Genomic DNA, 57,671 nt, shown 5'->3' with positions numbered 1-57,671 from the left:
TGTGCCGACGTACCGGGAGCTCGTCGAGGAGACCGACTGGGACAAGTACGGCCGCGGCAAGGACCCGCGCTGCTCCAACTGCATGGCGCACTGCGGCTACGAGCCGACCGCCGTACTCGCCACGATGGGCTCCCTCAAGGAGTCGCTCCGCGCCGCCCGTGAGACGGTGGCCGGAAACCGCGGGAAGTGACGAGCGCGATGTCGGGAATCGAGCCGGTAGCGCTCGGCCTGCCCGCCGTACCGTCCCGCCCGCTCTCGGTGCGCCGCCCCTCGCGGCGCATCGAGGTCGGGTCGGTCCCGGTGGGCGGGGACGCCCCGGTGTCGGTCCAGTCGATGACGACGACGGTGACCGCGGACGTGAACGCGACGCTGCAGCAGATCGCGGAGCTGACGGCCGCCGGCTGCCAGATCGTCCGGGTGGCCTGCCCTTCGCAGGACGACGCGGACGCGCTGGCGGCGATCGCGAGGAAGTCGCAGATCCCGGTGATCGCGGACATTCACTTCCAGCCGAAGTACGTCTTCGCGGCGCTCGACGCCGGCTGTGCGGCGGTGCGGGTGAATCCCGGGAACATCCGGCAGTTCGACGACAAGGTCAAGGAGATCGCGAAGGCGGCGGCTTCGGTCGGCACCCCGATCCGGATCGGTGTCAACGCGGGTTCGCTGGACCGCCGGCTGATGGAGAAGTACGGCAAGGCGACTCCTGAGGCGCTGGTGGAGTCGGCGCTGTGGGAGTGCTCGCTGTTCGAGGAGCACGGTTTCCGTGACATCAAGATCTCGGTGAAGCACAACGACCCGGTCGTGATGGTCAACGCCTACCGGCTGCTCGCCGGCAGGTGCGACTACCCGCTGCACCTGGGTGTGACCGAGGCCGGTCCCGCGTTCCAGGGCACCATCAAGTCCGCCGTCGCGTTCGGCGCGCTGCTGTCCGAGGGCATCGGCGACACCATCCGCGTCTCGCTCTCCGCCCCGCCGGTCGAGGAGGTGAAGGTCGGCATCCAGATCCTGGAGTCGCTGAATCTGCGGCAGCGGCGGCTGGAGATCGTGTCCTGTCCGTCGTGCGGGCGGGCGCAGGTCGACGTCTACACGCTCGCGAACCAGGTCTCGGCCGGTCTGGAGGGGATGGAGGTGCCGTTGCGCGTCGCCGTCATGGGGTGCGTCGTCAACGGTCCGGGGGAGGCCCGGGAAGCGGATCTCGGTGTCGCGTCCGGCAACGGCAAGGGCCAGATCTTCGTCAAGGGCGAGGTCATCAAGACCGTGCCGGAGTCGAAGATCGTGGAGACCCTGATCGAAGAGGCGATGAAGATCGCCGAGCAGATGGAATCCGACGGCGCGTTCTCCGGGGTACCGGAAGTCACTGTCGGCTGACCGCAGCAATCCCGGTAGGGGGGAACGAGGTCCATCGTGTCGATACTGGAGAACATCCGGGGCCCGCGCGACCTGAAGGCACTGCCCGAATCCCGACTCGACGAACTCGCCGCCGATATCCGCCACTTCCTCGTGCAGGCGGTGGCGAGAACCGGCGGCCATCTCGGACCCAACCTGGGCGTGGTCGAGCTGACCATCGCCCTGCACCGGGTCTTCGACTCGCCCGCCGACCGTGTCCTGTGGGACACCGGTCACCAGTCCTACGTCCACAAGCTGCTCACCGGGCGGCAGGACTTCTCGAAGCTGCGCGGCAAGGGCGGCCTGTCCGGCTATCCGTCGCGCGCCGAGTCCGAGCACGACGTCATCGAGAACAGCCATGCCTCGACGGTGCTGGGGTGGGCCGACGGCCTCGCCAAGGCCAACCAGGTGCTCGGCAAACAGGACCACGTGGTCGCGGTCATCGGTGACGGCGCGCTGACCGGCGGTATGGCCTGGGAGGCGCTGAACAACATCGCCGCGGCCAAGGACCGGCCGCTGATCATCGTCGTCAACGACAACGAGCGCTCCTACGGGCCGACGATCGGCGGCCTCGCCAACCACCTGGCGACGCTGCGCACCACCGACGGCTACGAGCGCTTCCTCGCCTGGGGCAAGGACCTCCTGCAGCGGACCCCGGTCGTGGGCCAGCCGCTGTACGAGTCCCTGCACGGCGCGAAGAAGGGCTTCAAGGACGCCTTCGCCCCGCAGGGCATGTTCGAGGACCTGGGGCTGAAGTACGTCGGACCGATCGACGGCCACAACATCGCGGCCGTCGAGTCCGCGCTGCGCCGCGCCGCGCGCTTCCACGGACCGGTGCTCGTGCACTGCCTGACCCAGAAGGGCCGCGGTTACGCGGCGGCGGAGCAGGACGAGGCCGACCGCTTCCACACCGTCGGCGCCATGGACCCGCTCACCTGCGAGCCGCTCGCGCCGTCCAACGGCCCCTCGTGGACGTCGGTCTTCGGCGCCGAGATGCTGCGGATCGGCGCGGAGCGCCCGGACGTCGTCGCCATCACCGCCGCCATGCTGCAACCCGTCGGGCTAGGCGCCTTCGCCGCCGCGTTCCCGGACCGGATCTACGACGTCGGTATCGCCGAGCAGCATGCCGCCGTCTCGGCGGCGGGCCTGGCCACCGGCGGGCTGCACCCGGTGGTCGCGGTGTACGCGACGTTCCTGAACCGCGCGTTCGACCAGGTGCTGATGGATGTGGCGCTGCACAAGTGCGGTGTGACGTTCGTGCTGGACCGGGCGGGCGTCACCGGTGTGGACGGCGCTTCGCACAACGGCATGTGGGACATGTCGATCCTCCAGGTCGTGCCCGGGCTGCGGATCGCCGCCCCGCGCGACGCCGACCAGCTGTGCGCCCAGCTGCGCGAGGCCGTCGAGGTCGACGACGCGCCCACCGTCGTCCGGTTCCCCAAGGAGACGGTCGGTGCGGCGGTGCCGTCCCTGGAGCGGATCGGCGGGCTCGACGTCCTGCGCCGCGACCTTCGCCAGGACGTGCTGCTGGTATCGGTCGGCGCCCTCGCCGGCACCTGCCTGGCGGTCGCGGACCTGCTGGACGAACGCGGCCTCGGCGTCACGGTCGTCGACCCCCGCTGGGTCAAACCGGTCGACGCCGCGCTGCCACCGCTCGCCGCCGGGTTCCGCATGGTGGCGGTCGTCGAGGACAACAGCCGTACCGGCGGCGTCGGTTCGGCCGTCGCGCAGGCACTGCGGGACGCGGACGTCGACGTACCGCTGCGCGACTTCGGCATCCCGCAGGACTTCCTGGCCCATGCCAAACGCGGCGAAGTGCTCGCCGACATCGGACTCACCCCGGCCGAGATCGCCGGCCGGATCAGTGCCACACTCGCCCGCCGCAACGGGGCCGGCGACGTGGGCGACGCAATCAAGGAGCTGGCACCCGATGACACCGTCTGAGTCGCAGCCCGTCGGACCACCATCCGTGGCCAAGGGCTTCGACCTCGCGACCCTCCTCGCCGAACGCGGCGGCGAGCGCTACGACCTGCACACCCGGCACCTCAACCACCAACTGCCGCGCATGCTGCACACCATCGGCTTCGACAAGGTCTACGAGCGGGCCGAGGGCGCGCACTTCTGGGACGCCGAGGGCCAGGACTATCTCGACATGCTCGCCGGCTTCGGGGTGATGGGCCTGGGCCGGCACCACCCCGTCGTCCGCAAGGCGCTGCACGACGTCCTGGACGCGGGTCTCGCCGACCTGACCCGCTTCGACTGCCAGCCGCTGCCCGGACTGCTCGCCGAGAAGCTGCTCACCTACAGCCCGCACCTGGACCGGGTGTTCTTCGGCAACAGCGGCACCGAGGCCGTCGAGACCGCGCTGAAGTTCGCCCGCTACGCCACCGGCAGGCCGCGGATCCTGTACTGCTCGCACGCCTTCCACGGGCTGACGACGGGGTCGCTGTCCGTCAACGGCGAGGACGGCTTCCGCGACGGCTTCGCCCCGCTGCTGCCCGACACCGCGATCCCGCTCGGCGATCTGGAGGCGCTGGAACGGGAGTTGAAGCGCGGTGACGTGGCCGCACTGATCGTGGAGCCCATCCAGGGCAAGGGCGTCCATGAGACCCCGCCCGGCTACCTCCGCGCCGCGCAGGAACTGCTGCACAAGCACAAGGCGCTGCTGATCGCCGACGAGGTGCAGACCGGCCTCGGACGGACCGGCGACTTCTACGCCTACCAGCACGAGGCCGGGGTCGAGCCCGATCTGTTGTGCGTCTCCAAGGCGCTGTCGGGCGGCTATGTGCCGGTCAGCGCCACGCTCGGCAAGGACTGGATCTTCAAGAAGGTCTACTCCTCGATGGACCGGGTCCTGGTGCACTCCGCCAGCTTCGGTTCCAACGCCCAGGCGATGGCGGCGGGGTTGGCCACCCTGTCCGTCATGGACGACGAGGGCGTCGTCGCCAACGCCCGGCACACCGGCGACCTGTTGCGCACCCGGCTGGCCGCCCTCGTCGACCGCTACGAGCTGCTGCGCGAGGTGCGCGGGCGCGGGCTGATGATCGGTATCGAGTTCGGCAAGCCGACCTCCCTGGGCCTGCGCAGCCGCTGGGCGATGCTCCAGGCCGCCCGCAAGGGCCTGTTCGCGCAGATGGTGGTGGTGCCGCTGCTGCAGCGGCACCGGATCCTCACTCAGGTCTCGGGCGATCACCTCGAAGTCATTAAGCTGATCCCTCCGCTGATCATCGACGAGTCGGACGTGGACCGCTTCGTCGAGGCGTTCACCGCCGTGATGGACGACGCGCACGGTGGCGGCGGGCTGATGTGGGACTTCGGGCGGACGCTGGTCAAGCAGGCGGTCGCCAATCGGTGAGAACGGGGTGGCGAGTGATGGACACGGCGACGGTGCGGGCGGTCAACGCGTTGACGGCGCGGTGGGCGGGGGTGGCGGTCACGCCGGGAAAGGGCACCGCGTTCAGCGCGGTCGGCGTCTGGCCGTTGCTGGCCTTCCTCGGCGGTGCGGCGGACGGCCCGGCCCGCGCTGAGCTCGAGCAGGCGCTCGGTGTGCCCGCGCACCGCGCCATCGAGCACGGCCGCGCGCTGCTGGAGGCGCTGGGCGCGGCCGACGGCATCGACACGGCACTGGGCGTCTGGACGAAGCGGGAGGTGCCGCTGCGCGAGGACTGGGTGGAGCGCCTTCCGCCCACCGTCGCCGGCCGGCTGACCGGCGACGCGGCCATGGACCGCAAGGAACTCGACGCCTGGGCCGCACGCAACACCGGCGGTCTGATCGAAGAGATGCCCGTCGAACTGGAAGCCTCCACGCTGATGGTGCTCGCGAGCGCGCTGTGCGTGCAGACCAGGTGGCAGCAGCCGTTCACGCCGACCACTCTGCAGCCAAAGCGCGGCCCCTGGGCGGAGCGCAAGGTCGCGGGGCTGTCCAGGTCCTGCTCCGACCTGGCTTTGCTGGGCCTCGCGGCGACCCCGGCCGGAGCGCTCACCGTCCTGGACGTCCAGGGTGCGAACGGCATCGACGTCCGGCTGCTGCTCGGCGAGGAGACTGCCGGGGCCGGTGACGTGCTCCGGGCGGGTACCGAGGTGCTGGCCGGGGCGCACGAGGTGGTACCCGGCGGGCGGCTGGCCGAGGGCATCCCGGGTCCCGGGATCGCGATCCAGAAGATCACCAGCTTCAGCTCCGACCCGCAGCTGTACACGACGACCGCGGCCTTCACCGTCAGCGACGACCACGACCTGCTGCAGCGAGCGGAGTTGTTCGGCCTCGACGCGGCCCGCGACACGAGCCGCGGTCACTTCCCGGGGGTCAGCGAGGTGCCGCTGGCGGTGGCCGGCGCCCGGCAGTCGATCACGGCCTCGTTCAGCGCGGAGGGATTCCAGGCCGCGGCCGTGACCGCCTTCGCCATGACCGCGGGCGCGGCACCGCAGAAGAAGGCGAAGTTCGTGGCCGTGACCTTCGACCGCCCCTTCGGCTTCCTCGCCGTGCACCGCGCCACCGGGCTGGTGCTGGCCGCGGGCTGGGTCACCGACCCGCACGACGCGGTCGTCGACGAGCGGTGGAGCTGGTGACCCGGCGGGCGTGTCTCAGGCGTCCGTGAGGAGCAGCTCGCGCAGTCGCGCGCGCCGCTCCTCCGTACAGCCCAGGCCCTCGGAGAGATAGCGGTCGACGGAGCCCCAGTGCTCGTCGATGGTGTCGAAGGCGGCGGTCAGGTATTCCAGCCGGGCCTCGAAGAGCGGGCTGAGGAGCTTCATGATCTCCGGGTCGATGGCGGAGCCGGTGGCGCCGTCACCGCGCTGGACCTTGTAGCGGCGGTGGGCCGCGTTGCTCTCCAGGTAGTCGGCCTCGATCTCGGCGCGGTCCACGCCGAGGGCGAGCAGGATGATCGCCATCGACGTACCGGCCCGGTCCTTGCCCGCGGCGCAGTGCAGCAGGGCCGGGACGGCGGGCTCCTCGGCGAGCAGTTCCAGCATGCGGCTGTGCTGGGCGGTGCGGTCCAGGATGAGCTGCCGGTAGGCGGTGGTCATCCGCTCGGCGCCCTTGCCGTCGCCGAGGGCGTCGCGCAGCGCGTCCAGGTCGCCGTCGCGCACGGTGTGCCAGAAGTCGGCTCCGTGAGCTGGGTCGCTGAGCGGCATGTTGCTGTTCTGGACGCCTGGCAGATCGACGTCGGGGCCTTCCATCCTGATGTCGTCGGCGTTGCGGAAGTCGAAGATCGTGTGCAGACCGAGGGTGGCCAGGAAGGCCGCGTCCTCGTCGGTGGTGTGCGCGAGGTGACCGCTGCGGAACAGCTTCCCCGGCCGGACCCGGCGACCGTCGGCGGCGCGGAGACCGCCCACGTCACGGAAGTTTCGGACACCGGTCAGTACCGGCTCGGCACAGGTCGCGGTGCCGGTCCCTGCTTCGGTGTCGGTGGCGGGGGTCTGCGGCAGCTGCTGGGTCACCGGCGCTCCTTCGGGTCACGGCTCAGAGCTCGGGGCTGAACCTCAGCCGACGATACGACACCGGCTCCACCGACGTACCGGCCGGTATGTGTCCGCCGCGCCATTGCCTTCGGGTTCCGCCCGCGTAACGATGTTCGGACATGATCGGAAAAGGGGAGTTCTGATGATCGAGACGGGCGGAACCGGGCGGCTGTGGCTGCTCTCGGGTCCCGGCAGCAGCTACGCCGTGCATCTGACCGAGCGCGACGAGCTGCTTCATCTGCACTGGGGCGCCCGCATCCAGCTCGCCGACGCCGAGGCGCTGGCCGCGGAACCGCTCCCTGACGGGAGCTCCTTCGAGTCGGCGCTCGACGGCCACGAGGAGTACCCCGTCGAAGGCGGCCCGCGCTTCGTCCGGCCCGCGCTATCGGTCCGTGACGCCACGGCGCGCGGTACCGAATGGTGCTTCGAGGAGGCCGAGACCGAGGACGACGAGCTGCGGCTGCACTTCCACGACTCCGTCCACCATCTCGACCTGACGCTGCACTACCGGGTCCGCGCGGGATCCGACGTCGTCGAGCGCTGGACCACCGCCACCCATGTGGCCAACGGACACACCGGCGCCGTCGAGCTGCTGCGCGCCGATTCCGCCGCCTGGACCCTGCCGGAACGCGACGGCTGGCGGCTGTCGCACCTGCACGGCCGCTGGGCGGCCGAGACCCGGCTGGCGAGGACCGCACTCACCGCCGGTGAGAAGGTGATCGGCAGCCGGCGCGGCCACACCGGCCACCACCACCTGCCGTGGATCGGCCTCGACGCGGGCGACGCGGGCGAAGAGCAGGGCGAGGTGTGGACCGCCGCGCTGGCCTGGTCCGGCTCCTGGCGCATCGCCGTGCAGCAGCTGCCCGACGGCCGGGTGCAGGCCACCGGCGGCGCCGGGCACGACGACGCGGGACTGGTGCTGCTCGAGCCGGGGGAGTCCTTCACCACCCCGGTCTTCGCCGGGCTCCACACGGACGGCGGCTTCGGCGCCGCGAGCCGCGCCTGGCACGCCTACCAGCTGGCCCATGTGATCCCGGACGCCGGGCAGCCGCGGCCGGTGCTCTACAACTCGTGGGAGGCGACCCGCTTCGACGTCGGCGAGGAGCAGCAGCGCGAACTCGCCCGCCGGGCCGCGGCGATGGGCGTCGAGCTCTTCGTCGTCGACGACGGCTGGTTCGGTGCCAGGACCAGCGACCGCGCCGGACTGGGCGACTGGACCGCCAACCCCGACCGGTTCCCGAACGGGCTCAAGCCGCTCGCCGACGATGTGCACGCCCTCGGCATGCGGTTCGGCATCTGGGTGGAACCGGAGATGGTCAACCCCGACAGCGACCTGTACCGAGCGCATCCGGACTGGGTGCAGCACCACACCGGACGACGGCGCACCGAGTTCCGCAACCAGCTGATCCTCAACCTCGCCCGCGAGGACGTGCGCGAGTACCTGTGGGAGCAGTTGGACGCGCTGCTGCACAGCGCCCCCGTCGACTACGTGAAGTGGGACTTCAACCGGTGCTTCACCGACGCCGGCTGGCCCGGTGAGCCGTACCCGCAGCGGCTGTGGGTCGACCATGTGCAGGGGCTGTACGGGCTGCTCGACCGGCTGCGGGCCGCACACCCCGGCGTCGCCTTCGAATCCTGCTCGGGCGGCGGCGGCCGGGTGGACCTCGGGATCCTGTCCCGTACCGACCAGGTGTGGACCTCGGACAACACCGACCCGCTGGACCGGCTGCCGATCCAGCACGGATTCAGTCAGCTGCACCCCGCCCGGGTGATGGCCGCCTGGGTCACCGACAGCCCCAACAGCATGCTCAACCACCGTGCCAGCAGCCTGCGCTTCCGCTTCGTGAGCGCCATGGCCGGGGTGCTCGGCGTCGGCGGCGACCTGACGGCGTGGAGCGAGGAGGAACTGGCCGAGGCCAAGGACTGGGTCGAGCTCTACAAGGCGATCCGGCCCGTCGTGCAGTACGGCGACCTGTACCGGCTGCGCGCGCCCGGAGACGGCGGGCTCAGCGCCGTGCAGTACGTGCGCGGCGACGAGATCGTCGTCCTCGCCTGGCTGCACTCCCAGTCCTTCGGCGAACCCCAGCCGCCGCTGCGGCTGCGCGGCCTCGACCCGGCGTCCGCCTACCGGGATCCCGCCACCGGAACCGTGCACCGCGGCGCCGTGCTGGCCACCCGCGGACTGCGGACGGGGCTGGTCGGCGACCTGGACGCGGCCGTATTCCGGCTGCGCGGAATATGACCTCGTGTTCTAAATCACGCCACGTCAACCCCCGGTTACGATGGCGTAGGTCACTTCCGGAAGGGGAGTATGGGCTGCCGTGGCTGACGATTCGAAAACAAACAACAGTGGCGCGATCGGGTCGTACACCGCGGTGGGGGACAGCTTCACCGAGGGCGTCGGCGACCCGGGTCCTGACGGCGCTTTCGTCGGCTGGGCCGACCGCCTGGCCGTTCAACTCGCCGATCGGCGCCCCGAACACGACTTCCGCTATGCCAACCTCGCCGTGCGCGGCCGGCTGCTCGACCAGATCGTGGCCGAGCAGGTACCGCGCGCCAGGGAGCTCGCACCGGACCTGGTGACGTTCTGCGCGGGCGGCAACGACATCCTCCGGCCGGGCAGCGACCCGGACGACGTGGCCGAGCGGCTGGAGGCGGCGGTCGCCGACCTCACCTCCTCGGTCGGCACGGTGCTGATCTGCACCGGCTTCGACACCCGTGACGTCCCGGTGCTGCGCCATCTCCGCGGCAAGATCGCGACGTACACGGCGCACGTCCGGTCGATCGCGGACCGCCAGGACTGCCCGGTGCTCGACCTGTGGTCGCTGCGCTCGGTGCAGGACCGGCGGGCGTGGAGCGGCGACCGGCTGCATCTGTCCCCGGAAGGCCACACCCTGGTCGCGCTGCGCGCGGCGCAGGTGCTCGGCCTTCCCGTGTGCGCCGACCCCGAGCAGGCCTGGGAGCCGGAGCCGGTACGGGCTCCGGGCGAGGTACGGCGCGACAACATCCACTGGGCCCGTGAGCACCTGGTGCCGTGGATCGGCCGCCGGTTGCGCGGCGAATCCTCCGGCGACCACGTCGAGCCCAAGCGGCCCGACCTGCTGCCGCTGTAGGCAGCGGGCGGGAGTTGCGGGCCCTCGGCCTCGGCCTGCGGGCCGTCGTCCGTAGGCCGGCCGGCGGCGGCGGTGCGGGGACGGTCAGGGGTGGCGGAGGGCGGGCAAGCAGGGCAGCTCGGCCCAGACCACGCGCCCCTCGCCGTCCTCGGCCGGGCCCACTCCCCAGGACTGCGCCAGGACGCTGACGAGCAGCAGTCCGCGACCGCACTCCTCGTCGACATCGGCGGTGCGGGTGCGCGGCTCGGTCCGCCCGTGCCCCTGGTCGGTGACCTCGACGCGTAGCACCCGGCCCAGCGCCAGCAGTGAACAGGTGATCTTCTCGCTGTCCGTGTGGCGGACGGCGTTGGTGAACAGCTCCGTCACCACCAGTCCCGCGTCGTCGGTGACTTCGAGATCCACACCCCAGTCCCGCAGACGCGCGCGGACGCGGCCGCGCGCATCCGCCACGGAGGCGTTCTGCGCGGGAAGCCGGAAGACGTCATAGCGGCCGGGATGGGTCGGGCCGTCATGACGCGCTACCCGGAGAGCGTCTTGGGAAGCAGCCACTCCGCAACTATGAGGGTCGCGCCGAACACATGGCAAGGTCCGATCTGTAAATTACACAATCGTCTGTACGGTCTGTTCGGTCCACTGACGGCATGGCACACTGCCTACCACCGAGGGAAGTTGGAGGAGGAGGCTCGTGGCGGAAGCACGGCCGGGAGGCGCCCCGACCGTACTGCGGGTGGTGCTCGGCAAACGACTCCAGGACCTGCGGGAGAAGGCGGGCCTCTCCTACGAGCAGGCCGGCCTGGCTCTCGATGTCACTCATGCCACGATCCGCAGGATGGAGAAGGCCGAGGTCGGCCTCAAACTGCCCTACGTCGAGAAGCTGCTGCAGACCTACGGAGTCACGTCTCCCACCGAGGTCAGCGGCTTTCTCGCGCTCACCCGCGAGGCGAACCGGCCCGGCTGGTGGCACCGCTTCCGTGACGTCCTGCCGGAGTGGTTCAGCGCCTTCGTCAGCCTGGAGGGCGAGGCCAGCATCATCCGCGCCTACGAGCCGCACTACGTGCCCGGGCTGCTGCAGACCGAGGAGTACACGCGTGCGGTGCTGTGGGCCGGCCTGCCGCACGCCTCCGTCGACGAGATCGACCGCCTGGTGGCACTGCGCCTGGAGCGCCAGGCGCTGCTCACGCGGGAGAAGGCACCCCTGCTGTGGGTCGTGATGGACGAGACGGTGCTGCGCCGTCCCATCGGCGGCGTGGACGTCATGCGCGCCCAGATCGCGCACCTGGCCGACCTCACCGAGCTCCCCAACGTCCGGCTGCAGGTCATGCCGTTCACGGCCGGCCCGCACTCCGCGATGTACGGGCCCTTCCACATCTTCCGGTTCGAGATCCAGGAACTCCCGGACATCGCCTACACCGAGAGCCTGATCGGCGGCGCGTACTTCGACGAACGCGACGACGTGTCGGCCTTCCTGGAGGCGCTGGACCGGATGTGCGCGCAGGCCGCGCCGGCACAGAGCACCAAGGCCATCCTCGGTGGCATTCGCAAGGAGATCTGACCCATGGGTCGCATATACAACGGCATGCCCGCGAAGGACCTCGGTCACGAGGGCTGGCGGAAGCCGTGGAGCGGCGGCAACGGCGGCAGCTGCGTCGAGGCCAAGAAACTGAACGACGGCCGGGTGGCGCTGCGCCAGTCCACCGACCCCGACGGCCCGGCGCTGATCTACACCGATCTTGAGATCTCCACATTCATCCGGGGCGCGAAGGCCGGCGAAGCGGACTTCCTGCTGTGACTGCCCCGACCGTGCCGAGTAACGCCGCCGTTGTCGCGGCCGAGCGAACAGAACCGAACCGGAGGACGGCGTGACCGATCAGGGATTCCCCGCCGAGAAGATAGACACGGGCCGGCCCCACCCCGCCCGCATGTACGACTTCTACCTCGGGGGCTGGGACAACTACGAGGTCGACCGGGAGGCCGCGCAGCGCGTCATCGACGCCGTCCCCGACATCATCCCCAGCGCCCGCGCGAACCGGGACTTCCTCCGGCGGGCCGTCGGCTTCCTGGTGGACAACGGCATCCGCCAGATCATCGACATCGGCACCGGCATCCCCACCTCGCCGAACACCCATGAGGTCGCGCAGGGTCTCTCCTCCGACGTGCGGGTCGCCTACGTCGACAACGACCCCATCGTCGCGACCCACGCCGGAGCCCGGCTGACCGGTTCGGGGAACACCGGCTTCTTCCTGGGCGACGTGCGCCGGCCGCGCGGCATCCTGGACCACCCGACCATCAGTGAGCTGATCGACTTCGACCAGCCGGTCGCCGTGCTCCTCGTCGCCGTACTGCACTTCATCACCGACGCGGAGGACCCGGCCGCCATCGTCGCCACCCTGCGCGACGCGCTGCCGGACGGCAGCTACCTGGTGCTGTCGCACGCCACGGCCGACTTCCACGGCGGCAGCTTCCCCGAGGTCAGCAAGATCTACAACAAGGCCACCGCGACCATGAACGTGCGGCCGCACAAGGAGATCGAGCCGTTCTTCGACGGCTTCACGCTCCTGGAACCGGGCCTGGTGCAGGTGCCCTTGTGGCGCCCGGACACCCCGCTCCCGGAACCGGCGGAGCTGAGCCGGATCGGCTTCTACGGCGGGGTCGGCCGCAAGGGCTGAGCAGGTACGAGGGTCAGGGCGGGCCGGACACGTGGGGCCGGGTCGGCCGGGATCCGCTCCAGAACGCCGCCCGCGAACGTGTCGTACAGCGGCAGCGACTCCAGATGGACGTAGCCGATGTGGCACTCGCAGACGGCGAGCGGGCACGCCCGCGGCCGCAGCGCCCTGCGGTACGAGCCGTCGTAGAGACTGCCGAGCTCGGCGGGGACGAAGTGACAGCGGCGGACGGTGCCTTCGCCGTCCACCGAGATCACCGACTCGCCGGTGCGGCAGGGCAGCCCCGCGCTGCGGTGCGGATGGCGGCTGTAGGGGAAGAGCGGGTCGATGGCCGTCCACTCGTCCGCCTCGGCGTCGGTGTACGTGTGACCCTCGGCCGCGTTGATCCACAGGTAGACATGCGCGGGGAGATCGGCGCGCAGCCGCCGGGCCTCGACGAGGTGCTCGGGGAGGCCGACGACGCCCACGCTGTGCCGGACCGAGCGGTCCGCCAGATCCCGGCACTTGGCGAGGAACCGGTCGTACGGCGTCTGGCCGGGGTGGTACGTGCACCACAGGGCGAGGGTGCCGGGGTCGGCGTCCTCCAGCCAGTCGGTGCGGCAGCTGAGGTTGGTCTGGATCGCCACCCGCCGGATGTGCGGCAGGTGGCTCAGCTCCGCGAGGGTGCGCCGGTACCAGGAGCGCACCAGGCCCTCGCCCCAGGGCGTGAAGAGCAGCGACAGCCGGTCACCCGTCTGTGCCGTGGCCCAGCCGGCGAAGCGCTCCAGGGCGGCGCGGTCGGCGCGCAACTGCTCGCGGCTGTCGCGGCGCTTGGCGAACGGGCAGTAGGGGCAGTCGTAGTCGCAGCTCGCGAGCGGGCCGCGGTAGAGGATCGACAGATCCATCGGGGTCTGCGAGACATCTGGGTTGTCCGGTTGGGGCTTCATTTCGCGTCGTACTCGGCCATGAGGGCGCGGACGGGGTCCGAGAACAGCGCGGGGCCGACCGCGTCGGAGTGCGCCAGCCCTTCCGCGGACAGCCGCAGCCGCTCGGGGGCGGCCGCACCGTCGAGCCAGCCCGCGGCGGCGAACCGGCCGAGTTCGACGGGGAAGTCCTGCTCGGGGCCGGTGCCGAAACGTGCCCGGTAGTCGTCCACCGGCATGCCTTCGGCCTGGAGCAGCGACTGCAGCAGATGGCGGCGGCGGGGCTCGTCCCCGTTCATCCGCCGGCCGAACTCGGCGACGGCGAACTGCTGGGCGGAACGGGTGGTGTAGTCGTCGATGATCGACCGGATCTCACTCATGCCGACCGCGTAGTCGAACGAGTAGTGCAGTGCGGAGGTGTACGAGCGGGCGCCGCAGCCGAGGCCGATCATGCCGTCGGTCTGGCACGCGTAGTCCTCTCCGCCGGTGGCGGGCGCGCCCCGGCGGCGGAACATCCGCATCGACACCTGCTCGTAGCCCCGGTCGAGGAGGTGGTCACGGCCGAACCGGTACAGGCGCAGCCGCTGCTCGTCCCAGGCCGTCTCCGCGTCGGCCGTTCCCGCGCCGGTGCCGGTGTCCGTGCTGCCGCCGAGGCGGCCGAGGCCGGTCAGCGGGCGTACGTAGAGCGGATAGAGGTACAGCTCCTCGGGCTGCCAGGCGAGCGCGGCGTCCAGGGACCGTTGCCAACTGCGCTCGGTCTGACCGTCGATGCCGTAGATCAGGTCGATGTTGAGGACGGGGATGCGGGCGTCGCGGATCCGGGACAGCGCCGCCTCGACGTCGGCGCGCCGCTGCGGGCGGACCGCCGCGCGCGCCTCGGTGTCATCGAAGCTCTGCACTCCGAGGCTCAGGCGGGTCGTGCCGCGGTCGGCGAGGACCGCCAGCCGGTCGGCGGTCGCCGTGGCCGGCGACGCCTCGACCGACAACGGGATCGCCCGCAGGTCGGCGCCCATGCGCAGTTCGGCGATGTCGCAGAGCCGCTGCAGCTCGCCGGCGTCCAGGAACGTCGGTGTCCCGCCGCCGAAGGCCGCCGCCGCGAAGCGCGGTTCGCCGCCGGCCGCGTCGAGCGCCTCACGGACCGCGCCCGCCTGGCGCTCCAGGGCGTCGAGATAGCGGGTGGTCAACCCCTCGGGGGCGCCGATCCGGGTGAAGAGGTTGCAGAAACCGCACCGCACCTCGCAGAACGGTATGTGGGCGTACAGGGAGAGCGTGCCCACCGGTTCGCCCGCCCACAGGTCACGCAGTGGTGGGCGGTCCTCCAGCTTCCGGTACGCGGTCTTGTGCGGGTAGGCATAGACGTAGCTCTCGTACGGCCGGGTGCCTGTGCCTGTGCCTGTGTCGATGGAGGTCGCGGGGTCGATCGTCGTGGTGCTCATCGCTGTGCCTCGGCCTCAAGGAAGAAGTGGGCGTAGGGGACGGTCCAGACGGCCTCATGGCCGAGCCGGTGGCCGGTGAAGCCGTCGTCGCCGTACGTGGTGCCATGGTCGGAGCAGACGATCGCGAAGCAGCGGCGGCGGCTGCTCGCCGCCGTGAACAGCCGGCCGATGTGCCGGTCCACGTACTCCAGCGCGGCGGCGTGCGTCGCGCGGGAGTCGCCCGCCTCGCGGGTGGCGCCGGGCAGATGGAACCAGTTGGGCTGGTGCAGTGCCGAGACGTTCACGAAGAGGAAGAGCCGCTGCTCGTCGGGCAGCCCGGCGACGACCTCCTCGGCGCGGGCGATCTGCGCCTCGAAGGAGGTGGGGGAGGGCACGCCGAACTCCGGCTCCCAGTGGCTCTCCTGGAACATCCCGGGCAGCACGGAACCCAGTGGCGCCTGTTTGTTGAAGAAGCCGACGCCGCCGATGCACACCGTCCGGTACCCGGCCGCCGCCAGACCCGACACCAGGTCCGGTGTGTCGAACACATAGGTGCCGTCCGCTGTCGTCTCACTGCCGGCGAAGCGGGCCGCGAAGAGCCGCGGATGCGGTCCCGGGGTGGCCGGAGTCGGCAGGAAACCGGCGAAGATGGCCTGGTGGGAGGCGTAGGTGAAGCTACCCGGCGCATGCCGCCGCTCCCAGCCGCCGGTGGGCAGATGGGCGGCGAGATGCGGGATCCGGCCCGCGGCCGCCAGCTCCTGGGCCACGTCGTAGCGCAGCGTGTCCAGGGTGACGAGCAGCAGGTCGTGACTGCCCACGATCTCGTTCATCTCAAGCGGCGGCTGTGGCACGGTGGCGCTCCCTGCGTAGAACGGCGGCCACCTGGGCGGCGTAGGTGTCCTGCTCCTCGGCACCGCTGCCGGGCAGGCCCGTCAGACGCGGCAGCAGGTCGCCGAAGGCGTTGACCTCGCCGACGGCGAAGCGCCGCCAGCCGGTGCCGGGCAGTACGTCGACCCCGACGCAGAGTGTCCCGGGGAAGCAGGCCGCGGCCTGTTCGGCGATGCCCGTCACCGTTTCCCAGCCGAGTCCGGCCGCTTCGGTGGCGGCGCGCGCCGCCGCGAGGTCCCCGCGGGCGCCGCCGAGATGGAGATTGGTCATCGGGGAGCGGCTGGTGCGCACCACCGCGTGGGTCGCCCTGCCGTCCACCACGACGACCCGCAGATCGGCGGCCCTGCCGTGCTGCGCGGCCTTGGGCAGCCAGCGCTCCACCTGCAGACCGTCCCCGGCCAGCGTGTCCACCATGGGGGCGACCTCGCGCTCGTCCTCGTAGCGACGTACGCGCAGCGAGTTGAAGAGCCGTCCGTCGGTGGTCCGCTCCACCGACGTCGTCGCCCTGAGCCGGCCGGGCCCGCCGAACTCGAGGGCGATCACGCCCGACGCGGACGAGCCGTGCGCGGGCTTGACGAAGGCGCGCGGCATGCGCGCCGCGCGCAACTGCTCCCTGAGGTCGTCCCAGCCGTGCACGGGCGCGGTGAGCGCCGGCGGTACCGGAACGCAGGCCGCCAGCAGCCGGGCGTGGCAGCGCCGCTTGTCGAACAGCACGGCGACGTCCTGCGGATCGTCGAGCAGGGTGGCGCCCGCCTCCACCGCGGCCCGCGCCACCTCCCGTACCGCGTCGGTGAACCGCCGGTACCAGACGGCACTGCCCTCGACTCGGGTCGGATCGCCGCCGCCGCGCAGTGCTCGGTCGACCTCGGGGTCCTCGCCGGGGGAGTCCACCCGCACGACCTCGCCCGGCGTGAACCCGTACGCCCCGCGCAGCACATCGCGCCAGGCCACGATCCGGGGCGCGGGGAGCCCAGCGGCCCGCACGGCGTCGGCGAACATCGTCACCCGGCGGTTGCCGGGATTCCCGACGACGGCGAAACGGACTTCGGAGCGGACAGCGGAGCTACTCGGAGACGGCGACATAGCGCCACTCCTCGTCATCGCCCTCATCCTCCGGGCTCTCCTGCTCGGAGAGGTCCACCGTCACCCCGGCGGCGCCCAGTTCACTGCTGACGCGCTCCATGACCGCGTCGCTCAGGTAGTGGTGACTCAGGTCGAGACGGGTCAGATGGGTGAGCGGCTGACCGCCGAGCAGGGCGGCAGCACCTTCGTCGCTGAGCACACCCATCGAGAGATCGAGCGAGGTGAGCTGGGCGACGACCGGGGCGGCGGCCACGGCCGCGGCGATCTCGTCCTGCAGTTCGCTGTTCTGCAGCCCGAGATGGCGCAGGGCCGGGAAGCGGCCGCCGGCCAGCAACGGGGCGAGGTCCGCGACCGTGGAGTCCCCGCCGTACTCCTCGACGCCCAGCCACAACTCCAGGTGTTCCAGGGCGGGGAGCTCGCTCGCGGCCACCGCGCGCACGACGTTTCCCGGCAGCCCGCCGGACTCGAACCGCAGCACGCGCAGCGCGGTGTGCCGCACGGGGGCCAGGACCAGGGCGTCGTCCCCGGTGTTGCCGCCGCGCACGCCCAGCTCCTCCAGGAGCGGGAAGGCCTCCAGCACGGGCGTGATGTCGGCCATCAGAAGCCAGGAGATCTCGCAGGACTCGCCCTCCACATCGGCGAGGAACAGCGCGCGCAGACCGGGCAGCCGGGCCGCGTCGGCGACGATCAGCTCCACCACCGGGCCCAGACTCGTGTAGTCGCCGTCCCACCATGATCCGATCACCAGGGCGGTGACCCGCTCGGTGTCCACCGTGTCCAGGAAGCCGCGCCACAGTTCGGGGAACGCCGCGTCGGCGCCGTAGCCGCATTCCAGCCCCCAGGCGACGCTGTCCGCGGCCGGGAGGCCGGATGCGGCGCCGACCGGATGCGTCAGCGTGTGAACCGGCAGGCCGGCGAAGGTGTCCCTCATTCCGCCACCGCCGTGAAGCGGTGCACGACACCGTCGTTGTTCCAGCTGCGGCCCGGTTCCGACAGGTCGACCTCGACGCCGGCGGGCACCAGCGTGTCGCGCAGGCGTGCGGCGATCGGGTCGCTGAGGAAGTGGTGGTGCAGGTCGAGCCACTGCAGATGGGTGAGCGGCTGGCCTTCCAGCAGCGCGGTCGCACCCTCGTCGGTGAGAACGCCCAGGGACAGGTCGAGGGAGCTGAGCCGGGCCACCACCGGAGCGGCGGCGACCGCGGCGGCGATCTCGTCCTGGATCTCGCTGTTGCGCAGGCCCAGATGGTGCAGCGCGGGGAAGCCGCCGCCGGCCAGGATCGGGGCGAGATCGGCGAGGGTGGCGGTGCCGCTGTACTCCTCGACGCCGAGCCACAGTTCCAGATATTCCAGCGCGGGCAGCTCGCTCGCCGCGATGCCTCGGACGACCTCGGCGGGCAGACCGCCGGCCTCGAACGTCAGGGTGCGCAGGTGCTCGTGCCGCACCGCCGGGAACAGCAGGCCGGTGCCGCCACGGGCGCCGAACTCCCGCAGCTCCGGATAGGCCGCCAGGACGGGAGTGACGTCGGACTGCTCGATCCAGGAGATCTCGGCCTGCTCCTGCTCCAGGTCGCCGATGAACACGGCCTCCAGTGCGGTCAGCTGGTCCTTGGCGTCGACGAGGTCCTCGACGATCCCGGTGGAGTCGTCCTCGTAGGCCTCGCCCCACTGGCCGATGATGATCGCCCGCACCCGGGAAGGATCCACCGTGTCCAGGAACCGGTCCCAGACATCCCCGAACTCCTCGTCGGAGTCGTCGTCGTAGGGATCCGCGGCGAGCCGCCAGGCGACGGTCTCCGGCGCGGGCAGTTCGTCCTTGCTGTCGGGCCCGGGGAAGTCGAAGGCAGGAAGGCCGTGCAACTCCTGCAGATGCTCTACGGCTGACATGACGCTGGTCTCCTGACACGGGCGGGACTGGCCTGACGACTGATCTGGGCAAAGTTCTACCAAGCCGCACTGACAACGCGGACGGCGGGCGTTGTCAGACCGGCCACGTAGCTTCTGGACATCGGCGGCCGCAGGGTGCGGACGGCGGAGGGGAGCGTGCTGTGTACCGGCAGGGGGACGTGTTGATCATGCCGTTGGAGGCGGGGGAACCGCCGCGCGGAGTCGAGGCGTTGGCGCGCCAGCCACGGGACGGACGGGGACGGCTGGTGCTCGCGCTGGGCGAGGTGACCGGTCACGCGCACGCGGTCGTCGGGCCCGGCACCCTGGTCCGCGAGCCCGGTCCGTTCGGTGACGCGTTCCTCCATCTCCCGGACGGCGGGCGGGTGGTGCACGAGGAGCACGCGGCCATACCGCTGCCCAAGGGCTGGTTCCGGGTGGTGCGGCAGCGCGAGTACGCGCCCGGCGCCGTGCGCGTCGTGGCGGACTGAGGTGCGCGGCGGTGCCGCGCGACCGGCGGGGGGAGTTCAAGTGACCGAGGACGAGGGGCGGGGACGGACGGAATGACGACGGCACTGGAGACGGCGGCGCGGTGGCGGGCGATCGCGGCGGAGACCGGGGCGGCGGACCGCGCCGCGGCGGAGGCGGGGATACAGCTCGCGTACTGGCAGGCCGGACTCCCGGCACCGGAGCGCGTGGTGTGGACCGGCTCGCCGCTGGAGGCCGCCGCGACCGCGATGCGGCTGGTGGCTGAGGACGGAACGGGGCGCTGCGTGCGGGACGCGGTGCGCACCCGCCCATGGGCGGCGGAGCGGCAGCGCCGGCATGCGGCGCTCGGACCCGCGGGCTGGGCCGAGCGGTGGGCACTGACGGGCGGCCAGCTGTGGGACTCGACGGCTTCGCTCGCCGACCGGATCCGCGTGGGTGTGGTGGAGGCGCTCAGCGAGGAGCCCGCGGACGCGGCCGCCGTCCGCCTGGTGCTGCTGGACGCGGTGCTCGGCCAGCAGGACGCGGCGTGGCTGGCCGCCTTCGACGAGGAGGCCGGGACGCTCGAAGGCGTCTCGGCGGTGGCCCGCGCCGCCGGCTGGTGGTGGCCGTACGAGCGGGTCGTGGTGATAGCGGAGCGGCCGGTGGAACTGCACCGGGACGAGGCGGGCCGGCTGGACCGGGGCGACGGGCCCGCGCTCGCCTTCCCCGACGGCTTCGCCCTGCACGCCTGGCGCGGTATGCCGGTGCCTGCCGCGTTCCTCGCCGGCCTCGCGGACCTCACCCCGGCCCGGATACGGACCGAGGAGAACGCGGAGCTGCGCCGCGTGATGCTGGAGTACTACGGCTACGACCGCTACCTCGCGGAGTCAGGTGCCAAGCCGGTGGCCCGGGACGAGACCGGGATCCTGTGGCGCATCGAGCTGGACGACGACGAGGCGGTGGTGATGGTCGAGGTGGTCAATTCCACCCCGGAGCCGGACGGCACCCACCGGACGTACTGGCTGCGCGTCCCGCCGCGGACCAGGACCGCCCGGGAGGGCGTCGCCTGGACCTTCGGGCTGGACGCGGACAGCTATCTGCCCGAGCGGCAGACCTGAGCGGGTGAGGAGAGGCCGGGTGATTTGCCTCTCAGACAAAACATTTGCCCGAGAGGCAAGGGATGCTGTTCCATCAAGGGCATGGACACCGATATCGCGTCCGCGGAGACGCTGGTCCTCGCCCCCCGGCTGAAGGAACAGCGCCGCCGTACCGGCCTCACCCTGGAGGCCGCCGCCCGGCGGCTCGAACTCTCCGCCGCGCATCTGTCGCGGATGGAATCCGGGCTCCGGCAGCCGTCGCTTCCCGTACTGCTCGGGCTGGCCCGGCTGTACGGCACGACCGTCTCGGACCTGCTGGGGGAGACGACCGCCGAACCGTTCCCCATCGTACGCGGCGACAGCATGGCACCGGTGCCCGCCGGAGGCTGGACGTACTGGCGGGCCGGCGGCACCGGCCGGGCCATGCAGGCGCTGCGGGTCCATGTACCGCCCGAGGCGCAGGACCGGCTGGTCCGCGTGCACCCCGGTGAGGAGTGGCTCTACGTCACCGGCGGCCGGCTGCGGCTCACCCTCGGGGAGAACACCCATCTGCTGGACACCGGCGACGCGGCGCACTTCGACTCGCTGGTGCCGCACCGCCTCGCCGCCGCCTCCCCCGAAGGGGTCGACCTGCTCTTCCTGCACACCCTCATGCAGAGCGAGGCGGCCGGCCTGTGCGTCACCCCGCAGGACACGCAGGACCCGAAGAGAGCGGATACCCCGAAATGAACGACACCGCCCCCACCGAAGCCACCCCCAGCGGCACTGACGGCACCGGCACCACCCCGGTCCGTGCCGCCGTCACCAACACCGCCACCGGCCGCCCGCGCCACGAACCGCTCGCCCCGGAGCTGCGTACCAGCGAGGGCAGCGAGCGGCGCAAGGAACGGGCCGTGGTCCTGCGCGTTCTGGTCTACGTCGTCGTCGCCCACCTGCTGGCCGGATTCGTCTGGCTGCTGTTCGTACTCGGCGCGCACGGCAACTGAGCCGCACCGTCACCAGCCGCGCTTGGCTCCCGACTCCGTGAGCGTGACGCCGCTGAACTCGGTGATGAAACCGGCGCCGAGGGCCCGGGACGGCGTCTGCGACCCGTGCGGCAGACCGGCGAGCCGGGGCATGATCCGCAGCACCGACTCGACGGTCAGCTCGTAGCTGTTCGGCATCGTCACCGTCGCCTGCGCGCTGCGCCCCTCCGGGTCGCTCGCCCGCGCCCACGCCTCGGAACGCGTTCCGGCCAGCGCTTTCGCGCTGGGTCCGCGCACCAGCGCGCCGACGGCGGCGTGGGCCAGGATCCGCGCCGGTCGCAGCCGCATCACCTTGCTGAAGGCCGCGGCACCGGGCGGCAGCGGCATGTAGGTGGTGATGTTGGGGATGGCCGTCGAGTGGAAGGCGGTACTGACGTCACCCCAGGGGATGGAGGTGACCATCCGCGGTCCCGAGGGGAACGCCGCCCTGGTCCGGCGCCAGCCCATCGGCACCGCGCTGATCGTGCCGTCGATACGGGCCCGCCCACCGTCGGGCAGCCCCTCGATCGCGGTCCTGGCGGTGCCCGGGCTGGCGGTCCCGCCGACCAGGATCGCCAGGTCGAGACGGTTCGCGGCGGGCAGGGCCGCGGCGACGGTGGCGGCCAGGCAGTCGGTCGGCACGACGTCGAAGCCGGCGCCCGGCAGCAGGACGACCTGGGCGGCGCGGGCCTGCCCGTCAAGGGCGTGCAGCTGCTCGAAGACATCGATCTCGCCGGTGATGTCCAGATAGTGCGTGCCGGTCTCGATGCAGGCGAGCGCCATCGGCAGCGCCGTCGCCGAGAACGGCCCCGCGCAGTGGGCGACCGACTCGACGCCCTCCAGCGCCCGCCGCAGCGCGACCGGATCGGAAAGGCCGAAAATGCGGTGCTCGAGACCGAGTTCCGCCGCCAGCGGCGCTACCTTGGCGATGCTGCGGCCGGCCAGTACCACCCGTTCACCACGGGCCGCGGCCCGCCGGGCGATCAGGCGTCCGGTATATCCGGTGGCGCCGTACAGCATCCAGGTCATGGAACACGTCCTTCCTGAGAGCGGTCCGGCGTCCCGCCGCCGGTATTGCAGTGTGTCGTACGTGGCCGGGCATGCGAGGCTTGGCCCGTAACCGAACGAAACCAGGAGGCCCCCATGACTGCCGAGGCATCAGACCAAGAGGCGACCGAGGCGACCGAGGTGCCCGGCGCTGCGGACGCGTCCGCCGCGGCCGAGCCGGCCGAGGACGAGGTCAAGCGCAAGTTCCGTGAAGCCCTGGAGCGGAAGCGCGGAGGCAACCAGAGCGCCGCTGCCGCCGGCGGCGGACCGGACAGCTCGAAGATCCACGGTGCCCACGGGCGAGCCGGCGGACAGCGCGAGTTCCGCCGCAAGAGCGGTGGCTGATCCGTACGACCCGTACCCCTCCTTGCCCACGGCCGCAGGGCGGGCTCGGCTTCCCGAGCCTGCCCCGCGGCCGTCGGGGATGTGCCTGACAGGGATGTCCGGACGATCCCCCTCGTCCTCCGGGGGAAGCAGGCGGGCGGCGTAGGGTCGGGCGGGTGACGACGAATCCATTCTTCAGCCCGAGCCCGCTTCCGTACGAGCTGCCGCCGTTCGCCGAGATCCGCGACGAGCACTATCTCCCGGCGTTCGAGCGAGGTCTCGCGGAGCAGCTGGAAGAGGTCGCGGCGGTGGCGGGCAGCCAGGAGCCGCCCACCTTCGAGAACACCATCGTGGCGCTGGAGCGATCCGGGGCCCTGCTGCGGCGCGTCAGAAACGTGTTCTTCAACCAGTCCTCGGCCGACACCAACCCGGCCGTGCAGGAACTGGAAGCGCAGCTCAACCCGCGGCTCGCCGCGCACAGCGATGCGATCCACCTGGACGCCGGACTGTTCGCCCGCGTCGCGTCGCTCCACGACGACCGCGCCGAACTCGGTCTGGACGCGGAGTCGTTGCGGCTGCTGGAGCGGTATCACACCACCTTCCTGCGGGCCGGCGCCCAGCTCTCCCCCGAGGACCAGCAGCGGCTGCGTGAGCTGAACGCCGAACTCGCCACCGCCGCCACCTCCTTCCAGCAGAACGTCTTCGACGACACCCGCGACGCGGCCCTGGTGCTGGACGGCCCGGAGGAGCTCGCCGGGCTGTCGGAGGACGCCATCTCGACCGCCGCCGAGAACGGCCGGGCCCGCGGGCACGACGGCAAGTACGTCATCAGCCTGAAGAACTTCTCCAACCAGACGGAGCTCGCCTCCCTCGACAACCGCGAGGTCCGCGAGCGGCTCCTGGAGCGCTCGCTGGGCCGCGGCGCCAAGGGCAACGGCAAGCTCGCCGTCCGCATGGCGACGCTCCGCGCCGAACGGGCCGCGCTGCTCGGGTACGACAGCCACGCCGCGTACGTCGTCGCCGACCAGACGGCGCTGACCACCGACGCCGTCACCGGCATGTTGCACCGGCTCGTCCCGCCGGCCGTCGCCATGGCCGAGCGGGAGGCCGCCGCACTGGCCGCGGTGAGCGACACCGGCCCCATCCAGGCCTGGGACTGGGCTTACCGCTCACAGCAGGTGCGCAAGGAGCGGTACGCCTTCGACGCCGCCGTCATGCGCCCCTACTTCGAGGCCGACCGGGTCCTGCACGACGGGGTGTTCTTCGCCGCCTCGCAGGTCTACGGGCTGCGATTCACCGAGCGCACCGACCTCGTCGGCTACCACCCCGACGTCCGGGTCTTCGAGGTGTCCGAGGAGGACGGGACGCCGCTGGGCCTCTACCTCGCCGACCTCTTCGCGCGCGGTTCCAAGCGCGGCGGGGCCTGGATGAACGCGCTGGTCGGCCAGTCGGGACTGTTCGGCACCCGCCCGGTCGTGGTGAACAACCTCAACATCGCCAAGCCCGCCCCCGGTGAGCCGGCGCTCCTGACCTTCGCCGAGGTCAACACGCTCTTCCACGAGTTCGGGCACGCGCTGCACGGGCTGTTCTCCGACGTCCAGTACCCGTTCTTCGCCGGGACCGCGGTCCCCAGGGACTTCGTCGAGTACCCGTCCCAGGTCAACGAGATGTGGGCGCTGCGGCCCGAGGTGCTCGCCAACTACGCCAAGCACCACGAGACCGGCGAGCCGCTGCCGGCCGAGCTCATCGAGCGGATGGCGGAGGCCGACGCGTTCGGCCAGGGCTTCAGGACCGTCGAGTACTTGGGCGCCGCGCTGCTCGACTGGGCCTGGCACACGATCGCGGCCGGCAGCGACCCGGGCGACGCCCAGGCGTTCGAGGCCGAGGCGCTCAAGGCGGCCGGGATCGCCGTCCCCGCGATCCCGCCGCGCTACCGGTCGACGTACTTCTCCCACGTCTTCTCGAACGGCTACAGCGCGGGCTACTACTCCTACATCTGGAGCGAGGTCCTGGACGCGGACACCGTCGACTGGTTCGAGGAGAACGGCGGCATGCGCCGGGCGAACGGTGACGCCTTCCGGCGGGAACTGCTCTCCAAGGGCGGCAGCGTGGACTCCCTCACCACCTACCGCAACTTCCGCGGCCGCGACCCGAAGATCGAGCCGCTGCTGGTGCGCCGGGGGCTGCTGCCCGCCTAGGGCCCGCGGTCGCCGTCAGACGGCCGCTCCCGTCGCCCGCCGGGCGTAGGCGCGTACGTCGGCGTCGGTGTCGTCCGCGGCGGCGGCCAGGGCCGCAAGGACAGGTCCCGGGCCGCCGCCGTGCGGGAGCAGCGCCAGGACGACGGCCTTGCGGACGTCGGCGTGCGGGTCGCGGACGGCGGCCAGCAGGGCGGGCAGCGCGAGCGCGGGATCCGCGGCGCCCAGCGCGGCGGCGGCGCCCCGGCGGACCTGCCAGGCCGGGTCATCGAGGGCGGCCGCCGCCGCCGAGTCCAGCGGCGGCGGGCAGCACGCCCCCGCCAGCGCCTCCAGGGCGGCGGCCCGTACCAGCGGATCCCCGTCCTGGATCAGCCCCTTCAGCGTGGGCAGCGGCCCGTCGGCCGTCCCCGGGCCCTTGGCCACCGCGACCCGCACCTCGCGGGAGGGATCGGCGGCGGCGCGCGCCAGGACGTCGACGGCGTCGACCGACAGCAGGGCGCGGACGGTCTCGATCCGCACCTCGATGTCCGGGTCGTCCAGCGTGCCGCCGAACAGCGCAACGTTGGTCCGCCCGTAGCCGGCGGCGGCGCGCGGCGGCCACCGGTGCGGTGTGCTCACGGGTGCGCTCGGCGGGCATCGGGCTCTCCGGTCTGAGGTTTGCGGGCTGGTCCGGTTTGCGGTCTGGGGTCTGCGGTTCGGTGGCCGTGGCGTCGGTGCGCCGCGTTCCCAGGGACCATACCGAGGGTCGGGTCGAAGTGGTGCTGCCGTTGTGTTGCGCCACCAATCGGCCGGTGTGAACGCCCTTGACCTGCACGTTTGATAGTCGTGGCGGAAGATCTGCCACCGCGCGGCGCAATGAAAACGGGGTGCGGGGGAGGTGGCACGCGGGGCAGGATGCGGCATGAGCTGGCACACGACACACGATCTCGACGCGTTCCTGACGGCCGCGAGCGGCTTCCTGCGGGCACGCGCGGTCGAGAACACCGTACTGATCACCGTCGCCGAAGGGCTGCGGCACCGCGGCCTCGACGCGTACGGGGAGACCCCGCCGCTGTTCGGCTGGTGGCAGGACGCCGGCGGGACCGTCGCCGCCGCCTTCCTGCAGACCTCGCCGATGCCGCCGCTCCTGACCGAGGCGCCGCCGCAGGCCCTCGCGGAACTGGCGGGCGTGTGGGACGGGATGGGGCGCGCGCTGACCGGCATCCGGGGGGAACGGGACACGGCCGTGGCCTTCGCCGATGCCTGGCGGTCCCGTACCGGAGCGGCGGCCGAACTCGACAAGAACCTGCGGCTGTTCCGGCTCGGAGAGCTGGCACCGCCGGAACCCGCCCCGGCCGGCCGCGCCAGAACCGCGGGTACGGGCGACCGGGAGCTGTTGGCGGAGTGGTACGAGGCCTTCGCCGCCGAGATCGAGGAGCAGGGCCTGAACGCCGACACGTTCGTCGACGACCGCCTCAGCCATGGCGGCGTCACGGTGTGGGAGGTCGACGGCGCTCCCGTGGCGATGGCCGGAATCACCCGTCCGCTCGCGGGGATGGTCCGCGTCGTCGCCGTCTACACCCCGCCGGGGCACCGGGGCCGCGGCTACGCGGCCGGGGTGACCGCCGCGGTCAGCGGGGCAGCTCGCGACGCGGGAGTGGACGAGGTGCTGCTCTTCACCGACCTCGCCAACCCCACCAGCAACGCGCTCTACCGGCGGCTCGGCTACCTGCCGGTGCAGGACCATGTCGCGCTGACCTACGGTCCGGTGGTGGAATGACACCTCCGAGCCGAGGCGGCACGCTGTGAACCGGACCGACCGGCTGTACGCCCTGGTCGAGGAGTTGCGCGCGGTCGCACCCCGCCCGCGCAGCGCCCGGTGGCTCGCGGAGCGCTTCGAGGTGAGCAGCCGCACCATCGAACGCGACCTGAGCGCGCTGCAGCAGTCCGGCGTGCCGATCTACGCGGAACCGGGCCGCACCGGCGGATACGTCCTGGACAAGGAGCAGACGCTCCCGCCGCTGACCATCACCCCGGCGGAGGCGACCGCCCTCGCGGTGGGTCTGCACGCGCTGGACGGCACGCCCTTCGCCGGAGCCGCGCGCAGCGCGCTGCAGAAGGTGCTGGCCGTCATGCCCGCCCGGGAGCGCGCCGCGACCGGCGAGTTCGCCGACCGCGTGCACGTACTGGCCCGGGACGAACGGCGCGCCACCGTTCCGCGCGTCCTGCAGGACGCGCTCGCCAGCCGCCGCGTGCTGCGGCTCGCGTACGAGGACCGGGAGGGCGTGGCCAGCGAGCGGCTGGTGGAGCCGCTCGGGTTCCTCGGCGGCGAGCAGTGGTACCTCATCGCCTGGTGCCGGCTGCGTGAGGCGGTGCGCGGGTTCCGGATGGACCGGATCCAGGCGGTGCGGGCGCTGGACGAGACGGCGCCGCCGCGCCGGATCGACCGCACCGAGCTGGATGCGCTGGGCTGGGAGCTGATCGGTCTCGAGGGCTTCGCGGACCTGGTCGACGCTCTTCCCGGCAAGTCCAGTCCGGCGGCACTTCGTCAGCGCAACCTCGTCAACGCACGTCGTAGACGCACGTCGTAAACACCGACAGGACGGTGTCGCCGGCCCCTTCGAAGATGGTGATCACACCGAGAAGGAAGGCACGGACATGACCGTCGACCTGCACACCAGCACCACTGAGACCGCCGGCACCAATGGAACCATCGACACCACCGGCACCGATTTCCGTCAGCTCGGCACCGGACTCTTCGAGGACTGGACGGACGTGTGGAACGGCGACCTCGCCATCGCCGACCGCATCCTCACCCCCGGTTTCCGTATCCACTTCGGCAACGCCATTCCGCAGGCGGACACCGACGCCCTGCGCGGCCCCGGAGGACTCGTCCCGTTCGTCGTCGCCCACCGCGAGGCCAAGCCAGGCTTGGTCTACCGCATGCACGGCGTTCCGCTCGTGGACCTCACCGCCACGGCCGGCGGCGGTCCGGCGGGCCAGGTCTGCTGCCGCTGGAGCGCCACCCGTCCCGATCCGGACGGCGCGGGTGAGATCACGGTGAGCGGCATCGACACTCTGGCCGTTTCCGACGGCCTGATCACCGATGTGTGGTCGGTGAGCGGGAGCCGCCGCTTCGGGACGGACGCCTGACAAGGCAGAATTGGCAGGGTGACATCGACTGACCGCCCACCTGCTGGAGGTGCCGTGACCGGTTCCCGCCTCACCGCACTGCGACCTGCTGCTTTCGGCGCCGATCCGGTCGGCGCGCGACTGGAGCGGATCCTCGCGTCACCCAACTACGCCGACGGCGTCTTCCAGAACCCGGTGGGTGCCCGCTCCACGCCCAGCGGGGGTCTGCTCAAGGCGCTGCCCGGCAACATGCGCAAGGAGGCGCGGGCGCTGCGCAGGCCCGCCGCCCCCGTGCCGGTCCATCCGACGACGCTCGCCGACCTTGCGGCGCCGCCGGCGTCGGGGCTGCGGCTGACCTGGATGGGCCACTCGACGGTGCTGGCGGAGATCGACGGCCGCCGTGTGCTCTTCGACCCGGTGTGGGGTGACCGCTGCTCGCCGTTCGCCTTCGCCGGGCCCAAGCGGGTGCACCCGGTGCCGGTCCCGTTGAAGTCGCTCGGCACGGTGGACGTGGTGGTCATCTCGCACGACCACTACGACCACCTCGACATGCCCACCATCCAGGCGCTGGTCGGCACGGACACCGTCTTCGCCGTTCCGCTCGGCGTCGGCGCCCACCTGGAGCACTGGGGCATCGACCCCAAGCGGCTGCACGAACTGGACTGGAACGAGTCGACCGAGGTGGACGGTCTGACCCTGACCGCGACCCCGGCCCGGCACTTCTGCGGCCGCGGCCTGCGCGGCCGCCAGCAGACCCTGTGGGCGTCCTGGGTGGTGGCGAGCGGTGACCACCGGATCTATCACAGCGGCGACACGGGGTACTTCCCCGGCTTCGCCGAGATCGGCGCGCAGCACGGCCCGTTCGACGCGACGATGATCCAGATCGGCGCCTACAGCGAGTTCTGGCCCGACATCCACATGACGCCCGCGGAAGGCATGCAGGCGCACGTGGACCTGTCCGGCGGCACGCCCCACGGAGCGATGCTGCCCATCCACTGGGGCACGTTCAACCTCGCCCCGCACCCGTGGGCCGACCCCGCCGAGGGCACGCTCGCGGCGGCCAGGGAGCTGGGTGCGAAGATCGCCACCCCGCGTCCCGGCGCGCCGTTCGAGCCCTCGGCCGACCTCCCGGACGACTGGTGGTGGCGCTCGGTCGCCGTACCGCCGGCGGGCGGCTGGCCGCAGTACGCGACTCCGGCCGCCGACGCGGCACCGGACGCCTCGGATGCCGTATCCGAGGCCTCGGACACCGCGACCAATGGTGCTGACGACACGGGCGGTGCCGACGGTGCCGAGGACTACGAGGTGGCGCGTCCCAGGTAGGTGAGCGGCCCCGGGTCCGGTACCGCGATCTCATGGAAGCCCATGCGGTCGTAGAAGTACCGGGCCCGGACGTTCGCCGTGGCCATCCCCAGATGGACCGACCCGACGCCCGCCGCGGCCAGCGCTCCGAGGAACGTCTCCATCAGCGCCCGCCCGTGGCCCGCCCCCTGGTGGCCGGGGAGCAGATCGATGTGCAGATGTGCCGGATACGGCGCCAGCTCCGGCACGAGCATCCGCTCCGGCCGGTGCAGCAGGTCGACCATCGTTCCGTGCGGGGTGGCCGGCACCGGACCGGTGAGCTCCGGGTAGCGGTCCGCCACCTCCGGCAGCCATTCGCTGCGGAACCGTTTCACGAAGGCGGCGGTGTCGGCCGTCCCCAGGATGTAGCCGACCGCGCTGCCCTGCCCGTCGTCGACCACGAAGGTCAGCTCCGGCTCCAGCCGCGCGTACGGGGCCGCGAAGATCGTCCCCAGCAGATCGTGGTCGGGATAGTACGGCCGGGCGTCCTCGCCCTCCTGGCCGGTGCGTACGCAGATGTCGTAGAGCGCGGGCAGGTCCGTGGGGCGGTAGGGCCGGATCATGTGGTCTCCAGGGCGCCGAACGTGAAGGAGAAGGTCACCGGGGCAGCGGTGAGCCAGTACTGCGGCAGGGCCCCGGGCCCGCAGGACCCGCTGCCGATGCCTTGCTGCCCATGGTCCAGATTGAGCCAGATCGTCTCGGACGGCGTGAGGTCGTAGGTGTGCTCGGCCGTGTCGAGCTGCTCCCCGGTCCAGCGCCGCGCGGTGAACCAGAAGTCCGGGTCGCCGGTGATCAGCAGCCCCTGCCCGTCCTCGCGGCGCAGCCGCGCCCAGCGGACATCGGCCCGCGCGCCGTTCTCCTGCGGCCTGACGTAGGGCGTCTGCAGCGCGTCGACGGTGCTCGTGTACCGCCCGATCCGGGACGCGGCCCGGGTGTCGGGATACGCCTCGCCGGGACCGCCGCCGAACCATTCGACGCCGTTGAGGCTGCCGCAGACGCCCAGGCGCAGCCCGATCCGCGGCAGCGGGACGGTCCACTCGCCCTCCGGGGTGACGTCCACGGTGAGCCGCAGCCGATCGTCTGTCGCGGTCCAGGTGAAGACGGTGCGCAGGCCCAGGTCCCCGGCCGCCGGTGCGACCCGGGTGGTGACGGTCAGTGCGTCGGCGCCGATGGTGACCCCGTCGAGCCGGTGTCGCATCCGGTGCAGGCCCGCCTCCCGCCACCGCCGGTCCAGCTGGATGTCGGGGTGCCGGCCGGAACCCGCGTCGTTGTCGGTCGGTGCACGCCACACGTCCAGCCGCGGCGCTCCGGCGATCTGGAAGTGCTCCAGGTACTTGAGCGCGCCGGTGACGGCGTCGAACGTGCCGGGCCCGAGCAGCACGACGCCGCCCTCGGCACGGCGCGGCGCCTTGATGCGTGCGGCTTCTCTATGGGCGGCTTCGGCCGGGGCCGCTGAGGTCGGGGCCTCGGTGGTCGGGACCTCGGTGGTCGGGGTTGTGGGGGCCGCGGGTGCCGCTGCGGCGAACTGGCCCCAGGCCACCTCGTGCCCGGCCGGTGCCCAGCCGGTGTCGTCGGCCAGCGCCGCCCGCACCGTCCACCAGGCTTCACCTTCACCTGCCGGTGAGCCGGACCCGCCGCCGGGTGCCCGGGGCAGCTTCAGCTCCGCAGTCGCGCCGGGTGCGAGCACCGGGACCTCCAGATCACCGGAGTCGACTGCCTCGCCCTCCACCTCGTACGTCCACCGGAAGGACAGCGACGACAGATCGGCGAAGTCGTACCCGTTGGTGATCCGGACGATGCCGGCCGCGCCGTCCCCGTCGATCCTGACCGGCTCGATGACCTTCTTGTACTCGATCAGACCGGGAGAGGGAGTGCGGTCGGGGAACACCAGCCCGTCGCAGACGAAGTTGCCGTCGTGCAGTTCCTCGCCGAAGTCGCCGCCGTAGGCGAAGAACTCCACACCGGAGCGGGTGCGCTGCCGCAGCCCGTGGTCGATCCACTCCCAGACGAATCCGCCCTGGCAGCGCTCGTGCGCCTCGAAGAGCCGCTGGTACTCGCTCAGCCCGCCGGGACCGTTGCCCATGGCGTGCGCGTACTCGCACAGAAGGAACGGCAGGGCGCGGCGCTTCGCATCCAACTGGGCATCAGGAAGGGGGAGTTCGGTGCGGCGCCCGATGAGTTCGACTTCGGCGTGGTCGGCGTACATCCGTGAGTACACATCGGTGTCCGCGCAGGACGGATCGCCCTCGTAGTGGATCGGACGGTCCGGATCGCGGTCGCGGATCCACGACGCCATCGCCGACAGACCGCGACCGGTCCCGCACTCGTTGCCCAGCGACCACATCACGACGGACGGATGGTTCTTGTCGCGCTCGACCATGCGCGCGGCCCGGTCCAGCAGCGCGGGCGTCCAGCGCTCGTCGTCGACCGGATTGCCGCGCCAGCCGATCACTTCGAAGCCGTGGGTCTCCAGATCGCACTCGTCGACGATCCACATCCCCAACTCGTCGCAGAGGTCCAGAAAAGCCGGATGCGGCGGGTAGTGGCTGGTGCGGACGGCGTTGATGTTGTGCCGCTTCATCAGCACCAGGTCCTGCCGCATCGTCTCCAGATCCAGCACCCGGCCGTGGTCGGGGTGGAACTCGTGCCGGTTGACGCCCCGCAGGAGGATCCGGCGGCCGTTGACCTTGAACACCCCGTCCTCGACGGCCACCGTCCGGAAGCCGATCCTGAGCGGGATCCGCTCGCCCTCCGTGGCCAGTTCGGCGTCGTACAGGCGCGGTATCTCGGCGGACCACGGCTCGACGGGCACGGTCGCGTTCTCCCCGGTCGCCAGATCCAGGCCGAGCTCCGGGACGCTGACGCTGCCGCCGGGCTCGCAGTCGACGCGCAGCGTTCCGGTGCCGGTGGTGTGGTCGTAGTCGGCATGCACGAAGAAGTCCGCGACCGATCCCTCCGGCCGCTCGATCAGCGTCACCTCCCGGAAGATCCCCGGGAGCCACCACATGTCCTGGTCCTCCAGATAACTGCCGGACGACCACTGGTGGACGCGCACCGCCAGTACGTTCCCGCGCGGTCGCAGCAGCTCCCCGACCTCGAACTCCACCGGCAGCCGGCTGCCCTTGAACGTGCCCAGCTCCGCACCGTTGAGCCACACCCGCGCGCACGACTCCACACCGTCGAAGCGCAGCAGCGCCGCCCCGCCCGGCCAGTCGTCCGGCAGATCGAAGGAGCGTCGGTGGTCGCCCGTCGGGTTCTCGGTCGGAACCCGCGGCGGATCGACGGGGAACGGGTACACCACGTTCGTGTACGCGGGCGAACCCTGTCCCTGCAGCGGCCAGTGCGCGGGCACCGGCAGCAGATCCCAGCGGGTGGCGTCGAACTCCGGCCGGGCGAAGTCGTCACCGTGCGCGTCGGCGGTCCCCGACAGCCGGAACCGCCACGCCCCGTTCAGACTCACGTACCGCGCGTCCGACGTACTCCACCAGGCCCGCGGCGGCAACGCGCCGCTGCCGGGGGAGGGGTCCTCGTAGTAGGGGACAGCCGCGGGACGCAGCGCCTCGTGCATGGGAGTTGCTCCTCACCTGGACGACACCGGACTTCGACATTATCGACATCAATGACAACGGACATGCACGACCCGGGGCATGGACCCCCGCGCCGACCGGCATGGCCCCCGCCGACCGCCGACCGCCGACCGCCGACCGCCGACCGCCGACCGCCGAACCGAGGGCACAGGGCCAGCCTGCCCCCTCGGTCGGCGGCAGCGGAACCCGATGGTGAAATCGGCGGGCCGGGCGGCCGAGCCGGACGGGGTGGGATGGACGGGGTGGGGTGGATGGCGGGTCAGACCGTGAGCGCCGTTCCGTCGGGGAACGAGACACGTACGCCGTCGCCGCCGTCACCCTCGAGGACGGTCACGGCGACCGCTTCGCGCAGCGCCCGCGGATGGACCGTGTCGCCCGACAGCGCGACGAGGGTGACGTGGACGCTGCTCCCGCCGGGGTGCGGTCGGGAGCTCAGGCACGGGGCGGCCGAGTGCGGGCCGAACGCGTTCGCCTCCACCTCACGGTGCACCGCGGCGGACCCGTCGCCGTCCTCGTCCCAGCCGTACAGACCGACCAGCGCGCTGGAGAGGCCGTCCGCGGTACGGGCACACGCCCACCCCCGGCCGCTCTCGCCCCGTGGCGGCTCGGTCCCCGCGACCGCGTAACCGCCCTCCCGGACCGTCACCCCGGCCGGGGCTTCGACGCGGTGCACGCGCACTTCCCACGGCCCGTGCAGAACGCTCGTCGTCTCGATCCGGTACTCCGCGGTACCCGGGTCCGTTCCGGGATCGTGGGCGGCAGAACCGGTTCCGGACCCGGTTCCGGACCCGCCGTCGGCCGGGGCGCCGTCGCCCGCCGGGAAAGTGACGGTGTGCCAGGAGGACGCGGTCCGGCCCGCCGCCGTCAGCGGGTGGATCCGTCCCCGGTGGGAGGGCGTGCCGTCGGGGGAGACCAGCGCGAGGTGGCTGTCGACACGGTGCCGCCAGGCGTGCGGGGCGGCGTTCGGCGCGGTGTGCGTGGTGTAGCCGAGCTGGGCGTAGTGCGGGTCGTCCGCGCCGCCGGACGGTTCGAAGCCGTAGTGGTCGCTGCCGTGGTTGACCAGCCGGACGATCCCGTCGTGCTTCGTGCCGTGCAGCAGCCAGCCGGGTGCGGGCAGCGCCGTGTACTGGTCGGCCTCCTCGACCGGGAGCGCGAGCTCCCGCTCGGTCCACACGGGGTGGTCGGCGGGCAGCAGCAGTCCTAGGAAGCCCTTGCTCGCCCAGTACGGGGACCCGGGGCCCGAGTACCCCTGCGTGCTGGGAAGGAACGGCTCGTGCCAGCCGAGCGACAGCAGCCCGCGCTCGTCGGGCACCCCGCGCTCCACGAAGTGCCGCAGCACCCCGGAGGCGAGCCGCCGCGTCACCCCCGGCTCCAGCGGGGTCGCGTCGGTGAGCGCCCCCATCCACACCGGGGCGACGGAGGCGAATCGGTACGTCAGCGAACGTCCCTGGTGGACCGGGGCGCCGTCGCCGCTGAAGAAGTGCGGGTAGGTCGCCAGGAACTGGGACAGCCGTTCCTTGTAGACCTTGGCGCGCCCGCCGTCCGGTTCACCCGCGATCCGCGCCCACAGCAGTGGGTACAGATGCATCGCCCAGCCGATGTAGTAGTCGAAGTTGCGGCCGTCCCCGTCGCTGTACCAGCCGTCGCCGACGTACCAGTCCTCGATACGGTCCAGCCCGCCGTCGATGTCGGACTGGCTGAACGGCGCGCCGACGGAAGCCAGGAACTGCTCGGACACCACCTGGAAGAGCCGCCAGTTGTTGTCGTGGGTGCGGCGCCCGACGAAACCGGAGAACCAGTCGACGACCCGCGCCTGGACCCGTTCGTCGAGCCGGTCCCATATCCACGGCCGCGTCTCGTGCAGCGCGATCGCCACCGACGCCGCCTCGACCATCTGCTGCGAGCAGTCGGTCAGCGCGGGCCAGGTCTCACCGCTGTCCGGATCGGTACCGGCCGTGAGCCCGGCGGCGTACCGCTCGATGAGCCGCGTATCCACCTCCCCGCCGGCCCCCGCGATCCGGAACGCGGCCAGCAGGAAGGAGCGCGCATAGCCCTCCAGCCCGTCGGACACCACCCCCGACCAGCTGTTGCGGCCGGGCAGCCGGTACTGCGCGAAGCCGGGGGAGGCGTACGGCACCAGCCCGTCGAGCATCCGGTCCGCCACCGCCTCCCAGTGCGCGCGGGTCCAGCCGGTGCGAGGTGAACGCACGCGGTCGGTGGGGGGCAGCGTGAGGAACGGGGGCAAGGTCACATCAGCTCCGAGGTGAGGTGTTGACCGAGATAGTAAGCGGTTACTAGGTTGAGGCCAACCCTATTCACCGACTGCGGATCGCGGTCGGAAAGTGGGTCTGTCCTTCGTCTGTCCTTCCGTTCTCGCTCCTCCCGTCGCTCCCGTTCCTGCCCGGCTCGCGCGGGGCGCCTTCCGAAGGGACCGCCCATGACCAGTTCCCAGCCGCCGGGCGGTCCGGCCTGCGGCGCGCATCCCGCGAACGCCCCGGCTCCCGCCATGCATCCTGCAAGCGCCCCGGGCGCCGGCGCCCCGCATCCCGCAAACGCTCCTACGCTGCCCCAGCGGCCGGACGACGACCTCCGCATCGGCGTCATCGGACTGGGCCTGCGCGGCAGCCTCGCCGAAACCGCGCACCGGCCCGGGGCGGGAGCGCGCGTCATCGCCGTCGCCGACCTCGACCCCGCCGTCCGCGCCGAGGCGGCAACCCGCTTCCCGGGCGCGGCCGTGACCGACGACTACCGTGCGATCCTCGGCTCCGCCGACATCGACGCGGTCCTCGTCCTCACGCCCGACCACACCCACGCCGACCTCGCCTGCGAGGCGCTGCGCGCCGGCAAGCCCGTCCTCGTCGAGAAGCCGCTGGACATCACCGTCGAGCGCTGCGACGCGATCCTGCGCACGGCGTACGAGACCGGCACCCGTCTCTATGTCGGCCACAACATGCGGCACATGCCCGTCGTCCGGCTCATGCGCGACCTCATCACCCGCGGGGACATCGGCGAGGTCAAGACCGTCTGGGTACGGCACTTCGTCGGTCACGGCGGCGACTTCTACTTCAAGGACTGGCACGCCGAGCGCCGGTACACCACCGGTCTGCTGCTGCAGAAGGCCGCGCACGACCTCGACGTCCTGCACTGGCTCGCCGGCGGGTACACCCGCCAGGTCCAGGCGCTCGGCGACCTCATGGTCTACGGCGCGCCGGACGCCGACCGCCGCGCCCCTGGCGAGCCCAAGGCCGCCGGCTGGCTCGACGACGACAACTGGCCGCCGCGCTCCCAGCGGGATCTCAACCCCGTGATCGACGTCGAGGACGTCTCGCTCGTCAATCTGCGCCTCGACAACGGCGTCCTCGCCGCCTACCAGCAGTGCCACTTCACCCCCGACTACTGGCGCAACTACACCGTCATCGGCGATGCCGGCCGTCTGGAGAACTTCGGCGACGGGCCCGGAGCGGTGGTCAAGGTCTGGAACGCGCGCCGCTCCGGGCACCGCCCGGAGGCCGACGCCGTCCACCCCGTCCCGGATCTCCAGGACGACGCCTTCCACGGCGGCGCCGACCCGCTCCTCATCGACGAATTCCTGCGCTTCGCGCGCGACGGCGGACCCACCGACACCTCACCCGTCGCGGCCCGTATGGCGGTCGCCGCCGGAGCCCAGGCCACCGCCTCGCTCCGCGACGGCGGCACCCCGCGCACCGTCCCGCCGCTCGACGCCGCCCTGGCCGCGTACTTCGCCGCGCACCAGTCCCGTCCATACCGGCCCGGTCCAGGCCAGCCCCCGAGCACCAACTCCCATGCGGTGCTTGACGATTGATGTCGGCCGCTGGGATCATCCCCCACCGGGAACCAGGGGTACTGGATCGGTCACGGTGGGTATAGGGGCAACGGGTATGCGGATGAACGGACTTACGGGCGTGGGATTTGTTGCCGCCGAACCGATTCCGGGCCTCAAGGGGCCATGGGCCTTCGTTCTCATCGCGGTGGTCGTCATCATCATCGCCGTGATCGCGGTGCTGCCCCTGATCATCGACGTCCGCCGGGCCACCGCGTGGCGCCAGCAGCTCACCGACGAGCTGATTGGCCAGGCGGCCACGAGCAGCGACGTCCGTGAACTGCTGCGCGACCTGCGCGAACCGCGCGGGGTGCGCGGTCTGACCCGCAGCATCATCGCCGTACTGATCCTCGCCCTCGTCAGCTTCGCCCTGGCGGTCGCGATGCTCTCCTCGGGCGGCGACTCCGGCGACCTGCGCAAGACCATCGTCACGTCGCTGATGACGGTGCTCGCCACCGTCGCAGGCTTCTACTTCGGCTCGCTCGGCGCCCAGAACAGCGCCGACGACGCCGTCCGCCGCGCGAACCGCACGCGAGCCCGGCCCGCGGACCCGGCCGGCCCGCAGACCGGCGACGACGTCCGCCCGCCCGCCCCGGAGCCGCCGGTCGCGCCCGCTCCGCCTGGCGCACCCGATCCGAAGGTGCTGACGGAGCCGGGAGGTACGCCGGTCCCGGCCCCACGGGAAACACCCTGAGCAGGTGTCTCCGCCACCGTCATCGTCACCGCCGCCGCCCCCGCATCCACGGTGGGAGGGCCGGGCAGGTGTTGGTGCAGGTGATGGTGCCGGGCATCAGTAGTCCGCCGTCGTCCTCGTCATTGCTGCCACCGGCGAAGTCCAGCTCACCCGACCCACGGCCAGTGCGCGTCTCGTCGGGAACGCCTCGGGTGTTGCAGCCGTCCCGGCAGCGGCCGCATGGCCCGGAACATACCGACGCAAACAGAAAGTCTCCGCCCTATACGGTCTGATTACGGCGCGTCGGTGCCCGCCTGGTTCGCCTTCACCCAATCGGCGTGGTCCTGCCAGGCATACAGATCGGTGCCCTTGAGCACCACGTTGTAGGCCCCGCACGCCGCGGTCCCCTCCTTGTCCGTGCCCTTCGGGAACCAGTCGGCCCTGAGGTGCGCCCGCCCGCTGCCCGCGCCTTGCTTGCAGCCCGCCGGCAGCTTCCCGTCGGCGAGCGTCGCCTTCAGCAGCCGGTCGCCGCCCGTGGTCGACATCCGGTACTTCACGGCCGTCGCCTCGTCCGGCAGCCAGCGCGGAACCGAGTCCCGGGACTTCTTGGCCTCGCTGCCCGAGGAGTACTCGGCCTCCGCCAGGTGGCGCCCCTGGTACCAGTCCACAACCTGCGGCATGGTGAGCGCCGCCGCCACGAGGAGGCCGAGGCCGCCGACGGCGAGTCCGAGGACGACGGGCTTCTTGGTGGCCATGCGGCGGGGTCCTTCCCTGGGTGACGCCCTGGGTATCGGGCTCTTCCTGCCCATCCTGGCGGCCGCGAACCGCCAACGGATCGCCCGCGAGAAGGGTTGGAACCCCCCTCTTGAGACTGACGGTCGTCAGCCACGAGAGGTACACCTTGGTCAGGCGGCGAACGCAGAAGCGACCCGGTGCGGAAGCCCGCACCGGGTCGCAGCCAGGGGCCGAATACAGATCACAGCAGTTCAGAGACCTGCGAAGGCCGATCGGAGATCGGCCGGACGCCTGTCCGATATCTCTAGGACATTCGTCAGAGCTTGCGCCACCGCGCCATGGCGAACGAGAACGCGCCGAAGAGGGCGAGCCCCACCGCGATGGCCACCAGGAGCCAGGGCCCGGCCGGCGTCTCCCGGAAGGACCGCAGCGTGTCGTCGAGCCCCTTGGCCTGGTCCGGGTCGTACTTCACGGCCGCCGCCACGGCGAACCCGCCGGCCGTCGCGAAGACGACGCCCCGGCAGACCCCGCCGGCGACCCCCAGGAACTCGACCACCTGACGCGTCCGCCGGGACATCTCGCCGACCTTCAGATGCTTACGGAACTTCCGCTGCCAGGCCCGGACCACGATCCACAGACCGGCCGCGGCGAGCGCCACCCCGGCGATGCCCACCAGCCACTGGCCCAGGGGCAGGTCCAGCACCTTCGCCGTCCAGTCCTTCGACTGCCGGTCGCTCGATCCGCCCTGGCTTGCGCCCTCGGAGGCGGTCCTCGCCAGCGCGAAAGCGATCACCGAATACGCGGCCAGCCCGTAGAACACGAAGCGCCCGCCCGAGGCGAGCCGCTTCGACGTCTTGTGCCCGTCGGGCCCGGCGGCCCCGAAGAGCGCCTCGGACAGCCGCCACAGCGCCATGCCCACCAGCCCGAGCCCGACCACCCACACCATGACCTTGCCGAACGGCTGCCCGGCGATCTGCTCGACGGCGCCGCCGCGGTCGGCCTGCTTCCCGTTCCCACCCAAGGCGACCTGGATCGCCAGCGCGCCGATCAGTACGTAGATCACGCCGCGCGTGGCGATCCCCCACCGTGCCGCCCACTCGACCGCACTACCGCCTGCCGCGGCCCGGCCCGCAGTCCTGGCCCGCCGTATCGAAGCATCCACGCCCGACCTCCCTCGTCGGACGGGCGTCTGCCCCGGCCCCCACCCCGGAAACGCCCGCCCGCCCGCGGCGGCCCGGCCTCAGACACCGTCCACCCGGAACGGATCATGCTCCGCGAGCAGCTTGTCCAGCCGCGCCTGATCCACCCGGCTGACCACCTGCCCCACCTCCTGCCGGTCCCGCACACACTTGGCCAGCGTGAACGCCGAGGTCACCAAATACATCAGCCCCACCCCCAGAAACGCCCGCACCCAAGCCCCGACCGGCAGGTACGCCACCCCCAGCCCCATGCTCCCCAGCGCGATCCCGAACGAAATGGCCGCCTGCGCGAAGTACGCCGCCGTCGTCTGCTGCTGAATCGGATTCGTCATGCCCCCAGCCTGAACAACTGTGGCCCACGCCACATGAGTACACCTACTCAAACTTCCCCCCACCCCCCTCCCCACCAAGATCGCCCCACCGACCCAAAGGCGTGAGCAGACACCGCCCCAAGTGCGGTATTGTTCTCATGCGCGGTCAGCCCGGGGAAACAACCCCAGAACGACCGAGCACCGGGACGTGGCGCAGCTTGGTAGCGCACTTGACTGGGGGTCAAGGGGTCGCAGGTTCAAATCCTGTCGTCCCGACCAGCGTTTTCGCAGGTCGGAGGCCGTTTTCGCAGAAATGCGGAGGCGGCCTTTTCCGCGTTTCGGGGTCCGGTGGTCGCATGGTGGTCGCAGTGCGGCGTGCCCCTTCGACCGGCCCGCAGCCCGTGAGTTCAATCGGTCCTGGGCAGTGCGGTCTTCACGATGCTCATCCGGTTGTGGGCCCGGGGGCTGTGGTCGGTTTGTGGTCGCGGCCGGGGGGCACGGCGGTTCCGGTTGGTGGTGCGGTCGCTTTCGGTGAGGGTGTGGTCGATGCTGTCGACGGCGTCGTGAGCGGCCTGTGCGGTGAGATGGCTGTAGATGTTCGCCGTGGTGGAGAGCGTGGAGTGGCGCAGGGTTTTGGACACGACGGCGAGCGGGACGCCGGCGGTGATGGAGATCGTTGCGGCGAGGTGGCGTAGGTCGTGGAGGGTGGTGCGGGGGACATGGGCTTGGCGGCTGAGGTCGTGGAAGTGGTTGAGGACGTACTCGGGGTGCAGGGGCCGGCCGTCTGGTTGGCGGAAGACCAGGCCGCCACGGAACTCGTTCCCCGTTGATGGTGCTTTGTCCTGGGCGCGGCGTTGGAGAGCGCCGGCGACCCGTGGGGAGATGGCGACCCAGGTGTTGCTGGTGCGGGTCTTGGGTGTGGTGAGGACGAGTTGGTTGTTGTCGATGGCGGAGAGCGTGTAGCGGATGTAGAGGACGTCTTGGGACGGGTGTACGTCGTCCCAGTGCAGCCCCAGGGCTTCGCCTTTGCGGATGCCGGTGCCGATGAGGACTTCGACGAGGTCGGCCATGAGTGGGTCGGCGTGGCGGCAGAAGTCCAGGAAGCGGATGGCCTGGGGGACGGTCCAGATGGTGCGTTCCGCGGCGGGCGGGCGGGGGATGAGCGTGGGCCGGGCCGGGTTGTGGGTGAGGCGCTGCTGGCGGACGGCTTCGCCCAGAGCGCTGGAGAGGGTCGCGAGGCACCGATGGATGGTGACCTTGCCGCGGCCGGACGCGAGTTGGGTGTGGACGAAGGCGGCGATGTGCTGGTAACCGAGGTCGTCGAGGCGGACGTCGCCGAATGCCGGGATGAGGTCGTGCCGGGTGTAGTCGCGGTAGCGGGCGTAGGTGGTGGGCTTGAGGGTGAGTTCCTTGTCCTTGAGCCAGACGGTGAGATAGACCGCGAGAGTCTGGTTGGGGTCGGCGTCGAAGCCGCCCTGCGCGCCGTCAAGAATCCGATGCAGGGCGGCGCTTGCGGTGTCCTGGGTGGGGAAGCCGCCGCGGCGCACGGTGTCCCGATGTCGGGTGGGGCTCGTGTGGTCGCCGGGCTGGCTGGCTTCGGTGGGGGAGGGAAGGTCGACGGCGAAGGTCCAGGAGCCGTGATCGGGGTCGGTGGTGAGCTGGGGGCAGTGGACCCCGAGTTGCCTGCGGTTCTGATCGCGGCAGCCGCACCGCCGGTAGACGCGGCCTTGGTGGACGGTGGAGCGCATGACGATCGCTTCCAACGATTGAGTCGAACAGAGTTCCCTTCGATGATCGGTCTTCGCGCGGTCGCAAGAAATAGCCTGCGACCACCAGGCGACCACCAGGTCCCCTGCTGGCCTCCTGACCTGCGGAGATCCCTTGGCAAGGCGTCAAGGGGTGCAGGACAATTCTGTCGTCCTGGCGAAGCCAGTATTCTGCGGCGCACCGACGAAAAATCGGGCCGGACCCACCCCTGACGGCGGACCCGACCCGATCAGCAACGCCGGGTCAGGCTTTCGCCACCCGCAATCCGAGCGTGCCGTACACCAGGCCGGTCGGCACGATCAGCACCGTGTAGGACCCCGTGGGCAACGCCGGCATCGTGTACAGCGATCCGCTGCTTCCGCAGCTGAGGCTTCCGCTCTTGAGTTGGGTACCTGTGTGGTCGTAGAGGTAGAAGTACACGGACGTGTAGCCGCAGGTGCCGCCGGTGATCGTCGAGGAGCCCGTCAGCGCCACGTTCTGCGCGGTGGAGTTCGTGAAGCCGATCGACACGGCCTGCGCGGCGATGGTCGTCTTCGCGGTCGTCTGCGCACCGTTCATCGTGGCTGTGGCGGAAGACGTACCCGCCGCGAAGACCTGAGCGCTGTACTTCCCGGTCACCGGGCCGGGCGGGACGATCAGCACCGTATAGGACCCTGCAGGGAGGGTCGCGGTGAAGAGCGAGCCCGCGCTGCCGCAGTTGAGGCTGATGTTCTTCAGCTGCTCACCGGAGTGGTTGTACAGGTAGTAGTGCACGGACGTATACCCGCAGTCGCCACCGGTGATCGCCGACGAGCCGGTGATTGTGACGGCTTCACTGGCCGGGACCGTGAAGGCGATCGCCACGGATCGCGAGGCGGTCGTGGTGGTGGAGGATGCGGGCGTGCCATTCAGGGCCGCCGTCGCATTCGCGGCGCCGACGCCGAAGACCTGGACGCCGAAGGTACCGGTCTGCGCGCTCGGCGGCACAATCACCATGGTGTACGCGCCGGCGGCGAGCGTCGGAGAGTACAGAACGCCCGCGCTCCCGCAGCTGAGGCTCCCGTTGTTCAGCTGGGTGCCCGTGTTGTCGTAGAGGTAGTACCTGACCGATGAGTAGGCGCAGTCGCCTGTGGCTATCGTGGAGAAGCCCGTGATCGTCACGGCCTGGCTTGCCGGAACGGTGAACCCGATCCCCACCGACCTCGAGGCTGTGGTGGTGGTCACGGCCTTCGGTGTGCCGTCCAATGCGGCTGTCACCGGTGCCGTCGCCCCGAAAACCTGGACTGCGTAGGTGCCCGTCACCGGACCCGGAGGAACCGCGAGGACCGTGTAGGACCCCGCCGCCAGCGTCGCACCGAACAAAACGTTTGTTGTGCTGCAGCTGACGCTCTGGTTCTTCACCTGGGTACCGGAACTGTCGTAGAGGTAGAACTTCACCGACGAGTAGGCGCAGTCGCCGGTGATCACGGACGAGCCGGTGATCGTCACCGCCTGGCTGCTCGGGACGGTGAACCGGACCGCAGCCGACTGCGAGGCATGTGTGGTGGTCGCTGCCTTCGGGGTGCCGTCCAACGTGGCTACGGCCGGGATGTTCGCGCCGAAGACCTGGACGCCGTAGGTGCCGGTCACCGGACCCGGAGGAATCGCGAGCACCATGTAGGACCCGGCTTCCAGGGCTCTGCCGAACAGCGCCCCGGAGGTGCCGCAGCTGAGGCTTGCGTTGTTCAGCTCTGCGCCGGAGTGGTCGTAGAGGTAGAACTTCACCGACGAGTAGTGGCAGTCGCCGGTGATCACGGACGAACCGGTGATCGTCACCGCTTGGTCCGCCGGAACGGTGAACCCGAACGCGACCGACTGCGCGGCGGCGGTCGTCGTCACCGACGCGGGAGTGCCGTCCAGGTCGGGGGTCGCCATCGACGCGCCGGCGCCGAAGAACTGGACGCCGTAGGTGCCCGTCACGGGCCCCGGCGGGGCGATCAGCATCGTGTAGGACCCCGCTGCCAGCGTCGGCGAGTACAGCACGCCGGACGTGTCGCAGCTCAGGCTCCCGCTCTTCACCTGGGTACCCGAGTGGTCGTACAGGTAGAACTTCACCGAGTTGTAGTTGCAGTCACCCGTGGCGATCGCCGAGGAGCCGGTGATCGTCACCGCCCGGCTGGTCGGATTGTTGATGCTGACCATCACCGACTGGGAGGCGGCAGTGGTCGTCACGGACGCGGGCTTGCCGTCCAGCGTCGCTGTCACCGCCGACGTGGACGCTCCGAAGATCTGCACGCCCAGCTTCCCCGTCACCGGCGCGGGCGGGACGATGAGCACCGTGTATGACCCGGCGGGCAGAGCCGGCGAGTAGAGCATCCCCGCGCTGCCGCACTGGAGGCCGCCGTGTGTCACCTCCGCGCCGGTGTGGTCGTACAGATAGTAGGTCAGCGAGGAGTAGTTGCAGTCGCCGGAGGTGAGCGTGGAGGAACCGGTCACCGCCACGGTCTGGCTCGTCGGGTTCACGAACCCGATGGCCACCGACTGGGCCGCGACGGTCGTGGTCACCACGTCCGGTGTGCCGTCCAGGGTCGCCGCCGGCGTCCCCCCGCCTCCGGCTGTGGCGAACAGGCTGTAGGTCCCAGCGAGGCCGCCCGAGTCGACGGCCAGCCGGTAGTTGCCGGCCGATAGGACGCCGAGGCTTGAGGCGCCGCACCGCCCGTGGGTTATCGCGGCTCCGGAGCTGTCGAGGAGCCGCCAGGTCAGCGAGGTGCTGTAGCTCACGGTGGGGCACGAGGCGATATTCAGCAGCACCGGCGAGCCGTCGGACGGCGCGGTGAGTGTGTAGACGTCCTGCGACGCCATCGTCTCGAACCGGCCCGCGCCTGGTGCCGCCGCGCCGCCCAGCCAGTCCGGTGACACGGCCAGCGGGAAGGCCGCCGCGAACGACTGCGGCGCCTCAAGGTTCAGCGCGTACCCGCCGGCCACACCGCCGGCGCTGACCACCAGTTGGTATCCGCCAACCGCCAGCGGGCCCAGGTTCACGTACGAGCAGCCGCCGTTGGCCAGTACTGTGCCGGTTGCCGTGCTGAGCAGTTTCCAGTGCAGCGGCGTCGAGTAGTTCGCCGTCGGGCACGCCGAGACATCGAGGTTCAGCGGCTGGCCGTCAACCGGCACCGTGAACGTGTAGACGTCCTGGGAGGCGCCGGTCTCGAACGTGCTTGCGCCAGGTACGGAGACCCCGTTCATCGTGTTCGCGCTCGTCGACAGCGGGAGGGTCGCCGCGAACGACTGCGGTGACAGGAGGTCGAGCGTGTACGGACCGGGCGCGCCATTGGCCACGACGCTCAGTTGGTAGGAGCCGGCCGGAAGGGTGCCGAAGTCCGCGTACGAGCAACCGCCATAGCCGGAACGGACCACGGACTGCGTCGCGGCGTCGCGCAGGGTCCAGGCGCTCGGGGAGTAGTTGTCCGATACCGGGCACGACCTCATGCTGAGCGCGAGCGGCAGGCCACCTGCCGGGACGGAGAACGCGTAGACGTCCTGTGAAGCACCGTCCTCGAACATGCCGGCTCCGGTGGTGGCGGTTCCGTTCAAGGTGTTGGCCGTCACCGACAGCGGCACCGTCGCCGCGAACGACTGCGGGGCCTCCAGGTTGAGCGAATAGGACCCCACGACGCCCGGACCGCGGACGGTCAGCGTGTACTGCCCCGCCGCCAGGAGGCCGAGTCCGGCCGCATCGCAATATCCTGACGCGGCGGTGCGGCCCGCAGACGTCTGAAGGGTCCAGCGGACGCCGGCCGACTGGCCTGCGGCCGGGCACGAGCCCAGGTTGAGGTTCAGGCGCTCGCCACCGGTCGGGACGGTGAACGAGTACACATCCGCGGATCCGGTGTTCTCCAGCGTTCCGGCCCCCGCCACGGCGGTGCCGTTGACGGTCCCGGAGGAGACCGACAGCGGTAGCGCGGCGGAGAACGTCTGAGCCGGCACGAGGCTGACACCCACCGAGATGCTGTCGACGGCGAGGCTGGTGCCGATGATGCCTCGGAAGCCCGAGAGTGTCAGTTGCACTCGCAGCTGGTCGCTGTACTGCGGAGTCGGCATGGTGATCCGATACCGCTGGTAGGCCGTTCCCTGGGCGGTCTGTCCCTGGCCCAGCGCGCTGATCGTCGCAGGCCCCGACGACACACTCGCCGTCGTCGGTGTGAACGCGACTACCGATGAGGTCGCGGGGTCGCCGACCTTCACCGTCAGCGTCTGGTTCTGGGCATTGGTGCTGGTGATTCCGACCGCGTAGACGTCGAACGCGACCGTGGCGCCGGAGTGGTTCGGCAGCGACGGGACGGTGAAGCTGTACCCGCTGCCGTCGAACACGGGTCCGGCCGCCTTGGTGCCGCCGATAGACTCGATACTGTCGGGACGGAAGTTGGGGCCGACCGCGGCTTCGAAGTTCTCTGTCACGGTGCCGCCGGCGTCGACCGTGTGCGCGGCCGAGTCCTGGAGCACGTCGGTGACCGACGCGGCAGCCTTGGCGTAGTTCGCGTCGCCGGTCTGGGCGACATCGAGCATGCAGGCGTCGAACTGCGGACCCGCGGGCACCGCCTGGGCGTTGCACGCCTGGCGGGCGAGGTCCTGGTCGGACTGCGCGAAGTCGCCGAGGGTCACTACGTTCGACGGGAACGTCAGATCTGTGTAGGACGCTGTGGTCTTGCCATCGGCGTAGGTGAAGTCGGACTGGTTGTCCGTCAGCCGCCAGGAGTTCGCGTAGGGACCGTCCAGCACGGAAGCGGCGGGTGAGGAGACCGGGGTGCCATCGGACAACACCAGGTCGTTGCCCGGAATGCCGTCGTTGTTGCCAAGCAGGCCGGTCATCGGCACACCGGGGGCGATGTCGAAACCGAGGCTGCTGTCACTGAACGCCAGCCGGGCCTTGGCCGCGCCGAAGGTCGCCACGAACCTGTTGCCGCTGCGGACCAGCGCCGCGCCCTGGCCGAAGTCCGTCAGCTTCTGCGAGGCCGGGATCTGCACGCCGTTCACGAAGGCATCACCGCTCTGGTGCAGCTCGACGAACGATCCGTTGATCGAGAATGCCACCGAGTCCACGACGGTGAACGTCCTGGATCCGCCCAGGGGCAGGAACCTGGCCTGGACATCCAGATCCAGACTGGGAACGTGGACCACCTCGAACTCTCCGGCGTCCTGCAGATCGTAGGCCAGCCCGTCGAGGGTCGTCATGTGCGGGTCACCGAACAGGTGCCAGTGCATCACCGCCCAGATCGCGACGAGCACCGCCGCCGCGATGACCGGGACCAGGAACGCGGCGCTCAGGGTGATGAATCCGGCGTCGAGCGCCGCTTCCGCCAGTGCCAGCTCCGCGGCGTCCAACCCCAGGGCTGCCGCATCACCGGCCAGGATGTCGGCCGAGGCTTCGGCCACCACCTCGGGCATGCTGTCCACGAGTGCTGCCCATTCCGCGTCGATGGCGTCCGTGGCGGCGTCCTCCGCGGCCTCCTCGATCGCCATGATGGCGTCCCGGTTCAGCGACACGAGGACCGGCTTGGGCAGCGCGTGGAACGCGGGAACGCACACGGGTCCGGTCAGGAACCATAGCTCCGGGTGCTTCCGGATGTAGTCCCAGAAGTCATCGACGCCGTTGTGGTCGGCGTCGGCGCCGATGGTCCCCTGATAGGTCTGCTTCTTCTCGTCCTCGTCGCTTTGCTTCTGGCGCTCGGGGCACTCCCGGAACGTCCTGGAGATGCGGATGACGCCGTCGTTGGCCGGGTCACTGTAGGTGTGGAAGAGCCAGGCGGAGTGCTGTGCCGGATCCCACTTGCACGCCGGATCCAACTGGACCTCGAAGTTGTCACTGATGGGCTTCGTGAAGTGGTAGGGGACGACGGTGTGGCCGGCGCGCGGCCAGTCTCTGACGTAGTCAGCAACTTCGGTCACCGGGTTCTGGCTGCTCCAGTTACCCTTCATCTCCACCAGCCCGACGACACCCGTCGTGCTGGTGTGGTCGTACAGGACAAGGTCCGGCCGCCCACCGCTGGTGGGAATCACCGTCTCCCACTGAATGTTGGGTGTGATGCCCGTCGTCGACCTGTCGCCGTAGACTCCGGCCGCGTTCAGCTGGGCGATGACGCGCGTCTGCGCGATGTTCTCGCCCTGCAAACGCAACGGCTTGCAGTCCGGCTTCTTGTAGACGGCGTTCGGGACCAGTGCGCGCGGGTCGCGGACGCAGGGTACTGATGTGTAGCTCTTGGTGGCCGGACTCCATGCGTAGCCTAGTTTCCCCCGGGTGGACATCAGGGTCCCGGCCACGCACCGACTGCCGCCCGGATCCGGGACCGAGGCATCATCGCTGTTCGGCGGGCAAGGCGGATCGGCGTTGGGCTGGACATGGGGCGACGGGGAGCCGGTGACGACGTGCGGCGAGGACGTCGTCGCGGTGGGGCTCGCGTAGGTCACCGACGGGAGTTGAAGCGAGGCTGCCGAAGGCTTCGTGGTCGCCGGATGCGTCGTCGCCGCCCGTGCCGGTAGGGTCGTCGGCAACGCTGTTGGAGGTTGCGCTGCGAAGGGTGTCGGCGAGGCCGCCCCGGGTGTTGAGGGCTTCGGCGTCGAGGTGGCGGGGGCAGAAGTCGACGCCCGCGTTGCGGTGGGCGTCGGTGGCGAATCCGCGTACGCCACCGTTCCCGTGGGACCCGAAGTGGCTAAGAGTGCTCCCGCCACCGTGGTCGCGAGCAGGCTCACTAAACGACGAACGGGCGCCACAAGTCCCCCCAGGAACTACGCACACAATTGTTCGAGACTCGAAAGTCTGTCAGCGTGCCGAGGAGACGGTCAACCAGCGGAAGTCATGGTTCGGTACGGAGACCAACGGTTATCGGACATCGTCGGCGGGCACCAGAGCCCGGCCGAAGTCGGCACGTGCCTGGTCAACGATCGAGGGCGAGGGTCCGCCGGGGCGGAGCCACTCGGCCAGATCCGGTGCTTCGACGAGTGTGCGTCCGGCAGTGACGTGCGTCACCGTCCACCGGGAGAGATCCGAGACCTGGGCCAGGTGTTCGTCGGTGAGCAATTGCATGCAGTGGGCGTCGGGGACGAACCGGTTCCACAGGTCCGCATGCATGCGCAGTGCGTAGGCCGGGATCTCTTCCCTCAGCGGCGGCAGGGCCCGGCCGCGTGCATCCCAGAGGTATGCCTGGCGCGGCGTCGGCGCCACGAAGGCGTAGTGCGCGTACTCCGCTTCGGCGAGGATCGCCGCGCGGGCCCGGTCTGCCTGAGCCGCCAGGGGCGCGGACGCGTCATGGGTCTGGTACATCGCCTGGCCGTCCGAGCCGATCTCAGCCATTGCCGCCCGCGATGCGAGCGCGTCCGTGTACAGCACCGCACCGGAGGAAGCCACGTGCAGCATGGACGCCAGGTGCACCGCTACCTCGCTGGTGGCGTCGAGCTGACTCATCCCGCAACTGCCGACGTAGGCGTCCCCTCCGGCCTCGGCCGCCCAGCGCACCGCCCGCTCGGCCCAGCCCGACATACCGGCACGGTCCAGCGCGGACAATGCACCCAGCGCGATGTATGCCGTCATCATCGGATCAGGCGAATCCCAGGCCGGCAGACGGACGGTCTTCGTGGCCCGCAGCTCACCCGACAGCCCGCCCGCCCGCACCCGGCCGCGGAAGGCCGCCAGCCAGGCATCCAGCGCCTCCTCACTCTCCATCGACCCCAGCCTCACAGAGAAACCCGCGAGGCTTGCTGTCAGCAAGGACCCCCAGATGGAGTCCGGCGCCACCTGATTGGCTACATCATTGGCCGTGCCTACCGCCTGACGCACCACATCGACAACCGCCGCCGCACCGCCACCGTCATCCGGAGCGAACTCCACCCGAACCTCATCGAAGCCATTGGCCTCCAGTTCATGGAAAATGCTGTCGAGGTCGATACGGACGCCGTCACGGTTCGCCATGCCGCCAGAGTATGGCGAACGCCCGCCGTCTGAGCCGAGGTTCGGCGCAAGGGCGGTATCCGCGTGTAGACGGCAGCTTGCCCGGGGCGGGCGTCGGACGGCTGCTCGAAACGCTCGTGGCTTGGTGACCTGGTGGTTTCGCACCGCGGCAGCGGCGGGAGTAGCTCCGTGGCTGGTGTTGAGCGCGGGATGGAATACCCGTCGGGTCCGCGGACCAACTGGGGACCACCTCGTCAAGCGGGCCGGTCGGACCTACCGGGGCTGGGCGCGACCTTGAACGTGGTGGAGTCCCCACAATTGTTCGGGGCTGTCATGCGAAGGCGGCAGGACCCGCAACGCACAGGGCTCCCGCGCCGTTGAGGGGGGTGTTCGAGGTCTCAACCCACGTGCACAGGAGCCTCGTTGGTCCTCCATTCGTCGGCTGGGGGTCCCCAACATTGCGAGCTTTCATCGGTGGGCCGGCCTGGTTCGACTGTTCCGCGCCAACGCCTCGCGCGTCTCGGCGGGGACGAGGCTGGCGGTTGATCAGCCTGGGTCCCACAGCAGATGCGATATCGAACAAATGATCTGCTTTGCGAGATTTGAGACGTCCTGGACTGGTGCTGCGTGATACTGCAGGAGAGAAGCCCGGGTCCCCTGGCGCGCGCGGTGTCCTAGCAGAGGGCCGGACGATGGTGGGTTCAAGAGCGTTCCCCGCGAGGTCCTCGGGCCCCTAGTCCGTGGACTAGGGGCCCGAGGACCTCGCGGCGACGACCTGCAGCGCGGATAACGAGCCGGCCGCCACGCGAACGTGAGCCGTCGTCGCCCTGCTGTCCCATCACCAGACCACGGACTTCCCCCTCGACCCAACAGGCAGGACGTCCACCCACCGAGGTCCTCGACACCCCACCGCCAACTATGCGCGAGCTCGTTAGAACTCATCAACGTACTCCACCCGGCCCCCGCTGGTTCCTGATTGCCTGGTATGCGCTGGGTTCTTCTGCAGCGTCGCCCCGCGGCTCTGCGGGCTGCAGTAGTCGAGTTGGCACCTCTTGCCGACTGCGTCGGTCCTGGGCCGGGCGAACCGATGTGCACATTTCCGCCTCAGAACGTTCCCTCTTCTGGTCGCCTCGCGTCGTGCCGGGCCCGTGTAGATCCGTCAAGGAGATGCCCATTAGCAGCAGGCGCTGACAGTCGGCACGGGCAGCCACGAGGTTTCCGCCACTTCGACGGACCACGTTGAGGTGAGCTTGGCCTTCCCACCTGGACAGCGAGGCTTGGAAGCAGATAACGGTGCGGGCTGCATCGCCTCGTTCGGGCACTCGGAGACTGGCTTGATCACGATGGTTGGTGATCGTGGGTGCCTCGGCACCCGCGAAGCTTGCGGTCCGTAACACAGCACCGAAGGGGAGAGATACCAGCGTGGACAGTGAAGAGCTCACGTCGGCGGTACGGAGGCTGCTGGAGAATCCGCATGCAGACCCGGAGTTGGAGGTCTCAGGAGTTGAGCAGGCCGCCGACGCAGTGCGTCTCCTCGACCAAGGACTGCGCGGAGGGTTGGGCGTCTTTCGCAGCATGGCGGCGGGCGCGCAGCAGGGTGCCGAATCGCTATCCTCCGACTCCCTGCAGGTGCTCTCCGAGTTCGTACAGAACGCCAACGACGCAGGTGCCGGGCGACTGCGCTTCTGGTGGAGCCCCGAGGCCCTGCTGGTCGCCCACGATGGTGTCCCTGTCCGCCTCCGCGACATTCTGCTGCTGGGAATGCCCTGGCTCACCGGCAAGACTACTGACGCCCAGAGCACCGGTCGCTTCGGCATCGGTCTTTCGACGCTCAGGGCTCTGGCCCCGGCCTGGGAGGTCCACTGCCACCCCTTCCACCTGCGGTACGCCGGTCTCACTCTGGAACCCGTTGCTCGGCCCGAGTTGCCGGAGGAGATCGCCGGGCCAGGGTGGACGGTCTTCCGGATCCCCCTGGAACCTGGACAGTTGCCTGCGGAACAGCTCTTCGCCTGGTTCGAGAGCTGGAGCGACGCTTCCCTGCTCTTCCTGCGCCATCTCGAACACATCGAGGTGACAGGCGGTGAACACAGCACCGTACTGCGGCTGTCCTGGGAGGAAGCCGCACACACGAGGGTGGAGGTCGGCGGCACGGACACCAGTGTGGTCGTGCGGCACGCCACGACGAGCGAGGGAACAGTCTGGCGCGTGTACGAAGCACAGGTCACGCCGCACCCTGAATGGAGACGTCACCACAAGGCCCTCGGGGACGAGGTTCCCGTGGCAGTGGCGCTCCCGCTGCGAGTCGATGGCGACGGTAGCGTCCACGCCGGCCTGCCTGTCGCACCGCTCCACATGGCCGCCCGCGTCCACACTCAGTTCGACCCCGTGGCCAGCCGAGAGGGCTTCGCGAGCAGCCGCCTGAACCAGCAGCTCGTGCCGCTGGTCGCCGACCTGTGGGAGGCTGCCGTCCGTGACGTACTCGGACACGTGGATCCGGCCGCCTGGCACCTCGTCCCCCTCCCGCCGACAGGCGGAGCTACGCCGCCACACCACCTGCAGGACGTGATCAGGTCGACGCTCCAGGCCCGCGCCCGGCAGTCGCTCGCCGTGAGCCTCGTCCTGCCGGCGTCCGACGACGGCCCCCCAGCGCCGCTGGCCGAGTTCGCGGTCGAAGAGAGCGCCCTGACCGGTGTGATCGACGACACCGAGGTCACTCGCCTGTCCGGCGCCCCCTACGCCTTTCCTTACGCCGCCCGCGACCGGGCCGGCCGCTGGCGTCGCGTCCTCGCGGACTGGCGCGCGGCGGGGGCGGCCGAGCTGCGCCCCGAAGTGCGGGTCGCGGACGCGCTCGTCCTCTTCGGCGACGAGGACCGCGAGGTCGAGCGAACCATCCGGCTCGCCGCGGTCGTCCTCGAAACCGGCCAGGAGTTCACGCTGGCGCAATGGCCGTGTCTCGTTACAGCCGAGAGACGTTCGCTGAATCCGTCTGACCGCAGGCACGCGTACGCCGAAGGGCCGGGCAGCGTGACCGGACCCCTGGACCACCTGGGCGTCGTGCACGATCTGCACCCCGCCTTCTGGGCCGAGGAACCTGCCGCGAAGAGGATGCTGGACTGGCTACGGCGTCGAGGATCGCTGATCCGGCGGGACGACATCTCAAGCGTCCTTGGGATCGTGGCCCGGCTCGGCGAGTCGGGCGGACGACTGCCCGACACCGACGAACCACAGGAGATCGCCCGCCTCATCTCCCTCCAAAGCGCCCTCGGCGACCTGCCGAAGAAGGCCCGGAACATCCTCGGACCCAAGATCGGGCGGGCCGTCCGGCTGAACGGTTTCACGTTCAACGACCAGGGCGAGGAAGAGCACCGCAGGGTGGATCCGGCCGCCGCCTATCTTCCGGCGGCGCTGGAGAGCGCCGACCGTGACCGGTTCGCCGTCGCTGCCCGCAAGAGCTTGGGGCTCGTCTGGGTGCACCGCTCCTACGCGCGATCGCTCCTGTCCACCGCACAGGGCAACGGTCTGAGCAGAACGGCCTTTCTCCGGCTCCTCGGCGTCGCGGACGCGCCTCGCCTGCCACCCGTCCCGCGTGACCGGTTCGATCCCGGGTACTTCAAGCAGTACGCGGCGGACCCCCGGACCGGTCTGGCACGTCAGTGCATGTGGAACCTCCCAGACCGCCGGAAGGCGATGGCCGAGAACGGAGCGACCCACACGCTGGACGACCTTGTCAGCCCCGATCTCCGCGCCGTGGTGGCCGACATCGTGGCCGAGGAAAGCGTGGATGAGCGTCGGCGGCGCACGGCAGCACTGCTGCGCACGCTCGCGGGCCCACTGACGAGTTCCGACCATGCACGGGTGCCGATGGCCCGGGCGGACCGCAAGTGGTTCGTCCGGGGCGAGACGTCGGCCCTGTGGGTCTGGCAGCTGCGGGATACGGCCTGGCTCGAGGACGCCACCGGTGTTCTGCGGCCCCCAGCCACGCTTCAGCTACGGACGCCTGATGCCATGGCCATCTACGGTCACGACGACCCCGGCTACCTTCAGGGAGACATTCAGCAGGCCCTGGCCACCCGTACCGACGTCCTGAAGCTCCTCGGCGTTTCCGGTGATCCCGACGTTACACGGCTCGCGAACCGGCTCCGCGAACTGCGGGAGCGCACAGGCGAAGGCGACGAGATCGGCGACGGCCTGCGGGCGGAGACGCTGCTCGTGTACCGGGCCCTCGCCCGACGTCTCGCCGACCGCTCGGGTGAGACCCCGCGGTCCGAGGTGGAGAAGAACATCCGCTACGCCTTCATGGGGGAGGAGCTTGTCCTGACCGACCAGGGCTGGAAAACCTCGGACGAGTGCTTCAGCGGTACCGCCGTTCTGCGCGGATTCCGCCCCTTCACGTTCACCGAGCCTGGCCTCGAACCCCTGTGGCAACTCCTCGGTATCGGCGAACCCGATGCCGACGACCTGGCCGACGTACTGAAAGAGATCGCCCGGCAGGACAACGCTCCCGCACCCCGGGATCAGCAGGTGATGCTCAACGCCCTGCGCTGCCTACGGGACTGGCTCGCTTCTACCGAGGGACAGGTCCCGCTCGCCACGCGCAACAAGCTGCGCCCGCTCCCCCTGTGGACAACAGCCGGGTGGACGCGCACCAAGCCTGTGTACGCCGTGGATCATCCGGGCGTCGAACGCGCCCTCGCGGAGCGGCTGCCACTCTGGACGCCTGGAGGCGACGTCCAGCAGTTCGCCTCACTGTTCGGACTACTCAAGGTCACCCCGCTGGACGTCCTCGGTGCACACGTCGTCGATGCTCACGAACCGGTACCGGACAGCACCCTCACCGACGACTTCCGCCGCGCGGTCGTCGCGCTCCAAGACCTTCTCGTACGGGACGAGCCCGAGCTGGCAGAGTCCTTCACCGATTGGAACTGGCTGGCGAGCCTGGAAGTACGGCTCCATCCCCATCTGCGAATCCGTCTGGAACCGGACGGACCGCATGAACCGATCGAGTTCCCTATCGACGCGCAGATCACTCGCGAGCAGGGCGCCGTCTTCCTCCGATCCGCCGAGGCACTGCGGACCAAGGTGGGCGCGGGGATGGCGATCGCCTCCCTCTTCCCCGGGCAACGGCACCGAGTCGGTCACCGTTGGCGAGACGTCTGGGAGGAGCGTCTAGTGGACACCGCCGTCGAGACTGCACTCACGTCCAGCGGCCAGCAGGACCAAGAGGACCGCCGGCGGCTCGACGAACATCTGCACCAAAGGGAGCAAGCGAGCCCGGCCGCGCGGCCCGCACCGACTGCCCCAGCCTCACGTCAGACACCCCCGTGGACCCCGAGCGGTGTGCCAGCACCGCGAACCCCTTCCGCTCCGTCGTTGACCACCCTGCCGAGCACACCGCCGCCCTCGCCACAGCCAGCCCCGCCGTCATCTGTGCGCCGCCTCGTCAGTGAAGCTACCTTCGACGGCGACCCTCGCACGGTCACCACGAATGGACCTTCACTACCGTCCGCGAGCGATACTTCTCTTTCAGGATATTTGCGTACCGGCGGGATCAGTCCGCAGCCGTCATCCCTTCCCCTCTCCCGGCCCGGCGGTAGCCCACCTCGGGAGCAGTCCGCTCTCGTGGGCTACCGGGACCCTGACAAGGAGCGACTGGTTCTGCGGGCGCTAGGGCGCATCCTGCGGATGCAGGGCATCGACCTAGAGGACCAGCGCGGCGTCTCGGGCTTCGGGGCCGACGCCCTCGACTCGACCGGGCGCTTCTTCGAGATCAAGGCGCACGGCGGTGCGGTCCCGTTCGAACTTTCTCTTACCCGAGCGGAGTTCAGGCGAGCCATGTCTGAAGGGGACAACTACGTCCTGGTGATCGCCTCACACCTGGAGAGGGGCACGGGCACCCCGACCCTTCGCCTCGTCCCGGACCCGGTGAATCGGTTCGAGATCGAGTTGCCGACGGAGGTCAGACTCAAGGGCGTCCGGCACACGGGAGTAGCCTCCACGGTGTATGAGTGGCCTGCGGAATAGTGAGCGCCGCACCCGATCCGAGCGGCCACACCAGCAGACCGCGGCTCACCCGCCCTTTCGACCTTTCAGGACGACGGTGGCGGGGCCGGAAATCCGGCTGGCCAGGCGACCGGCGCGAGCGTTGGCATTTGGCAAGGTCCGCCTGCAGCGACCCCCGGTGGCCCCCTGCCCGGCTCCCGGTTATCACTGCTCTAGCCGAGTCCCTAGATGTCACCCTTGGCGACCTACTTATCGCGACTCAGGCATACGAAGGCCACGATCGCGACAAGACGCGGGTTCATGGCCATGACCTACCAGGGCGCCGCCATCGTTCTCACCAAGCTTGGTGAGACGGACCTCGCGTGGATCGCCGCCGACCGGGGGCTCGGTCACGTCCGCTGGACTGGTGTAGCGACGGCCATTCGGTGATCTTGTCGTGAGGCTATGCGGTGAGTTCGGTGGGCAGCGTGGTCTTGTCGGTTTGTGATTCGATCGGGTGGTGGGTCTTGGCGAGGAATCCGCGGCTCATGTAGCGGCGGGATCGTGCTTTCGGAGCAACCAAGATCGTCATGTGGCCGCGCTTGCAACCGGGCCCGCACGCTCGCTAAAGCAGCGGGTCGGGATGTTGTCCCGGTCTGAGTCATGCGGCGGAGGGGGCAGCGATGTCGCCCGGCCCTTGTACTACCAAAGGGCGCCCGACGGCCTGCGGACCCTGTCGCAGATCGTTGGGGACACTGCGCCGGCCAATCGCGGAGGAGGCCCCGGATCCCTTCCTCCATTTCCAGCCTCCGCCCTCCGCATTTTCGACGTCTTGTGAATTCCTGACAAGCCGCTCACACTGGGGGGATCTTGTGGCATGACACTAGGACCATTCCCCTGGGGACTAGTTGGGGACCACGCGGCATGCGCGACTCGGAACAACTGACGCGCCACAGCGCGAAGTGCTGACGCTTTTATCCTGTTTACCGAGAGAATGCCTTGACAGAACTGGGGGTCAAGGGGTCGCAGGTTCAAATCCTGTCGTCCCGACGGTGCTGAAAGGCCCGCTGACTGGGAGAAATCCCAGGTCAGCGGGCCTTTTGCGTTGCTCTGACTAGGCGTCGAAGTGACAGCCCGTCAGATGCTTGGGGACCAGCTGGGGACGGTGCTGAGGAAGAAATCCCTGATCAGGCCCTGTTTGCTTGGGGACCATGATCGCGAATGGTTACTCCTGCATTGTCCGGTTTCTACAAGACCCGCAGGGTCGCGGCGAGCGGGTCCGAGGGCCCGGGGGCTCCGGCCAGATGGGCGCTGAGCGATCGTCCGGCGGCGACGATGGCTCGAAGGTCCGGGTGCAGGTAGCGCTGGGTGGTGAGCAGCGAGCCGTGGCCGGCGATGAGCCGCAGGACATGCAACGGCACCCCCGCGTCGGCCATCCACGTCAGCCCCGTGTGACGCAGGCTGTGGCGGCGCAGCTTTTCGTGGCCCAGGGAGCTGACGACCGCGTCCCAGTGAGTGGCGTCGCGCAGGACGGCGGTGGTGATGCGTCCGCCGCGCGGGCCGGTGAACAGCCGGGCGCCGGGGTCGGGGCCGACGGCCAGCAAGCGTTGTGCGATCAAGGGCCGCACTTCCTCGATGAGCGGGACGCGGCGGGCCGCTTTGCCCTTGGTGCCCTTGTCGGCGAGGCCGCCGGGGGAAGGGGTGGTCTGGCGGCGCACGGTCCAGATCCAGTTGACCGGGTCGATGTCCTTGACCCGCACGCCGGATGCCTCGCCGATGCGAGCGGCGGTGCAGGCCATGAAGATCACCACGTTGCCCCATCCGGCGAAGTTCCCGTGAGAGCGTGCCACCAGCGCCGAGGCCAGGGCAGTGAGCGCGGCCCAGTTGGGCAAAGCCAGGGTGCGGGGGTCGTCGAGTTCGTCCTCGGCCTGCTTGTAGGCCGACTGCCAGCCCACGATGCGGGCGGGGTTGCGCGCGATGATGCCGTCCCGCACGGCCTGCTCCATCACCCGCACCAGGACTGCCAGGCTGTTCTTGACGGTGGAGCGCCCGCACTCGTCCGCGATCCACCCGTACACACAGCGGTCGACCGCACCGTTACTGATCATCGACACCGGGATGTGGCCCAAACTGGGTATGACCCGCAGGCGCCACCCGGCCAGGTACGGGTCGGTGGTCTTGCAGGGCTTGATCAAGTTCCTTAGGTGACCGGTTCGTTGGTGATGCCCAGGATGGGGAGTGCTCGTTGGGGTTCGTCGCGGATCGCCCGGGTGGTCTTGGCGATGTTGTCGGCTCCGAGGGTTTTCA

Annotated in this window: 44 protein-coding genes and 1 tRNA gene (1 of these 45 running past the window's edge); 24 read left to right on the top strand and 21 right to left on the bottom strand. The window is 70.5% G+C overall.

Translation table 11 applies throughout. The features are described 5' to 3' along the window. The 5 genes in view from hpnH to O3W51_RS28670 are tightly spaced (at most 36 nt apart) and all read left to right on the top strand, a layout consistent with a single transcriptional unit that may run on beyond the window. A protein-coding gene (hpnH, locus tag O3W51_RS28690) for an adenosyl-hopene transferase HpnH (RefSeq protein ID WP_138358820.1) crosses the window boundary here: on the top strand, positions 1 to 190 show its final stretch. 836 nt of this gene lie to the left of the window's left edge; only the last 190 of its 1,026 coding nucleotides appear in the window; its start codon lies off the left edge, out of view; its stop codon occupies positions 188 to 190. 17 nt (positions 191 to 207) lie between these two features. Beyond that, a complete protein-coding gene (gene ispG / locus O3W51_RS28685; RefSeq protein ID WP_138358832.1) occupies positions 208 to 1,365 on the top strand; it encodes a flavodoxin-dependent (E)-4-hydroxy-3-methylbut-2-enyl-diphosphate synthase in 1,158 nt (385 codons plus the stop codon). Between the two features lie 36 nt (positions 1,366 to 1,401). Further along, a complete protein-coding gene (gene dxs, locus O3W51_RS28680; RefSeq protein WP_138358822.1) occupies positions 1,402 to 3,327 on the top strand; it encodes a 1-deoxy-D-xylulose-5-phosphate synthase in 1,926 nt (641 codons plus the stop codon). Continuing rightward, complete coding sequence (locus tag O3W51_RS28675) at positions 3,314 to 4,738, top strand: aspartate aminotransferase family protein (RefSeq protein ID WP_138358824.1); 1,425 nt, start codon at positions 3,314 to 3,316, stop codon at positions 4,736 to 4,738. The genes dxs and O3W51_RS28675 overlap by 14 nt, the downstream gene beginning before the upstream one ends. 17 nt (positions 4,739 to 4,755) lie before the next feature. Beyond that, positions 4,756 to 5,949: a serpin family protein gene (locus tag O3W51_RS28670; RefSeq protein WP_269287690.1), complete on the top strand. Its 1,194-nt coding sequence runs from the start codon at positions 4,756 to 4,758 to the stop codon at positions 5,947 to 5,949. A gap of 15 nt (positions 5,950 to 5,964) precedes the next feature. Here O3W51_RS28670 and O3W51_RS28665 read toward each other — a convergent pair whose 3' ends face one another. Next, complete coding sequence (locus O3W51_RS28665) at positions 5,965 to 6,819, bottom strand: tyrosine-protein phosphatase (protein ID WP_443048349.1); 855 nt, start codon at positions 6,817 to 6,819, stop codon at positions 5,965 to 5,967. A gap of 163 nt (positions 6,820 to 6,982) precedes the next feature. On the opposite strand from O3W51_RS28665, the gene O3W51_RS28660 reads away from it, so the two are divergent. Continuing rightward, positions 6,983 to 9,082: an alpha-galactosidase gene (locus O3W51_RS28660; RefSeq protein ID WP_138358828.1), complete on the top strand. Its 2,100-nt coding sequence runs from the start codon at positions 6,983 to 6,985 to the stop codon at positions 9,080 to 9,082. Positions 9,083 to 9,161: 79 nt separating this feature from the next. Continuing rightward, positions 9,162 to 9,953, top strand: a complete 792-nt coding sequence (locus tag O3W51_RS28655; RefSeq protein ID WP_138358830.1) for an SGNH/GDSL hydrolase family protein — start codon at positions 9,162 to 9,164, stop codon at positions 9,951 to 9,953. An 84-nt stretch (positions 9,954 to 10,037) separates the two neighbouring features. On the opposite strand, the gene O3W51_RS28650 is transcribed toward O3W51_RS28655, so the two are convergent. Then, positions 10,038 to 10,502, bottom strand: coding sequence for an ATP-binding protein (locus O3W51_RS28650; RefSeq protein ID WP_138358234.1), 465 nt, complete (start codon positions 10,500 to 10,502; stop codon positions 10,038 to 10,040). Positions 10,503 to 10,638: 136 nt separating this feature from the next. Here O3W51_RS28650 and O3W51_RS28645 point away from each other — a divergent pair, with 136 nt between their 5' ends. The 3 genes from O3W51_RS28645 to O3W51_RS28635 all read left to right on the top strand — a co-directional run bounded on the left by O3W51_RS28645 (position 10,639) and on the right by O3W51_RS28635 (position 12,619). Then, a complete protein-coding gene (locus tag O3W51_RS28645) occupies positions 10,639 to 11,505 on the top strand; it encodes a helix-turn-helix domain-containing protein (RefSeq protein WP_138358236.1) in 867 nt (288 codons plus the stop codon). Between the two features lie 3 nt (positions 11,506 to 11,508). Next, entirely contained in the window at positions 11,509 to 11,742 is a 234-nt protein-coding gene (locus tag O3W51_RS28640; RefSeq protein ID WP_138358238.1) for a DUF397 domain-containing protein, read from the top strand. A 70-nt stretch (positions 11,743 to 11,812) separates the two neighbouring features. Beyond that, positions 11,813 to 12,619: an SAM-dependent methyltransferase gene (locus O3W51_RS28635; protein WP_269287688.1), complete on the top strand. Its 807-nt coding sequence runs from the start codon at positions 11,813 to 11,815 to the stop codon at positions 12,617 to 12,619. Here O3W51_RS28635 and O3W51_RS28630 read toward each other — a convergent pair. The 6 genes from O3W51_RS28630 to O3W51_RS28605 are packed head-to-tail and all read right to left on the bottom strand — an operon-like array spanning position 12,592 to position 18,788. Then, positions 12,592 to 13,500 carry an STM4011 family radical SAM protein gene (locus O3W51_RS28630; RefSeq protein WP_269287697.1) on the bottom strand — a complete coding sequence of 303 codons (909 nt, stop codon included), beginning with the start codon at positions 13,498 to 13,500 and terminating at the stop codon, positions 12,592 to 12,594. The genes O3W51_RS28635 and O3W51_RS28630 overlap by 28 nt on opposite strands. 38 nt (positions 13,501 to 13,538) lie before the next feature. Continuing rightward, complete coding sequence (locus O3W51_RS28625) at positions 13,539 to 14,954, bottom strand: STM4012 family radical SAM protein (RefSeq protein ID WP_138358244.1); 1,416 nt, start codon at positions 14,952 to 14,954, stop codon at positions 13,539 to 13,541. After that, entirely contained in the window at positions 14,951 to 15,763 is an 813-nt protein-coding gene (locus O3W51_RS28620) for an STM4013/SEN3800 family hydrolase (protein ID WP_138358290.1), read from the bottom strand. The genes O3W51_RS28625 and O3W51_RS28620 overlap by 4 nt, the downstream gene beginning before the upstream one ends. A gap of 1 nt (position 15,764) precedes the next feature. After that, positions 15,765 to 16,904, bottom strand: coding sequence for an STM4014 family protein (locus tag O3W51_RS28615; protein ID WP_138358246.1), 1,140 nt, complete (start codon positions 16,902 to 16,904; stop codon positions 15,765 to 15,767). Further along, positions 16,885 to 17,835: an STM4015 family protein gene (locus tag O3W51_RS28610; protein ID WP_138358248.1), complete on the bottom strand. Its 951-nt coding sequence runs from the start codon at positions 17,833 to 17,835 to the stop codon at positions 16,885 to 16,887. Before O3W51_RS28610 ends, O3W51_RS28615 begins: the two co-directional genes overlap by 20 nt. Beyond that, complete coding sequence (locus O3W51_RS28605) at positions 17,832 to 18,788, bottom strand: STM4015 family protein (RefSeq protein WP_138358250.1); 957 nt, start codon at positions 18,786 to 18,788, stop codon at positions 17,832 to 17,834. The genes O3W51_RS28610 and O3W51_RS28605 overlap by 4 nt, the downstream gene beginning before the upstream one ends. Before the next feature lie 161 nt (positions 18,789 to 18,949). Here O3W51_RS28605 and O3W51_RS28600 point away from each other — a divergent pair, with 161 nt between their 5' ends. The 4 genes from O3W51_RS28600 (at position 18,950) to O3W51_RS28585 (ending at position 21,336) form a co-directional block, all read left to right on the top strand. Further along, positions 18,950 to 19,276 (top strand): hypothetical protein, encoded by a 327-nt coding sequence (locus O3W51_RS28600; RefSeq protein WP_198359133.1) that lies wholly within the window; start codon positions 18,950 to 18,952, stop codon positions 19,274 to 19,276. Positions 19,277 to 19,360: 84 nt separating this feature from the next. Beyond that, positions 19,361 to 20,371 (top strand): DUF6745 domain-containing protein, encoded by a 1,011-nt coding sequence (locus O3W51_RS28595; protein WP_381588983.1) that lies wholly within the window; start codon positions 19,361 to 19,363, stop codon positions 20,369 to 20,371. A gap of 81 nt (positions 20,372 to 20,452) precedes the next feature. Next, positions 20,453 to 21,079, top strand: a complete 627-nt coding sequence (locus O3W51_RS28590; RefSeq protein WP_138358256.1) for a helix-turn-helix domain-containing protein — start codon at positions 20,453 to 20,455, stop codon at positions 21,077 to 21,079. Next, positions 21,076 to 21,336, top strand: coding sequence for a DUF6126 family protein (locus tag O3W51_RS28585; RefSeq protein WP_138358258.1), 261 nt, complete (start codon positions 21,076 to 21,078; stop codon positions 21,334 to 21,336). Before O3W51_RS28590 ends, O3W51_RS28585 begins: the two co-directional genes overlap by 4 nt. A 9-nt stretch (positions 21,337 to 21,345) precedes the next feature. Here O3W51_RS28585 and O3W51_RS28580 read toward each other — a convergent pair whose 3' ends face one another. Further along, on the bottom strand, positions 21,346 to 22,383 hold the full coding sequence (locus O3W51_RS28580; RefSeq protein WP_138358260.1) for a saccharopine dehydrogenase family protein: 1,038 nt from the start codon (positions 22,381 to 22,383) through the stop codon (positions 21,346 to 21,348). Positions 22,384 to 22,497: 114 nt separating this feature from the next. Here O3W51_RS28580 and O3W51_RS28575 point away from each other — a divergent pair, with 114 nt between their 5' ends. Both O3W51_RS28575 and O3W51_RS28570 read left to right on the top strand, forming a co-directional pair. Then, entirely contained in the window at positions 22,498 to 22,746 is a 249-nt protein-coding gene (locus O3W51_RS28575; protein WP_138358262.1) for a DUF5302 domain-containing protein, read from the top strand. A gap of 155 nt (positions 22,747 to 22,901) precedes the next feature. Next, entirely contained in the window at positions 22,902 to 24,923 is a 2,022-nt protein-coding gene (locus tag O3W51_RS28570; RefSeq protein ID WP_198359132.1) for a M3 family metallopeptidase, read from the top strand. Between the two features lie 15 nt (positions 24,924 to 24,938). Here the strand turns inward: O3W51_RS28570 and O3W51_RS28565 are convergent, their stop codons facing one another. Further along, a complete protein-coding gene (locus O3W51_RS28565) occupies positions 24,939 to 25,538 on the bottom strand; it encodes a HEAT repeat domain-containing protein (RefSeq protein ID WP_269287685.1) in 600 nt (199 codons plus the stop codon). 283 nt (positions 25,539 to 25,821) lie between these two features. Here O3W51_RS28565 and O3W51_RS28560 point away from each other — a divergent pair, with 283 nt between their 5' ends. From O3W51_RS28560 to O3W51_RS28545, 4 genes are all read left to right on the top strand, one after another. Further along, entirely contained in the window at positions 25,822 to 26,679 is an 858-nt protein-coding gene (locus tag O3W51_RS28560) for a GNAT family N-acetyltransferase (RefSeq protein ID WP_138358268.1), read from the top strand. Between the two features lie 25 nt (positions 26,680 to 26,704). After that, positions 26,705 to 27,490: a helix-turn-helix transcriptional regulator gene (locus O3W51_RS28555; protein ID WP_138358270.1), complete on the top strand. Its 786-nt coding sequence runs from the start codon at positions 26,705 to 26,707 to the stop codon at positions 27,488 to 27,490. Positions 27,491 to 27,557: 67 nt separating this feature from the next. Beyond that, positions 27,558 to 28,052 (top strand): nuclear transport factor 2 family protein, encoded by a 495-nt coding sequence (locus tag O3W51_RS28550; RefSeq protein ID WP_138358272.1) that lies wholly within the window; start codon positions 27,558 to 27,560, stop codon positions 28,050 to 28,052. A gap of 54 nt (positions 28,053 to 28,106) precedes the next feature. Next, positions 28,107 to 29,354, top strand: a complete 1,248-nt coding sequence (locus O3W51_RS28545) for an MBL fold metallo-hydrolase (protein ID WP_138358274.1) — start codon at positions 28,107 to 28,109, stop codon at positions 29,352 to 29,354. Here the strand turns inward: O3W51_RS28545 and O3W51_RS28540 are convergent. The 3 genes from O3W51_RS28540 to O3W51_RS28530 form a co-directional block, all read right to left on the bottom strand. Then, a complete protein-coding gene (locus O3W51_RS28540; protein ID WP_138358276.1) occupies positions 29,330 to 29,935 on the bottom strand; it encodes a GNAT family N-acetyltransferase in 606 nt (201 codons plus the stop codon). The genes O3W51_RS28545 and O3W51_RS28540 overlap by 25 nt on opposite strands. Continuing rightward, a complete protein-coding gene (locus O3W51_RS28535; RefSeq protein ID WP_138358278.1) occupies positions 29,932 to 32,940 on the bottom strand; it encodes a glycoside hydrolase family 2 TIM barrel-domain containing protein in 3,009 nt (1,002 codons plus the stop codon). The genes O3W51_RS28540 and O3W51_RS28535 overlap by 4 nt, the downstream gene beginning before the upstream one ends. Positions 32,941 to 33,218: 278 nt before the next feature. Then, positions 33,219 to 35,210, bottom strand: a complete 1,992-nt coding sequence (locus tag O3W51_RS28530) for a DUF2264 domain-containing protein (protein WP_138358280.1) — start codon at positions 35,208 to 35,210, stop codon at positions 33,219 to 33,221. A 186-nt stretch (positions 35,211 to 35,396) separates the two neighbouring features. On the opposite strand from O3W51_RS28530, the gene O3W51_RS28525 reads away from it, so the two are divergent. Next, entirely contained in the window at positions 35,397 to 36,782 is a 1,386-nt protein-coding gene (locus tag O3W51_RS28525) for a Gfo/Idh/MocA family protein (protein WP_269287684.1), read from the top strand. 100 nt (positions 36,783 to 36,882) lie between these two features. After that, positions 36,883 to 37,494, top strand: coding sequence for a hypothetical protein (locus O3W51_RS28520; protein ID WP_138358282.1), 612 nt, complete (start codon positions 36,883 to 36,885; stop codon positions 37,492 to 37,494). A gap of 272 nt (positions 37,495 to 37,766) precedes the next feature. Here O3W51_RS28520 and O3W51_RS28515 read toward each other — a convergent pair whose 3' ends face one another. The 3 genes from O3W51_RS28515 to O3W51_RS28505 all read right to left on the bottom strand — a co-directional run bounded on the left by O3W51_RS28515 (position 37,767) and on the right by O3W51_RS28505 (position 39,739). Next, entirely contained in the window at positions 37,767 to 38,228 is a 462-nt protein-coding gene (locus tag O3W51_RS28515; protein WP_138358284.1) for a hypothetical protein, read from the bottom strand. A 296-nt stretch (positions 38,229 to 38,524) separates the two neighbouring features. Then, positions 38,525 to 39,370: a DUF1206 domain-containing protein gene (locus tag O3W51_RS28510; protein ID WP_187145073.1), complete on the bottom strand. Its 846-nt coding sequence runs from the start codon at positions 39,368 to 39,370 to the stop codon at positions 38,525 to 38,527. A 78-nt stretch (positions 39,371 to 39,448) separates the two neighbouring features. Next, positions 39,449 to 39,739, bottom strand: a complete 291-nt coding sequence (locus O3W51_RS28505; protein WP_138358286.1) for a YiaA/YiaB family inner membrane protein — start codon at positions 39,737 to 39,739, stop codon at positions 39,449 to 39,451. A gap of 181 nt (positions 39,740 to 39,920) precedes the next feature. Here O3W51_RS28505 and O3W51_RS28500 point away from each other — a divergent pair. Next, a tRNA-Pro gene (locus tag O3W51_RS28500) sits at positions 39,921 to 39,997 on the top strand. Between the two features lie 128 nt (positions 39,998 to 40,125). Here the strand turns inward: O3W51_RS28500 and O3W51_RS28495 are convergent. From O3W51_RS28495 to O3W51_RS28485, 3 genes are all read right to left on the bottom strand, one after another. After that, the gene (locus O3W51_RS28495; RefSeq protein WP_269287682.1) at positions 40,126 to 41,481 is read right to left on the bottom strand and encodes a tyrosine-type recombinase/integrase; all 1,356 of its coding nucleotides are present in this window, start codon (positions 41,479 to 41,481) and stop codon (positions 40,126 to 40,128) included. Positions 41,482 to 41,728: 247 nt separating this feature from the next. After that, complete coding sequence (locus tag O3W51_RS28490) at positions 41,729 to 47,908, bottom strand: VWD domain-containing protein (protein ID WP_269287681.1); 6,180 nt, start codon at positions 47,906 to 47,908, stop codon at positions 41,729 to 41,731. A gap of 412 nt (positions 47,909 to 48,320) precedes the next feature. After that, entirely contained in the window at positions 48,321 to 49,406 is a 1,086-nt protein-coding gene (locus O3W51_RS28485) for a hypothetical protein (RefSeq protein ID WP_269287680.1), read from the bottom strand. 1,401 nt (positions 49,407 to 50,807) lie between these two features. Between O3W51_RS28485 and O3W51_RS28480 the strand changes: the two genes are divergently transcribed. Then, the gene (locus tag O3W51_RS28480; protein ID WP_269287678.1) at positions 50,808 to 55,406 is read left to right on the top strand and encodes a sacsin N-terminal ATP-binding-like domain-containing protein; all 4,599 of its coding nucleotides are present in this window, start codon (positions 50,808 to 50,810) and stop codon (positions 55,404 to 55,406) included. A gap of 421 nt (positions 55,407 to 55,827) precedes the next feature. On the opposite strand, the gene O3W51_RS28475 is transcribed toward O3W51_RS28480, so the two are convergent. Beyond that, a complete protein-coding gene (locus tag O3W51_RS28475; protein ID WP_269287676.1) occupies positions 55,828 to 55,956 on the bottom strand; it encodes a hypothetical protein in 129 nt (42 codons plus the stop codon). Between the two features lie 655 nt (positions 55,957 to 56,611). After that, complete coding sequence (locus O3W51_RS28470) at positions 56,612 to 57,559, bottom strand: tyrosine-type recombinase/integrase (protein WP_269287675.1); 948 nt, start codon at positions 57,557 to 57,559, stop codon at positions 56,612 to 56,614. Positions 57,560 to 57,671: the final 112 nt, after the last annotated feature.

Origin of the sequence: Streptomyces sp. H39-C1 (genome assembly GCF_027158125.1) — a bacterium.
GTDB classification, from domain to species: Bacteria; Actinomycetota; Actinomycetes; order Streptomycetales; family Streptomycetaceae; genus Actinacidiphila; species Actinacidiphila fildesensis.
This window is presented reverse-complemented; position numbering and strand designations above follow the sequence as displayed.

What these genes read in the sequence shown, in the direction of transcription:
- O3W51_RS28540 (WP_138358276.1), bottom strand. Translation starts at nt 29,935, where the DNA reads ATGATCCGGCCCTACCGCCCCACGGACCTGCCCGCGCTCTACGACATC.
- O3W51_RS28615 (WP_138358246.1), bottom strand. Translation starts at nt 16,904, where the DNA reads ATGTCGCCGTCTCCGAGTAGCTCCGCTGTCCGCTCCGAAGTCCGTTTC.
- O3W51_RS28660 (WP_138358828.1), top strand. Translation starts at nt 6,983, where the DNA reads ATGATCGAGACGGGCGGAACCGGGCGGCTGTGGCTGCTCTCGGGTCCC.
- O3W51_RS28550 (WP_138358272.1), top strand. Translation starts at nt 27,558, where the DNA reads ATGACCGTCGACCTGCACACCAGCACCACTGAGACCGCCGGCACCAAT.
- O3W51_RS28675 (WP_138358824.1), top strand. Translation starts at nt 3,314, where the DNA reads ATGACACCGTCTGAGTCGCAGCCCGTCGGACCACCATCCGTGGCCAAG.
- O3W51_RS28505 (WP_138358286.1), bottom strand. Translation starts at nt 39,739, where the DNA reads ATGACGAATCCGATTCAGCAGCAGACGACGGCGGCGTACTTCGCGCAG.
- O3W51_RS28560 (WP_138358268.1), top strand. Translation starts at nt 25,822, where the DNA reads ATGAGCTGGCACACGACACACGATCTCGACGCGTTCCTGACGGCCGCG.
- O3W51_RS28485 (WP_269287680.1), bottom strand. Translation starts at nt 49,406, where the DNA reads ATGGCGAACCGTGACGGCGTCCGTATCGACCTCGACAGCATTTTCCAT.
- O3W51_RS28515 (WP_138358284.1), bottom strand. Translation starts at nt 38,228, where the DNA reads ATGGCCACCAAGAAGCCCGTCGTCCTCGGACTCGCCGTCGGCGGCCTC.
- O3W51_RS28670 (WP_269287690.1), top strand. Translation starts at nt 4,756, where the DNA reads ATGGACACGGCGACGGTGCGGGCGGTCAACGCGTTGACGGCGCGGTGG.
- O3W51_RS28475 (WP_269287676.1), bottom strand. Translation starts at nt 55,956, where the DNA reads ATGACGATCTTGGTTGCTCCGAAAGCACGATCCCGCCGCTACATGAGC.
- O3W51_RS28585 (WP_138358258.1), top strand. Translation starts at nt 21,076, where the DNA reads ATGAACGACACCGCCCCCACCGAAGCCACCCCCAGCGGCACTGACGGC.
- O3W51_RS28640 (WP_138358238.1), top strand. Translation starts at nt 11,509, where the DNA reads ATGGGTCGCATATACAACGGCATGCCCGCGAAGGACCTCGGTCACGAG.
- O3W51_RS28620 (WP_138358290.1), bottom strand. Translation starts at nt 15,763, where the DNA reads ATGAACGAGATCGTGGGCAGTCACGACCTGCTGCTCGTCACCCTGGAC.
- O3W51_RS28535 (WP_138358278.1), bottom strand. Translation starts at nt 32,940, where the DNA reads ATGCACGAGGCGCTGCGTCCCGCGGCTGTCCCCTACTACGAGGACCCC.
- O3W51_RS28590 (WP_138358256.1), top strand. Translation starts at nt 20,453, where the DNA reads ATGGACACCGATATCGCGTCCGCGGAGACGCTGGTCCTCGCCCCCCGG.
- O3W51_RS28580 (WP_138358260.1), bottom strand. Translation starts at nt 22,383, where the DNA reads ATGACCTGGATGCTGTACGGCGCCACCGGATATACCGGACGCCTGATC.
- O3W51_RS28630 (WP_269287697.1), bottom strand. Translation starts at nt 13,500, where the DNA reads ATGGATCTGTCGATCCTCTACCGCGGCCCGCTCGCGAGCTGCGACTAC.
- O3W51_RS28610 (WP_138358248.1), bottom strand. Translation starts at nt 17,835, where the DNA reads ATGAGGGACACCTTCGCCGGCCTGCCGGTTCACACGCTGACGCATCCG.
- O3W51_RS28525 (WP_269287684.1), top strand. Translation starts at nt 35,397, where the DNA reads ATGACCAGTTCCCAGCCGCCGGGCGGTCCGGCCTGCGGCGCGCATCCC.
- O3W51_RS28625 (WP_138358244.1), bottom strand. Translation starts at nt 14,954, where the DNA reads ATGAGCACCACGACGATCGACCCCGCGACCTCCATCGACACAGGCACA.
- O3W51_RS28575 (WP_138358262.1), top strand. Translation starts at nt 22,498, where the DNA reads ATGACTGCCGAGGCATCAGACCAAGAGGCGACCGAGGCGACCGAGGTG.
- O3W51_RS28605 (WP_138358250.1), bottom strand. Translation starts at nt 18,788, where the DNA reads ATGTCAGCCGTAGAGCATCTGCAGGAGTTGCACGGCCTTCCTGCCTTC.